55 protein-coding genes and 1 pseudogene (1 of these 56 only partly in view) are annotated in these 55,341 nt (G+C 71.5%); 22 read left to right on the forward strand and 34 right to left on the reverse strand.

Features of this window, described 5'->3' with window-relative positions:
- Both ACRDSK_RS02010 and ACRDSK_RS02015 read right to left on the reverse strand, forming a co-directional pair.
- Positions 1 to 971: DMT family transporter (locus ACRDSK_RS02010; RefSeq protein WP_431438121.1), on the reverse strand; the 971-nt coding region annotated here is incomplete at its 3' end.
- Positions 972 to 988: 17 nt separating this feature from the next.
- Positions 989 to 2,353 carry a TrpB-like pyridoxal phosphate-dependent enzyme gene (locus ACRDSK_RS02015; RefSeq protein ID WP_431438122.1) on the reverse strand — a complete coding sequence of 455 codons (1,365 nt, stop codon included), beginning with the start codon at positions 2,351 to 2,353 and terminating at the stop codon, positions 989 to 991.
- A 504-nt stretch (positions 2,354 to 2,857) separates the two neighbouring features.
- Between ACRDSK_RS02015 and ACRDSK_RS02020 the strand changes: the two genes are divergently transcribed.
- The 4 genes from ACRDSK_RS02020 to ACRDSK_RS02035 all read left to right on the forward strand — a co-directional run bounded on the left by ACRDSK_RS02020 (position 2,858) and on the right by ACRDSK_RS02035 (position 7,028).
- Positions 2,858 to 3,433: a hypothetical protein gene (locus ACRDSK_RS02020; RefSeq protein WP_431438123.1), complete on the forward strand. Its 576-nt coding sequence runs from the start codon at positions 2,858 to 2,860 to the stop codon at positions 3,431 to 3,433.
- Between the two features lie 6 nt (positions 3,434 to 3,439).
- Entirely contained in the window at positions 3,440 to 3,769 is a 330-nt protein-coding gene (locus ACRDSK_RS02025) for a hypothetical protein (protein ID WP_431438124.1), read from the forward strand.
- A 61-nt stretch (positions 3,770 to 3,830) separates the two neighbouring features.
- Positions 3,831 to 6,410, forward strand: coding sequence for an ATP-binding protein (locus ACRDSK_RS02030; RefSeq protein WP_431438125.1), 2,580 nt, complete (start codon positions 3,831 to 3,833; stop codon positions 6,408 to 6,410).
- A 153-nt stretch (positions 6,411 to 6,563) separates the two neighbouring features.
- Positions 6,564 to 7,028, forward strand: coding sequence for an RICIN domain-containing protein (locus ACRDSK_RS02035; protein ID WP_431438126.1), 465 nt, complete (start codon positions 6,564 to 6,566; stop codon positions 7,026 to 7,028).
- Positions 7,029 to 7,129: 101 nt separating this feature from the next.
- On the opposite strand, the gene ACRDSK_RS02040 is transcribed toward ACRDSK_RS02035, so the two are convergent.
- The 9 genes from ACRDSK_RS02040 to ACRDSK_RS02080 all read right to left on the reverse strand — a co-directional run bounded on the left by ACRDSK_RS02040 (position 7,130) and on the right by ACRDSK_RS02080 (position 20,379).
- Positions 7,130 to 9,040: a molybdopterin biosynthesis protein gene (locus tag ACRDSK_RS02040; RefSeq protein WP_431438127.1), complete on the reverse strand. Its 1,911-nt coding sequence runs from the start codon at positions 9,038 to 9,040 to the stop codon at positions 7,130 to 7,132.
- Entirely contained in the window at positions 9,037 to 10,257 is a 1,221-nt protein-coding gene (locus ACRDSK_RS02045) for a molybdopterin molybdotransferase MoeA (RefSeq protein ID WP_431438128.1), read from the reverse strand. The genes ACRDSK_RS02040 and ACRDSK_RS02045 overlap by 4 nt, the downstream gene beginning before the upstream one ends.
- Before the next feature lie 68 nt (positions 10,258 to 10,325).
- Positions 10,326 to 12,080 (reverse strand): NAD(P)H-dependent oxidoreductase subunit E, encoded by a 1,755-nt coding sequence (locus ACRDSK_RS02050; RefSeq protein ID WP_431438129.1) that lies wholly within the window; start codon positions 12,078 to 12,080, stop codon positions 10,326 to 10,328.
- Positions 12,077 to 15,058 carry a formate dehydrogenase subunit alpha gene (gene fdhF / locus ACRDSK_RS02055; protein WP_431438130.1) on the reverse strand — a complete coding sequence of 994 codons (2,982 nt, stop codon included), beginning with the start codon at positions 15,056 to 15,058 and terminating at the stop codon, positions 12,077 to 12,079. The genes ACRDSK_RS02050 and fdhF overlap by 4 nt, the downstream gene beginning before the upstream one ends.
- A gap of 63 nt (positions 15,059 to 15,121) precedes the next feature.
- Entirely contained in the window at positions 15,122 to 16,924 is a 1,803-nt protein-coding gene (locus ACRDSK_RS02060; protein WP_431438131.1) for an aldehyde ferredoxin oxidoreductase family protein, read from the reverse strand.
- Positions 16,925 to 16,940: 16 nt separating this feature from the next.
- Positions 16,941 to 17,786 carry a molybdenum cofactor guanylyltransferase gene (gene mobA / locus ACRDSK_RS02065; protein WP_431438132.1) on the reverse strand — a complete coding sequence of 282 codons (846 nt, stop codon included), beginning with the start codon at positions 17,784 to 17,786 and terminating at the stop codon, positions 16,941 to 16,943.
- Between the two features lie 49 nt (positions 17,787 to 17,835).
- Positions 17,836 to 18,819: an ABC transporter ATP-binding protein gene (locus tag ACRDSK_RS02070; protein WP_431438133.1), complete on the reverse strand. Its 984-nt coding sequence runs from the start codon at positions 18,817 to 18,819 to the stop codon at positions 17,836 to 17,838.
- On the reverse strand, positions 18,816 to 19,517 hold the full coding sequence (locus ACRDSK_RS02075; RefSeq protein WP_431438134.1) for an ABC transporter permease: 702 nt from the start codon (positions 19,515 to 19,517) through the stop codon (positions 18,816 to 18,818). Before ACRDSK_RS02075 ends, ACRDSK_RS02070 begins: the two co-directional genes overlap by 4 nt.
- Positions 19,518 to 19,521: 4 nt before the next feature.
- On the reverse strand, positions 19,522 to 20,379 hold the full coding sequence (locus ACRDSK_RS02080; RefSeq protein ID WP_431438135.1) for a substrate-binding domain-containing protein: 858 nt from the start codon (positions 20,377 to 20,379) through the stop codon (positions 19,522 to 19,524).
- Positions 20,380 to 20,446: 67 nt separating this feature from the next.
- Here ACRDSK_RS02080 and ACRDSK_RS02085 point away from each other — a divergent pair, with 67 nt between their 5' ends.
- On the forward strand, positions 20,447 to 21,382 hold the full coding sequence (locus ACRDSK_RS02085) for a substrate-binding domain-containing protein (protein WP_431438136.1): 936 nt from the start codon (positions 20,447 to 20,449) through the stop codon (positions 21,380 to 21,382).
- Between the two features lie 191 nt (positions 21,383 to 21,573).
- On the opposite strand, the gene cutA is transcribed toward ACRDSK_RS02085, so the two are convergent.
- Both cutA and ACRDSK_RS02095 read right to left on the reverse strand, forming a co-directional pair.
- Positions 21,574 to 21,882: a divalent cation tolerance protein CutA gene (gene cutA, locus ACRDSK_RS02090; RefSeq protein WP_431438137.1), complete on the reverse strand. Its 309-nt coding sequence runs from the start codon at positions 21,880 to 21,882 to the stop codon at positions 21,574 to 21,576.
- Between the two features lie 130 nt (positions 21,883 to 22,012).
- Positions 22,013 to 22,294 carry a hypothetical protein gene (locus ACRDSK_RS02095; RefSeq protein ID WP_431438138.1) on the reverse strand — a complete coding sequence of 94 codons (282 nt, stop codon included), beginning with the start codon at positions 22,292 to 22,294 and terminating at the stop codon, positions 22,013 to 22,015.
- Between the two features lie 213 nt (positions 22,295 to 22,507).
- On the opposite strand from ACRDSK_RS02095, the gene ACRDSK_RS02100 reads away from it, so the two are divergent.
- Both ACRDSK_RS02100 and ACRDSK_RS02105 read left to right on the forward strand, forming a co-directional pair.
- Complete coding sequence (locus ACRDSK_RS02100) at positions 22,508 to 23,812, forward strand: NAD(P)/FAD-dependent oxidoreductase (RefSeq protein ID WP_431438139.1); 1,305 nt, start codon at positions 22,508 to 22,510, stop codon at positions 23,810 to 23,812.
- Positions 23,813 to 24,016: 204 nt separating this feature from the next.
- On the forward strand, positions 24,017 to 26,416 hold the full coding sequence (locus ACRDSK_RS02105; RefSeq protein ID WP_431438140.1) for a penicillin acylase family protein: 2,400 nt from the start codon (positions 24,017 to 24,019) through the stop codon (positions 26,414 to 26,416).
- Between the two features lie 286 nt (positions 26,417 to 26,702).
- Here the strand turns inward: ACRDSK_RS02105 and ACRDSK_RS02110 are convergent, their stop codons facing one another.
- From ACRDSK_RS02110 to ACRDSK_RS02140, 7 genes are all read right to left on the reverse strand, one after another.
- The gene (locus ACRDSK_RS02110; protein ID WP_431438141.1) at positions 26,703 to 27,089 is read right to left on the reverse strand and encodes a hypothetical protein; all 387 of its coding nucleotides are present in this window, start codon (positions 27,087 to 27,089) and stop codon (positions 26,703 to 26,705) included.
- Between the two features lie 125 nt (positions 27,090 to 27,214).
- The gene (locus tag ACRDSK_RS02115; RefSeq protein WP_431438142.1) at positions 27,215 to 28,345 is read right to left on the reverse strand and encodes an ABC transporter permease; all 1,131 of its coding nucleotides are present in this window, start codon (positions 28,343 to 28,345) and stop codon (positions 27,215 to 27,217) included.
- On the reverse strand, positions 28,345 to 29,226 hold the full coding sequence (locus tag ACRDSK_RS02120) for an ABC transporter ATP-binding protein (protein WP_431438143.1): 882 nt from the start codon (positions 29,224 to 29,226) through the stop codon (positions 28,345 to 28,347). Before ACRDSK_RS02120 ends, ACRDSK_RS02115 begins: the two co-directional genes overlap by 1 nt.
- A gap of 88 nt (positions 29,227 to 29,314) precedes the next feature.
- Positions 29,315 to 29,998 (reverse strand): response regulator, encoded by a 684-nt coding sequence (locus ACRDSK_RS02125; RefSeq protein WP_431438144.1) that lies wholly within the window; start codon positions 29,996 to 29,998, stop codon positions 29,315 to 29,317.
- Entirely contained in the window at positions 29,995 to 31,350 is a 1,356-nt protein-coding gene (locus ACRDSK_RS02130; RefSeq protein WP_431438145.1) for a sensor histidine kinase, read from the reverse strand. Before ACRDSK_RS02130 ends, ACRDSK_RS02125 begins: the two co-directional genes overlap by 4 nt.
- An 86-nt stretch (positions 31,351 to 31,436) precedes the next feature.
- Positions 31,437 to 31,634, reverse strand: a complete 198-nt coding sequence (locus tag ACRDSK_RS02135; protein WP_431438146.1) for a hypothetical protein — start codon at positions 31,632 to 31,634, stop codon at positions 31,437 to 31,439.
- A gap of 56 nt (positions 31,635 to 31,690) precedes the next feature.
- Entirely contained in the window at positions 31,691 to 32,167 is a 477-nt protein-coding gene (locus ACRDSK_RS02140; RefSeq protein ID WP_431438147.1) for an SRPBCC family protein, read from the reverse strand.
- A 186-nt stretch (positions 32,168 to 32,353) separates the two neighbouring features.
- Here ACRDSK_RS02140 and ACRDSK_RS02145 point away from each other — a divergent pair, with 186 nt between their 5' ends.
- Both ACRDSK_RS02145 and ACRDSK_RS02150 read left to right on the forward strand, forming a co-directional pair.
- Entirely contained in the window at positions 32,354 to 32,812 is a 459-nt protein-coding gene (locus tag ACRDSK_RS02145) for a hypothetical protein (protein WP_431438148.1), read from the forward strand.
- Positions 32,813 to 32,824: 12 nt separating this feature from the next.
- Positions 32,825 to 34,000: a glycosyltransferase gene (locus ACRDSK_RS02150; protein ID WP_431438149.1), complete on the forward strand. Its 1,176-nt coding sequence runs from the start codon at positions 32,825 to 32,827 to the stop codon at positions 33,998 to 34,000.
- Here ACRDSK_RS02150 and ACRDSK_RS02155 read toward each other — a convergent pair.
- Together ACRDSK_RS02155 and ACRDSK_RS02160 are read right to left on the reverse strand one after the other, a co-directional pair.
- Positions 33,956 to 34,159: a S26 family signal peptidase gene (locus ACRDSK_RS02155; protein ID WP_431438150.1), complete on the reverse strand. Its 204-nt coding sequence runs from the start codon at positions 34,157 to 34,159 to the stop codon at positions 33,956 to 33,958. The two genes, ACRDSK_RS02150 and ACRDSK_RS02155, sit on opposite strands and share 45 nt — an antisense overlap.
- A gap of 135 nt (positions 34,160 to 34,294) precedes the next feature.
- On the reverse strand, positions 34,295 to 34,429 hold the full coding sequence (locus ACRDSK_RS02160) for a hypothetical protein (RefSeq protein WP_431438151.1): 135 nt from the start codon (positions 34,427 to 34,429) through the stop codon (positions 34,295 to 34,297).
- A 108-nt stretch (positions 34,430 to 34,537) separates the two neighbouring features.
- Here ACRDSK_RS02160 and ACRDSK_RS02165 point away from each other — a divergent pair, with 108 nt between their 5' ends.
- Positions 34,538 to 35,113: a hypothetical protein gene (locus ACRDSK_RS02165; RefSeq protein WP_431438152.1), complete on the forward strand. Its 576-nt coding sequence runs from the start codon at positions 34,538 to 34,540 to the stop codon at positions 35,111 to 35,113.
- 30 nt (positions 35,114 to 35,143) lie between these two features.
- On the opposite strand, the gene ACRDSK_RS02170 is transcribed toward ACRDSK_RS02165, so the two are convergent.
- Positions 35,144 to 35,515 (reverse strand): VOC family protein, encoded by a 372-nt coding sequence (locus tag ACRDSK_RS02170; protein ID WP_431438153.1) that lies wholly within the window; start codon positions 35,513 to 35,515, stop codon positions 35,144 to 35,146.
- Positions 35,516 to 35,592: 77 nt separating this feature from the next.
- Between ACRDSK_RS02170 and ACRDSK_RS02175 the strand changes: the two genes are divergently transcribed.
- Complete coding sequence (locus ACRDSK_RS02175; protein WP_431438154.1) at positions 35,593 to 36,114, forward strand: hypothetical protein; 522 nt, start codon at positions 35,593 to 35,595, stop codon at positions 36,112 to 36,114.
- 57 nt (positions 36,115 to 36,171) lie between these two features.
- Complete coding sequence (locus ACRDSK_RS02180; protein WP_431438155.1) at positions 36,172 to 37,326, forward strand: damage-control phosphatase ARMT1 family protein; 1,155 nt, start codon at positions 36,172 to 36,174, stop codon at positions 37,324 to 37,326.
- Between the two features lie 9 nt (positions 37,327 to 37,335).
- On the opposite strand, the gene ACRDSK_RS02185 is transcribed toward ACRDSK_RS02180, so the two are convergent.
- Genes ACRDSK_RS02185 through ACRDSK_RS02195 form a run of 3 tightly spaced genes read right to left on the reverse strand, consistent with a single transcriptional unit; the run spans position 37,336 to position 39,203 of the window.
- Positions 37,336 to 38,301, reverse strand: a complete 966-nt coding sequence (locus tag ACRDSK_RS02185) for an NADPH:quinone reductase (protein WP_431438156.1) — start codon at positions 38,299 to 38,301, stop codon at positions 37,336 to 37,338.
- Positions 38,302 to 38,307: 6 nt separating this feature from the next.
- A complete protein-coding gene (locus ACRDSK_RS02190; protein ID WP_431438157.1) occupies positions 38,308 to 38,706 on the reverse strand; it encodes a cupin domain-containing protein in 399 nt (132 codons plus the stop codon).
- Positions 38,703 to 39,203, reverse strand: a complete 501-nt coding sequence (locus ACRDSK_RS02195; protein WP_431438158.1) for an Lrp/AsnC family transcriptional regulator — start codon at positions 39,201 to 39,203, stop codon at positions 38,703 to 38,705. Before ACRDSK_RS02195 ends, ACRDSK_RS02190 begins: the two co-directional genes overlap by 4 nt.
- A gap of 95 nt (positions 39,204 to 39,298) precedes the next feature.
- Between ACRDSK_RS02195 and ACRDSK_RS02200 the strand changes: the two genes are divergently transcribed.
- Together ACRDSK_RS02200 and ACRDSK_RS02205 are read left to right on the forward strand one after the other, a co-directional pair.
- Positions 39,299 to 40,471, forward strand: coding sequence for a PLP-dependent aminotransferase family protein (locus ACRDSK_RS02200; protein ID WP_431438159.1), 1,173 nt, complete (start codon positions 39,299 to 39,301; stop codon positions 40,469 to 40,471).
- A gap of 65 nt (positions 40,472 to 40,536) precedes the next feature.
- Positions 40,537 to 41,538 carry a DUF3048 domain-containing protein gene (locus tag ACRDSK_RS02205; RefSeq protein WP_431438160.1) on the forward strand — a complete coding sequence of 334 codons (1,002 nt, stop codon included), beginning with the start codon at positions 40,537 to 40,539 and terminating at the stop codon, positions 41,536 to 41,538.
- Between the two features lie 92 nt (positions 41,539 to 41,630).
- Here the strand turns inward: ACRDSK_RS02205 and ACRDSK_RS02210 are convergent.
- The 3 genes and pseudogenes from ACRDSK_RS02210 to ACRDSK_RS02220 all read right to left on the reverse strand — a co-directional run bounded on the left by ACRDSK_RS02210 (position 41,631) and on the right by ACRDSK_RS02220 (position 44,771).
- Positions 41,631 to 42,850, reverse strand: a pseudogene (locus ACRDSK_RS02210) (RNA polymerase sigma factor).
- A gap of 2 nt (positions 42,851 to 42,852) precedes the next feature.
- On the reverse strand, positions 42,853 to 43,233 hold the full coding sequence (locus tag ACRDSK_RS02215; RefSeq protein WP_431438161.1) for a YciI family protein: 381 nt from the start codon (positions 43,231 to 43,233) through the stop codon (positions 42,853 to 42,855).
- A gap of 104 nt (positions 43,234 to 43,337) precedes the next feature.
- Complete coding sequence (locus ACRDSK_RS02220) at positions 43,338 to 44,771, reverse strand: PLP-dependent aminotransferase family protein (protein ID WP_431438162.1); 1,434 nt, start codon at positions 44,769 to 44,771, stop codon at positions 43,338 to 43,340.
- A gap of 83 nt (positions 44,772 to 44,854) precedes the next feature.
- Between ACRDSK_RS02220 and ACRDSK_RS02225 the strand changes: the two genes are divergently transcribed.
- Complete coding sequence (locus ACRDSK_RS02225) at positions 44,855 to 45,694, forward strand: EamA family transporter (RefSeq protein WP_431438163.1); 840 nt, start codon at positions 44,855 to 44,857, stop codon at positions 45,692 to 45,694.
- 30 nt (positions 45,695 to 45,724) lie between these two features.
- Positions 45,725 to 46,291, forward strand: coding sequence for a dihydrofolate reductase family protein (locus ACRDSK_RS02230; protein WP_431438164.1), 567 nt, complete (start codon positions 45,725 to 45,727; stop codon positions 46,289 to 46,291).
- A gap of 1 nt (position 46,292) precedes the next feature.
- Here ACRDSK_RS02230 and ACRDSK_RS02235 read toward each other — a convergent pair whose 3' ends face one another.
- The 3 genes from ACRDSK_RS02235 to ACRDSK_RS02245 are packed head-to-tail and all read right to left on the reverse strand — an operon-like array spanning position 46,293 to position 49,048.
- Positions 46,293 to 47,339: a D-alanine--D-alanine ligase family protein gene (locus tag ACRDSK_RS02235; protein WP_431438165.1), complete on the reverse strand. Its 1,047-nt coding sequence runs from the start codon at positions 47,337 to 47,339 to the stop codon at positions 46,293 to 46,295.
- Positions 47,332 to 48,459 (reverse strand): alanine racemase, encoded by a 1,128-nt coding sequence (gene alr / locus ACRDSK_RS02240; RefSeq protein ID WP_431438166.1) that lies wholly within the window; start codon positions 48,457 to 48,459, stop codon positions 47,332 to 47,334. Before alr ends, ACRDSK_RS02235 begins: the two co-directional genes overlap by 8 nt.
- Positions 48,460 to 48,505: 46 nt before the next feature.
- Complete coding sequence (locus tag ACRDSK_RS02245) at positions 48,506 to 49,048, reverse strand: D-alanyl-D-alanine carboxypeptidase family protein (protein WP_431438167.1); 543 nt, start codon at positions 49,046 to 49,048, stop codon at positions 48,506 to 48,508.
- Between the two features lie 145 nt (positions 49,049 to 49,193).
- Here ACRDSK_RS02245 and ACRDSK_RS02250 point away from each other — a divergent pair, with 145 nt between their 5' ends.
- Genes ACRDSK_RS02250 through ACRDSK_RS02260 form a run of 3 tightly spaced genes read left to right on the forward strand, consistent with a single transcriptional unit; the run spans position 49,194 to position 51,831 of the window.
- Entirely contained in the window at positions 49,194 to 49,883 is a 690-nt protein-coding gene (locus ACRDSK_RS02250; RefSeq protein WP_431438168.1) for a response regulator, read from the forward strand.
- On the forward strand, positions 49,880 to 51,319 hold the full coding sequence (locus ACRDSK_RS02255) for an ATP-binding protein (protein WP_431438169.1): 1,440 nt from the start codon (positions 49,880 to 49,882) through the stop codon (positions 51,317 to 51,319). Before ACRDSK_RS02250 ends, ACRDSK_RS02255 begins: the two co-directional genes overlap by 4 nt.
- A complete protein-coding gene (locus ACRDSK_RS02260; protein WP_431438170.1) occupies positions 51,316 to 51,831 on the forward strand; it encodes a GerMN domain-containing protein in 516 nt (171 codons plus the stop codon). Before ACRDSK_RS02255 ends, ACRDSK_RS02260 begins: the two co-directional genes overlap by 4 nt.
- 7 nt (positions 51,832 to 51,838) lie before the next feature.
- Here ACRDSK_RS02260 and ACRDSK_RS02265 read toward each other — a convergent pair whose 3' ends face one another.
- On the reverse strand, positions 51,839 to 52,609 hold the full coding sequence (locus tag ACRDSK_RS02265) for a PIG-L deacetylase family protein (RefSeq protein WP_431438171.1): 771 nt from the start codon (positions 52,607 to 52,609) through the stop codon (positions 51,839 to 51,841).
- A 10-nt stretch (positions 52,610 to 52,619) separates the two neighbouring features.
- Here ACRDSK_RS02265 and ACRDSK_RS02270 point away from each other — a divergent pair, with 10 nt between their 5' ends.
- Complete coding sequence (locus ACRDSK_RS02270) at positions 52,620 to 53,009, forward strand: VOC family protein (RefSeq protein WP_431438172.1); 390 nt, start codon at positions 52,620 to 52,622, stop codon at positions 53,007 to 53,009.
- A gap of 9 nt (positions 53,010 to 53,018) precedes the next feature.
- Here ACRDSK_RS02270 and ACRDSK_RS02275 read toward each other — a convergent pair whose 3' ends face one another.
- Positions 53,019 to 53,420 (reverse strand): hypothetical protein, encoded by a 402-nt coding sequence (locus ACRDSK_RS02275; RefSeq protein WP_431438173.1) that lies wholly within the window; start codon positions 53,418 to 53,420, stop codon positions 53,019 to 53,021.
- A gap of 152 nt (positions 53,421 to 53,572) precedes the next feature.
- On the opposite strand from ACRDSK_RS02275, the gene ACRDSK_RS02280 reads away from it, so the two are divergent.
- Both ACRDSK_RS02280 and ACRDSK_RS02285 read left to right on the forward strand, forming a co-directional pair.
- Complete coding sequence (locus ACRDSK_RS02280) at positions 53,573 to 53,914, forward strand: TraR/DksA family transcriptional regulator (RefSeq protein ID WP_431438174.1); 342 nt, start codon at positions 53,573 to 53,575, stop codon at positions 53,912 to 53,914.
- Positions 53,915 to 53,965: 51 nt separating this feature from the next.
- Positions 53,966 to 55,341, forward strand: partial view of an ABC-F family ATP-binding cassette domain-containing protein gene (locus ACRDSK_RS02285; protein WP_431438175.1) — the 5' portion only. The gene runs 277 nt beyond the window's last position; the window shows 1,376 of its 1,653 coding nt (coding positions 1–1,376); the start codon lies at positions 53,966 to 53,968; its stop codon lies off the right edge, out of view.

Here is a 55,341-nt window from a genome sequence, read left to right on the forward strand (position 1 = left end):
GTGCTGGCGGGCGCGGGACCGGCCGGCGACTCCGCGGCGACGTCCGCCGCCTTCCCGGCGTCCGGTTCGGCCGCGCGCGGGGCCGGGGTCTCGGCGGCCTTGCGCCCGAACCTGTTCTCCGCCACCGCGAGGCCGACCATCACGACCACGACGCCGACGATCATGTTCCAGGTCAGCGACTCGCCGAGCAGGCTGGTGCTGACCACCATGCCGACCACCGGGACGAGGTAGTTCACGGAGGACGCGGTGGTCGCGCCGAGATCGGTGATCAGGCGGAAGTACAGCACGTAGGCCAGGCCGGTGCCGAACACACCGAGCACGATGATGCTGGACACGACCTGCCAGGTCAGGTTCGGCGTCTCCCACGCCATGGTCGGCGTGACCGCGGCCTGCAGGATGGTCGCCATCACCAGCTGCGATGCCGCGAGCGCGACGGGCGCGAGCTTGTAGGGAACGATGAACTTGCGGATGTACACCGTCTGCGCCGCGTAGCTGCAGGCGGCGCCGAGAACGGCGAGCTGGCCGCCGATCGTGCCGCCCGCGGACTCCCACGGCGCCATGATGAGCACGACGCCGGCGAACCCGACCAGGAAACCGGCCAGCTTGCGGGACGTCGCCCGTTCGGTCGGCAGGAAGGTTGTCGCCGCGGCCAGGGTGACGAGCGGCAGCGCCGCGATCAGCACACCGGCCATGGCCGCGCTCGTGTGCCGTTCGCCGAAGGCCAGCAGCAGGAAGGGCGCGACCATGCCGAGCGCGGCCGCCACGGTCACATGACCCCACACTCCCCCGAGCTTGGGCAGCCGGATTCCGCGCACGGCAAGGAACCCGAGCAGCAACAACAGACCGAGCACGATTCTGGCGAGGACGAGCTGGGCCGGTGTGAGCCCCTCCAGCGACACCTTGATGAAGGTGTAGCTGGCACCCCAGATGGTGCCCAGCAACAGGAACTGCAGCAGGCTGGTCCGGTTCATATGGTGATGGATCCCTTCTATACCTCGGCAAGGCTGGGAATGCTGGCCAGCCCGTGCGCCAGAACCTCGTCGCTCAGTGAGTCGTCGGGCAGTGTCCCAGCGGCGAAGCGCTCGTAGGCCGACAGGTCGAAGTTGCCGTGCCCGGTGAGCCCGAACAGGATCGTCCGCGCCGTACCTTCCTCGCGGCACCGTACTGCTTCGTCGATCACGACCCGGATGGCGTGAGCGGCCTCCGGCGCGGCCAGCACGCCCTCCTCGCGCAGGAACAGCACGCCCGCCTCGAAGCAGCGGGTCTGCGTCTCGGCGACCGCCTCGATGTGACCGAGCTCGGTGGCCCAGCTGACCAGCGGCGCGATGCTGTGCGCGCGCAGCCCGCCCGCATGCACCGGCGGCGGGACGAACGTGTGCCCGAGGGTGTGCATCCGGTAGAGCGGGGTCAGCCGCCCGGAGTCGGCGTGGTCGTAGGCGATGCGCCCGCGGGTGAGCGTCGGGCAGGCGGCCGGCTCCACCGCCACGATGCGCACGTCCCGGCCACCGCGCAACTTCTCCCCGAGGAACGGGAAGGCGAGCCCGGCGAGGTTGCTGCCGCCGCCCGCCGCGCCGATGACGATGTCGGGGTAGTCCTCGGCCAGCTCGAGCTGCCGCTTGGCCTCCTGCCCGATCACCGTCTGGTGGGCGCACACGTGGTTGGCCGCGCTGCCTCGGGTGTACCCGGCGGTGGGGTTGGCGTAGACGGTCTGCAGCGCCTCCGACTTCGCGACGCCGAGACTGCCCGGGTGGTCCGGGGTGTCGGCGAGGAAGCCGCGTCCGGCCTCGGTCTGCTCGCTCGGACTCGGGATGCACCGGGCGCCGAATGCCTCCATCAGTACCTTGCGGTGCGGTTTCTGCTTGGCACTGACCCGCACCATGAAGATCTCCGCCTTCATGCCGAACAGGGCGGCCGCGAACGCGACGGCGCTGCCCCACTGCCCGGCGCCGGTGTCGGCGACCAGTGTGTCCTTGCCGGCCTCACGGTTGTAGTAGGCCTGAGGCACGGCACTGTTCGGCTTGAAGCTCCCGGTCGGGGCGTCGCCCTCGTACTTGTAGTAGATGCGCGCCGGCGTGCGTAACGCGCGTTCCAGGCGCCGGGCACGGAACAGGGGCGTCGGTCGCCACTGCGCGTAGATCTCGCGGACCTCGTCGGGGATCTCGATCTCCCGCTGGTTGCCCATCTCCTGGTCCACCAGCGCGGCCGGCGTTGTGCGCAACATGTCCTCGCGGGTGATCGGCCGACCGGTCCGCGCGTTCAGCGGCGGTGCCATCGCGGGTAGGTCGGCGGCGATGTTGTACCAGGTGCGCGGGATCTCCGACTGTGGCAGCAGGAACCTGATCTGGTCTTTCATGACGGGCCTCCGGGTGTGGTGAGCAGCGTGCGCTGGTCGGCCGACTCCTGGGCCAGGGAACCGGAAGTGGCGCTCGGGCCGCCGTCGGGCCGTGCCTCGGAATGCCGGGCCACGGCCCGTGTTAAGTCGCTACCGGACTCCACGCTGGCCCCCAAGACCTCGACTGTCGGCGAGGGCGATTTTGGTTAATCTTTTACCCTCATAGCCCTCATTCCGGTGCGAGATACAACACGACGACCACATACGGCGGCAAGGAACCTCTTCGGAGCTGCCGATGCCGCCGAACCAGAATTTCTTACCCTGGGTCAAGTGCCACCTCCGCTTGAACGGACGGAGCTAATGCCTTCAGCCCAGCGCTGGCCACTTCGCGCTCACAGAGCGCCACGACCACCTACTCACAAGGCCCATCGAATGCGCCTTCGGGGTGGTCCACACCATCCACAGCGGACACAGATTTCTCCGTTTCGGACCGTGGAGTGCTGTGGAGTGGCACGCTGTCGCTCCATGGCGCAGCTGCGCGAGACGGCGAGACGGCGGCAGGCGGCATCGAGGCTGCTCACCCCGTCGGGGCTCGCGCTCGCGCTGATCTGCTTCCTGTTCGGCTTCCTCGCCGTCTCCTGCGACACCCCGGGCGGGTACGGCCGCTCCAAGCAGGGCGGCACGACGACCTACACCGGCCTGGACCTCGCCACCGGCGCGCAGCCGACGGTCGACCCGGCGTTCCTGGCGCCGCAGCCGACGACGCGGCCGGACCTGCTCGGCTGGCAGCCGGCGGTCATGCTCGCCGCGCTTGCGCTCGCGGTCGCCATGGTCGCCGGCGCCGGGCGGTTCCGGTTGCGCCGCCGGATGGTGGTCTCCTCGACGGCCACGGCGCTCGTGCTGCTCGTGCTCGGCGAGGTCACCGCGCGGGACGCGCTCGTCACGCAGGTCGCCGAGCAGGTGGCGCGCCCGCTGCCGGCCGGGAGGGAACCCGCGGACTACGTGGTCGTCGGCAGCGGGTTCACCATCGCCGTCACGATCACGACCATCGTGCTCGTGTCCTACGTCGTCGCCCATCTCAGACGTCGCCGGCGGAGCTGACCAGCCGTGCCTGACGAACCCGGCGACGCGGACCCCATTGCCGACATCCCCGGTCTCGACGACCACGAGGCGCTTCACGTGCTCTCGGGCTACCTGGTCGGCGACGACAGCCTGGAGTTCGAGATCGACGAGGTGGTCGCCGGCGAGGGATCCTGGCGAGCCGGTGAGGTGCTGGACGAGCTGCGCCGGCTGCTCGCCGACCCGACGGTCGCCGACGACGAGCTCACCGACATCGTGGCGAACATGTCGCCGTGGATGATGCGGACCGGCAGGCTCACCCTCGAACACATCGCCGACCGACTGGCCCAAGCCCTCGATCAGGGCACCGCCGACTGAAGAGATCGTTCGGTTCGACTGATCGGGCGTCGTAGTGGCTGGACCGTGTACGTTCCGCGATGTGCTCCTGGTCGAGCGAGAGGCGCAGTTGGCCGAGTTGGACGCGGCTGTCCGCGAGGCCGGAGCGGGTCGGGGCAGTCTCGTGTTGATGTCCGGTGAGGCGGGCGCGGGCAAGACGTCGCTGGTCACCCGGTTCGCCTCGGACCACGAAGGCCGGACCGGCAGGCCGGTGCTGTACGGGTTGTGCGACGCGCTGCTGACACCGCGCCCGTTCGGCCCGTTCCGGGACATGTTCCGGTCACTCGGCGGGTTGCCGGGTGGTGACGACCTCGGCGGGCTCGCCGGGGCGCTCGACGTGCTGGTGGACGAGCTGGACCGGCCGCCGCACCCGGCAGTCGCGGTGGTCGAGGACGCGCACTGGGCCGACGACGCGACGCTCGACGCGATCCGGTTTCTGGGGCGGCGGGTCGCACGGATGCGGACCGTGCTCATCGTGACGTATCGGGACGACGAGGTGTCGCCCGGTCATGCCCTGCGGAGGGCGCTCGGGTCGGTTCCCGTCGACCAGGTCCGTCGGGTGCGGCTCGACCCGTTGTCCGTCGCGGGCGTTGCCCGGCTTGCCGACCGCCGTGATGTGGCCGACCTGCACCGGATCACGGGTGGCAACCCGTTCTTCGTGCGTGAGGTGCTCGCGGCGCCGGGAACCGCGGTGCCGCTGACGGTGCAGGATGCGGTGCTCGCTCGGGTCGGCCGGCTTTCCGCCGTGGGGCGCAAGTGCGTCGAGCTCGTCTCGGTGGTGCCGGGGCTTGCCGAACGATGGCTGATCGAAGGCTGTGCGTCGCTGACGGGTGTCGACGAGGCCGTCCGCCTGGGTGTGCTGCGCGCCGACGACTCGACGGTGTCGTTCGCCCATGAGCTGGCACGTCGCGCCGTCGAGCACGGCATCGCGAGCGCGCGTAGGCGCGAGCTCAACCGTCTCGTCCTGGAAGTCCTTACCCAGCACCAGGTTGACGTCGCGCGACTGAACCACCACGCGGTGCGGGCCGACGATCGCGACGCCGTCGTCCGGTTCGCGCCCATCGCCGCGCGTCGGGCCGCATCGCTGGACGCGCACCGGGAAGCGGTGGACCACTTCGAGCAGGCGCTGCGGCACGCCGATCGCTTCACAGCAGAACGGCTCGCCGGGCTCTGGGACGACTACGCGCGGGAGTGTTACCTCGCGGGCCGGCACGAGCGCGCCGCGGCGGCGCTGGAGCGAGCGATCGAGGTGCACGACGCTCGCGATGATCACGAACGGCTTGGTGCCAGCCTCACACTGCTCGCCGATGTGCAGTGGTACCTGGGCAGGCGCCCGGAGGCCGAACAGTGTGTCGTGCGGGCGATCGCGGCGCTCGAGCGGCACCCCGGTGGTGCGTTGGCGCAGGCGTATGCGCTGCGGGCGAAGCTGGACATGATCGACGATCGGCTCGGCAGTGCCCGGACGTGGGGCGAGAAGGCCATCGGCATGGCGCGTGCCGCCGGCGACACGGCCGTGTTGGCGCACGCACTCAACACGGTCGGGTGCGTACGGTGGGTCGTGCCGCCCTATGACACGGACCTCTTGATCGAGAGCCTGCGGGTGGCGCGCGCCGCCGGGCTCACCCAGGAGACCGCCAGGGCTTACCACAACCTGGCCGACGGGTGCATCAACCTGATGCGCGACGAAGACGCGGAAACCTATCTCAGCAAGGGAATCGGCTTCTGCGACGCGCACGACCTCGTCCTGAGCGAGGCATATCTGCTGGTGCTGCGGGCGCTGCTGCGGCTCGACCAGGGTCGGTGGGACGAGGCGACGGCGGATCTACGGCGGCCGTCCGAGTCCGAGGGCCTCCTGCTCGCCGTGGCGCTGGTGGCCCGAGGCACGATCGAGCTGCGCCGCGGGGTGGCGCATGCGGCCGCGACGCTCGACCAGGCGCACGGACACCTCGAACGCCAGCCATCCGCGCAGGTCGCTCTCAAGCTGGTCGTAGCGCGCGCGGAGCTCGCCTGGCTCGGCGATCACCCCGTGCCGGTCACCGTCACGGACCGGGTCGCGGAGCTGATCGACACCGGCCCCGTTCCGTGGGTCAGCCGAGCCGCCTTCTGGCTGCACCGAATCGGAGTGCTCGATCGCCTGCGTGATGACCTGCTCGAGCCCTACCGGGTACAGGCAGCCGGCCGGTGGTCGGAGGCCGCGGCGCTGTGGTCGACGATCGGCCGGCCCTACGAGCAGGCGCTCGCGCTGTCCGACGCGCCGGAACCGGAACCGCTGCTCCAGGCGCTGGGCATCCTGGACCGTCTCGGCGCGACGTCGGTCGCGTCCCGAGTCCGAGGGCGGCTCACGAGGATGGGCGTGCCGTCCGTGCCGCGCGGCCCCCGCTCGACGACTCGCACGAACCCCGCCGGACTCACCGCACGTCAGTCCGAGATCCTCCACCTCCTCGCCGAGGGGCTGCCCTATCGCGAGATCGCCGAGCGGTTGCACGTCGCCACCAAGACCGTCGACCACCACGTCGCCGCGGTGCGCGCGAAGCTCGGCGTGACCACCCGCCATGACGCCGTCGAGGCCGCCCGACAGCTCGGGATCCTGTCTCCCTCGGCGGGGACGCACCTCCCAAAATAGGGAACCGCGGCGCCCAAGATAGGGCGGCGGACCCGTTGGTCAGGAACGTTCTCGGCACCTAACGTCGCTTTCGTCACCAATTACGAGGTCGGGGCATCTCATCAGCTGATGCGGGCGGTTTTCGTCGACTCGACCGGGATCCAAGGAAGGCGCATGGAGCGAAAGTCTGCCCTGGCGATACTGCTCGCCCTGATCATGACCGCCATTTCATTCGGCATCACCACATCGACCGCGTCGGCGGCAGTGGTCACCACCCCGCTCGACAACTACGGATCACCGGGATGCCTCGACGCCTCCGACAACGGTGCCAGCATCTACATGCATCCTTGCAACGGCGGGGCCAACCAGAAGTGGATCTGGAACAACCAGCCCGGTGTCAAGACGCCCATCAGCCACGCCAAATCCGACCTCTGCCTGCAGGTGTCCGGAAACTCCGTGAGGTTGGCGCCGTGCAACCCGTCCGCTCTGGGGCAACGGTGGATTCTCGAACCGTACCCCGGTGTGCCGTTCATCAAGATGGCGTACGGCAACGGCTACTGTCTCCGCGACACCAACGGGAGCCTGCCGCTCGTCACGTGCAAGAGCGGCGACGGTTTCCAACGCTGGTTCGCCCAGTGAGCCATTCCACCGCAAAGGTGAAATGAGAATCGTGCCGGTTGCGTGGGTGGGGGTGCACGCAACCGGCCCGGGCACGCGCACCATCGCTGAACCAGTACTGTTCAGCGAATCCGTCGGCCGGTCTCCGCGCATGAGTAGCCGCCCAATGCCTCCACTTCGGAGCGGAAGTCGGCACGGTCGAGCAACGTCCACAGCGGCGTGAGCCGCTCGTCGGTGAGGTTCTCGGCGGGCAGAACCAGGTCGTACGGTTCCTGGGTGATGGGCACGAAGTCGAGACCGAAGGCCCGGGCGGCGGCGAGGATGCCCAGACCGGTGTCGGCGCGGCCGGCGGCCACCGCCGCGGCCACTGCCAGGTGGGTGTGCTCCTCGCGGCTGTAGCCGGAGATCTCGGCCGGGTCGATTCCGCGTGTCGCGAGTTCCTGGTCGAGAAGCACCCGTGTGCCGGCACCGCGCTGCCGGTTGACGTAACGCAGGCCAGGGCGCGTGAGATCGTCGATCTTGGCGAGCGCCAGCGGGTTGCCGGGCGCGACGATGAATCCCTGGTCGCGGAGCACGAGGCGGATCACGGCAGCGTCCGGTCCGACGATCTTGTCCACATAGGGCAGTGTGTACGCGCCGGTGGCCGGGTCGAGCAGGTGTGAGCCCGCGACGTGGCACAGTCCGTCTCGCAGCGCGACGAGGCCGCCCAGCGATCCCACGTTCGACGACGCGAGGGTGATGAGCGGATCCTCGGCGCGCAGGGCTGAGGCGGCGAGGTCGAGAACGAGGTCGTGAGAACCGATCGCGACGATGGTGCGGTCGATCTCGCTCAGCCCGCGCAGCAGCTCGACTCGCACTTCCTCCCCGGCGTGATGTCCCTCCACACCGGACGGGACGACGAGCAACCCGTCAGCGCGGACGAGAGAGGTCAGCACGCCCGCGCCGCGCGGCAGCGGGGTGGCGACGATGCGGTCTCGCACCCGGCCGAGCCGCACGCGCACCCAGTCGTCCATGCCGATCGCGGAGGGCAGTTTCCGGGCGAGGTGGGCGGTTGTCGACGGGCGTTCCCGCGGCGCGGCGCCTTCCAGCTCGGCGAGGACCGGTGCGGCGAAGATGTCGAACGTCAGAGCGGCCGACACCGGGTAGCCCGGCACGCCGACCACCGGCGTGCCGTCCACGACTCCGAGCACCACCGGGTGGCCCGGCCGGACGGCTACGCCGTGGACCGCCAGCGTGCCGGCCTCGGCGACGACCCGCGCGGTGTAGTCGTCGCGGCCGGCGCTGGAGCCCGCGATGAGCAGGACGAGGTCCGCGCCGGCGGCCGCGGCGCGGACGGCCGCGGTGATGGCGTCCGGGTCGTCCGGCACGATCTCGGCGACCCGGGCGGCACAGCCCGCCTCGCGTGCCTGTGCGGCGAGCATCAGCGAGTTGGTGTCGACGATGTGGCCGGGCTCGAGCTCGGCACCGATCGGGCGGATCTCGTCACCGGTCGGGATCACCGCGACGACAGGCGTGCGGCGGACCGCGAGCTCGACGACGCCGGCCGCGGCGCACGCGGCGACGTCGACGGGGCGCAGCCGGTGGCCCTCCGACAGCAGGAGCTCGGCGGCGCTGATGTCCTCCCCGATGGACCGGACGTGCTGGTAGGGCGGGACGGCGGCGCGTAGCTCGGCACGGTCGCCGACGCTGTGGACGTGCTCGCGCATGACCACGGCGTCGTACCCGGCCGGCAGTGGGTCGCCGGTGTCGACGACCTCGAACGCGCCCGCGTCGAGCAGCACCGGGGTGGTCTCGGCGGCGTCCACCGTCTCCGCCGAGCGGACGGCGATCCCGTCCATCCCGGCCGAGTCGAACGCCGGCGACGACCTGCGGGCCCACACGGGTTCGGCGGTCACGCGACCGACGGCCTCTCCGACCCGCGGCCGCACCACGTCGACTCTGGCCGGGCAGCCGGTGTCGGCGCGTACCTCCCGCCAGGCGGTGTGGGCCTGGGCGGCGGGCACGTCGGAGACGAAGGGACTCTCGGCGGTCATCGGTACAGGATGACCTCGACCTCGGCGCCCGCGTCCAGCCCCGTCGACGGTTCGGGCACGACCAGGTATCCATCGGCCCGGGTCAGCACGGACAGCAGCGCGGACGGTCCGAACAACGGCTCGGCGGCCCCGTCGCGCACTCGGACCTGGACCACGTCGAGCCGCCCGGCCGCGGACGGCAGGTCCCGCGACAGCCGGGCCCGGGTGCTCGGCGCGGGTGGCGGCGTCTCGCAGCCGGCGAGCCGCCACAGCAGGGGCACGCCGACCTGGCCGAACACGACCAGTGCCGACAGAGGGTTCCCCGGCAGCCCGATCAGTGGCGTGCCGGCGCAGTCGGCCAGCAGCGTGGGCTTGCCGGGCTTGATGGCGAGCCCGTGGCACCAGACATCGCCGACCGCGGCGACCGCGCCGGCGGTCTCGTCCCGCGCACCGACGGACGACCCGGCGGACACGACGACGAGATCGGCGTCCGGCAGCACCTCGGTGAGCCGGGTCTTCAGCGCTCCTGGCTCGTCGCTCACGATCCCGGCCACTGCCGGCTCGCCACCGGCGTCGGTCACGAGTCCGGCGAGCGCGGAGGCGGTGGCGTCTCGGACCTGCCCGGCTGAGAGGGTCGTCGTGGACGGCGGGACGACCTCGTCGCCGGTGGAGATGATCGCGACCCGGGGGCGGGCGTGGACCGCGACCCTCGTCACGCCCGCGGCGGCGAGCAGCCCGAGGTCCGGAGCGCGCAGCGGCCGGCCGCCGGACACGAGCGGCGCCCCGGCGGCGACGTCCTCGTCGGCCCGGACGAGACCCCCACCAGGTGCGACGGGACGGGTGACCTCGATGGTGCCGGGCATCGTCTCGGCGGTGTACTCGACCATCACCACGGCGTCCGCGCCATCGGGCAGCACTCCCCCGGTCGGCATGGCCACGCAGCCGCCCGGACGCACGGTGACGTCCGGTGCCGCGCCCATCAGGACGGCGCCGAGCAGGTCCAGATAGGACGGCAGGCCGTCCGACGCGCCGAACGTGTCTGCCGCGCGGACGGCGTAACCGTCCACAGTGGACTTGACGAATCCCGGCAGCGGTCCGGGTGCGGTTATGTCAGTGGCCGGCACCCGGTGCAGCGCATCAGCGAGGGTCACGTCCGCTACGGCGGTGCGGTGGCCGGGACGGAAGCCCGCGAGTGCGTCGGCGACCGTGCGGGCGGTGAAGAACTCGCGTCCACTCACGACGCCTCCTCGCAGGCTCGGAGACGCCACTCGCGGTCGCCCTGTGACATATTCGCTCGCAAGCTCGCTCAGCGGTCCGGCTGGTCCTTCGCACCATTCGGCCGCGGCTGGGGACGGGCCGAGGCTCCGCCCTTGTCGAGCCCGAGCACCGACACCACCGGGCCGAGCGCCACCTGCCCGAGACCGCAGATCGACGTCTTGCGCATGGCCTCCTCCAGCTGCAGGATGCGCCCACGTCGCGCGTCGTCGAGTGGGGCGCCGGAGTCCAGCGTCTCCCGCAGCAGTGTGTGGGCCTTGGTGGACCCGACCCGACAGGGCACGCACTTGCCGCAGGACTCGTTGCGGAAGAAGCGCAACACGTTCGTGGACGCGGCCAGCAGGTCGGTGCCCTCCGCGAGGACGACGAGTGCTCCCGAACCCAGCATGGTGCCGGCCTCGGCGAGGGTGCCGAAGTCCAGCACGAGGTCGAGCTGGTCCGGTCCGATGAAGTTCGAGGACGCACCACCGGGCTGGACCGCGCCGACCGCCCGGCCGCCGGACACGCCGCCCGCGGCGTCGATCAGGTCGCGCACCGTCGTACCCATCGGCACGCAGTACACCGCCGGGTCCTCGACGTGGCCGGACACGGCGAAGAACTTCCAGCCGACCGAGTCGCCGATGCCCTGGTCCTGCCACCACTGCGCGCCGCGCTGCGCGATCACCGGCACGTCCGCGAACGTCTCCACCGAGTTCATCAGCGTCGGCCGGCCGTGCAGGCCGTACGTGCCCGGGAACGGCGGCTTGTTCCGCGGCTCGCCGCGGTGGCCTTCCATGCACTCCAACAGCGCGGTCTCCTCGCCGAGGATGTAACCGCCCGGCGAGACGAAGACCTCGAGCTCGAGCCTGCGCCCGCTGCCGCACGCGTCCGGCCCGATGACACCGGTCGCGCGCAACGCCTCGATCTCCGCGTGCAGGACGCGCTCTTCCGGGCCGTACTCGTGGCGGATGAACACCCAGCCCTGCTCGGCGCCGACCACGGCCATGCCGAGCAGCAGCCCCTCCAGTACGAGGTGCGGCTGGTCGGCGAGGATCTGCCGGTCCTTGAACGTGCCCGGCTCGGACTCGTCGGCGTTGCAGATCGCGTACTTGACCGGGTCGTCGGTGCCCGCGACCAGCTCCCACTTCTTGCCGGTGGGGAAGCCCGCGCCGCCCATGCCGCGCAGGCCCGACTCCGACAGCGCTGCCACGACGTCCTCGGCGCGCAGCTCGCCGCGCAACAGCGCGCGCAGCGACGCGTACCGCTCGGCTACGCCCGAGCTGGCCGGGTACGGGTCGTTCGGCCACGGCTCGGTCCGGCTCGGCGTCGCGACCGGCTCGCCGACCCCGTCGCCGCGGGCCGCCGTCACCAGCGAGTCCACATCGGACATCGGACCGGGGTGCTCGTTGACCGCCGCCGCCGGGGCCACGTCGCAGCGGCCGAGGCAGGACACCTCCACGAGCTCGACGTCGGTGTCCTCGCCGTACCGCGCGCGTACCTCGGCGATCCGGTCCTCGCCGGAACGGGCCCAGCAGGACAGGTCGTGGCAGACGTGCAGCGCGACCTTCGCCGGTGGGCTCGTGCGGAAGTGCGGATAGAACGAGATGAGCCCCTCGATCTCGTACCGCGGCCGCCGGGCCTCGCGGGCCAGCTCCTCGAGCTCCTCGCGGGGCAGCCAACCCAGCCGCGCCTGGATCGCGTTCAACGCGGGGACCAGCGACGGCCCGGGGAACTTCCCGGCCCGCGCCTCCACCCCCGGAACGCGACGCGCCCGGGCCTGTGCCGCCCGCTCGGGACTCAACGTCATTGCTGCGCTCCCAGAACCGTCGCGGAACCGTTCGTCGCGTGCTCGGCGCCCAGCGCCTCGACCTGCACCGCGCAGAACTTGAACTCGGGGATCTTGCCGAACGGGTCGATCTCGTCGATCGTCAGCAGGTTCGCCGCCGCCTCCCGGAAGTGGAACGGGATGAAGCAGTTGCCCAGCTGTTCGCGGTGCGAGATCCGCACCTGAATCTCGATCACCCCGCGTCGCGACCGCACCCGCACCCGCTCGCCGTGCGCGAGGCCACGGTCGGCCGCGTCCTTGGGGTGCAGGTACACCTCGGCGATCGGCGCGATCGTGTCCAGCGCGAACGAGCGGCGCGTCATCGACCCGGTGTGCCAGTGTTCGAGCAGCCGGCCGGTATTGAGCACGAGCGGGTACTCCGCGTCGGGAAGCTCCTTGGCGGGCAACCATTGTGCGGGTACCAGGTGCGCGAGCCCGTCGTCGGTGTTGAACCGCTCGTCGAACAGCACGACGGTCCCGTCCGTGTTCTCGGGGTCGGCGTTCGGGTAGAGCTTGCCGGAGAGCCCGAGGTTGTCGTGGCGCAGGTTCTTGTACGACGGCATGAGCCCGACCATCTCGTCGAACACCTCGCTGGAGGAGGTGTAGGACCAGTCCAGCCCGACGCGCTGTGCGATGTCCTGGACGACCTCCCAGTCCACCCGCGCCTGGCCCGGCGGATCCATCACCTTGCGACCGAGCTGCACGCGGCGGTCGGTGTTGGTGTAGCTGCCGTCCTTCTCCAGGTAGGACGAGGCCGGCAGGATCACGTCGGCGAACTCCGCGGTCTCGGTGAGGAAGATGTCCTGCACCACCAGGAAGTCCAGCGTCGCCAACGCCTTGCGCACCTTGTTGATGTTCGGGTCGGAGAGGAACGGGTTCTCGCCCAGCATGTACATGCCGCGCACGCCGTCGGGCTTGAGCACCGAGCCGATGATCTCGGTGACGGTCAGCCCGCGCTTCGGGTCGAGTTTCGTGCCCCACGCCTGCTCGAACAGCTCGCGCGTGCCGTCCTTGTCCACGCCCTGGTAGTCCGGGTAGAACATCGGGATCAGCCCGGCGTCCGAGGCCCCCTGCACGTTGTTCTGCCCGCGCAGGGGATGCAGGCCCGCGCCGGGCTTGCCGACGTTGCCCGTGATCGAGCACATGGCGATCAGGCAGCGGGCGTTGTCCGTGCCGGTGGTGTGCTGGGAGATGCCCATCCCCCAGTAGATGACGCCGGCGCCCGCCTCGCCCCACAGCTTGGCGACCTCGCGGATCATGTCGGCGTCGATGCCGGAGATCTGCGCGGCGCGCTCCGGCGGGTAGTCGGCGACCGTGCGGGCCAGCTCGTCGTAGTTCGACACGCGGGCGGCGATGAACTCGCGGTCGATCAGCCCGAGGCGGATGACCTCGTGCATGATCCCGTTGTAGAACGCCACGTCCGTGCCGGGCTTGACCTGGCAGTGGTAGTCCGCGTGCTCGGCGACCGTGCTGGCGCGCGGGTCCACGTAGACGATCTTCGTGCCGCGGCGGCGGGCCTGCTTGAAGAACGAGCTCGCCACCGGGTGGTTCGCGGTCGGGTTGGACCCGGTGATGATCACGACGTCTGCGTTGGCCACGTCGCCGTAGGTCGTGGACACCGCACCGGAGCCGACGCCCTCGAACAGCGCGGCGACCGAGGAGGCGTGGCACAGCCGCGTGCAGTGGTCGACGTTGTTGGTGCCGAAGCCGGTCCGGATCAGCTTCTGGAAGAGGTAGGCCTCCTCGTTGGAGCACTTCGCCGAGCCGAACCCGGCGATCGCGCCCGGGCCGCCCTCGGCGTGGATCTCCTTGAGCCGCCTGGCGACGAGGTCGAGCGCCTCTTCCCAAGACGCCTCCCGGAAGTAGGGCATGACCTCGTCGTAGTCGACCAGGCCGCCGGGCTTGCGGCGGCCGTCGCGGCCCTTCTTCTTCTCGCTGCGCCCGTTCTTCTCGTCGCGCCCGCCGCCGCTGCGGTTGCCGCCCGCCCCGCCCCGGCCGCGGTCGTTGTCCATGTCGCCGCGGACGTCGGCGGACAGCGCGCCCTTCGGATAGGCGGAGTCGACGCGGATCAAGGGCTTGGTCAGCCGCTGGGGTGAGGCCGCGTAGTCCCAGCCGTAGCGGCCCTTCACGCACAGCCGGCTCTGCGAACCGGGCTGGTCGCGACCCTCGGCGAACGCGATCGCGCCTCGCTCCCGGTCCACGTAGTAGGTCAGCGCGCAGCCGACGCCGCAGTACGGGCAGACGCTGTCGACGGCGTCGAGCTGCTCGCGCGGCTGGATCGGGATGTTGTTGATCGCCTTGTTGGTCAGTGCGCCGGTCGGGCAGGCCTGCACGCACTCACCGCACGTCACGCAGGAGCTCGCGCCCATCGGGTCGTTGAGGTCGAACGCGATGGTCGTCGAGTAGCCCTTGCCGGAGCGGCCGATGACGTCGTTGCCCTGGATGTCGTCGCACGCGCGCACGCAGCGGTCGCAGAGGATGCAGGCGTCGTGGTCGACGTCGATGACCGGGTTCGACGAGTCGTGGCCGCGGCCCGAGCCACACGGCAGGTCGGTCGTCTCGCGGGCCACGTCGAACCCGTCGGCCAGGTCCAGCAACAAATTGTCGGCCGTCGTCGTCTGCTTCGGGTCCTCGGCGCGCGGGGGCTGGTCGGCGACCAGCAGCTCGGTCAGCACCGCCCGGTTGCGCTCGATCTCCTCGGTCTTCGTCTTGACCGTCATGCCGTCCTCGCACGGCCGCACGCAGGCGGCGGCGAACACGCGTCCGCCGGTGTCGACCACGCACATGCGGCACACGCCGACCGGGTCGTAGCGTTCGTCGTGGCACAGCACCGGGATGTCGACCCCGACCTGCTTGGCGGCGTCGTAGATCGTGGTGCCCTCCGGCACGGTCACCGACCGCCCGTTGATCTCGACGGCCACCGTCCGCACGGACGTCCCCGGCTCCTCGAGAGTCGTCATCCTGACTCCGTCCCTCGGCATTGCATACAGCATACCGTTCGTGCCGCTGCTGTGTCGCCGACGCTAGGGGTCGAGCAGAAGATCCGCCAGATCGGCCTCGGCCACCCGGCCCTGTTCATCCAGCCCGCGCGCCACGTAGTAGCCCGAGACCATCGACCGCAGCCGCTCGGCGCTCAGTGTCACGCTGCGCCCCGAGCCCAGTTCGAGCGGCGTCTCCAGCATCCTTACGGGCAGCGTATCGTCCGCCGCACTGGCGCCTTCCCGCAGGTTGAACGCCCTTTTCGCGCGGACGATCCGGCGGGCGGCGGTGCGTAGCTCGGCGGCGTCGAGGTCCCAACCGGTGACCATGGCGAGCAGCCGGGCCCACTCGGTGAACGGGTCCTCGAACACGCCGCGGAGGAACTTGCACAAGATCATCGAATCCATCACGGCCGCGCGGTCCTCGGTGTCCACGGCCGCCGCGACGTGTGCCGAGCCGCCGGCGAATCGGTCCAGGTCGCCGGACAGGTCGGCCTCGTAGGCGCCGGAGCGGTTGTGGTCGGCGCCGCGGGCGTTGACCGCGAGACCCAGCGCCATCGACTGCAGGCTGCGCGGCTCGTAGCCGGGCATCTCCAGGCCCTTGACCTGGGCGGCGAAGTCGATCGAGCCCTCGCCGACCAGCTCGGCGGCGCGGCGGGAGCCGTGCGCGAGCAGCTCGCCCAGGCCGGCCTTGCGCTCGCCGATCTCGTCGAGCGCGCGCAGCAGGGCGGCGCCGTCGCCGAAGCGCAGCCACGGCGCGTCGATGAGGCCCTTCTCCACGCACTCCATGGCCCAGGCGATCGTGCCGCCGGCGGAGATCGTGTCGATGCCCAGCTCGTCGCAGCGGGCACTCGCGGCGAACACGTCGTCCGGGTCGTCCACGGCGCACAGCGGGCCGAGCGCGAACACGTTCTCGTACTCCATGCGCTGGCTGCCGCCGCCCTTGCGGGCGTAGATGTGCTCGCAGCCGATCGAGCACGACGCGCAGCTGTTGCGGGCCACGCCGCGCAGCTCGTGCAGCTCCTCGGCGGCCAGCTTGGGTGCGCCGTCGAACGTGGCCGCGGTGAAGTTGCGGGTGGGCAGCGTGCTGACCGCGTTGAACGCGAGCAGGTTCGCGAGCGTGCCGAGTTCGCGGTACTTGGCGGTCGCCGGACCGAAGCTCCGTTGCCGCAGGTCGCGAGCAGCCTGGAGCACGCCGGCCTGGTCGGCCACGCCGACCTTGGTGGCCGCCTTCACGAGCACGGCCTTGATGTTCTTCGCCCCAAGAGCCGCGCCCAGCCCACCCCGGCCGGCGTGTCGACCGTCGTGGCTGATCGTCGCGTACCGCACGCCACGCTCCCCTGCCGGACCGATCGCCGCGGTCCGCCAGCCACGCCCGAACCGTTGCCGCGCCTGTGTTTCCGCGTCTGCGGCCGGCAGACCCGCCAGCTCGGGCGCGGGTTCGAGCCGCGCGCCGTCCCCGTCGACGAGGAGCACCGACAGCTCATCGGCACGGCCGCGGATCACGATCGCGTCGTGCCCGGTGAGCTTGCCGGAGATGGCGAACTGGCTGGAGGCGAGCGCGTCGGTGAGCAGGCCGGTCAGCGGGGACTTGGCGACGACGGCGAACTTGGCGCTCGTCGTCAGCGGCGTGCCGACCAACGAGGAGAACACGAACGCGAGCGGCGCCTCCGGGGCGAGCGGATCGACTCGCGGCGGGGCGAGGCGATGCATGAGCCAGGTGCCCAGCCCGACACCCCCGAGGTAGGCACGTAGCACCTGGTCGGAGAGCTGGATCGGGGTACCCGCGGCGTCGCGGCCGCTGATGTCGACGACCAGCGCCCGTCCGAAGAATCCACCAGGGGCCACGTGTCGACTGTATGCCTCAACCGCCGGCGTCCGCCGACAGGAAGGCGACGCCGTCGCCCGCGACCAGCGGCATCCGGCCGTCCCGGGTCACCTGGTCACCGTTCACCGCGGCCACGACGTGGCGGTCGAACGTCAGCCCGACGGCGGCCGCGGCCGCGCCGATCGTCGCCGCGCGGACCGTGCGCGGCCGGTGCCCACCACGCTTGGCCAGGGCCCCGAACCGCTCGACCGCGACCTCGGGCGGCTCCCGGTCCCGGGCGGCCGCGTAGTCCTCCGGGGTGTTGACGTTGACCACGGAGTCGAGCTCCGGGTCGAACTTGACGAGCGCCGCGTCGTCGAGCAGAGCCGCGTCGTCCAGCTGCCCGACCGCGCAGTGCTTGAAGATCATCCCCGGGCGCTGGTTGCCCTGCGCCAGCAGATCCGCCACCAGCCCCGCGATCCGGGTCCGATACCCGGCGGCGAGCGGCTGACGGAAGCCCCGCGCCACCGGCAACGCCACCTCGATGTCGTCGGTCAGCCCGCGCAGCACCCGTCGCACGTACGCGGGATGCAGGAAGGGCAGGTCCGTGGAACACACGAACGCGGACTCGGCCCGGTCGGCGAGCGCCGCCAGTCCGGTGGCCAGCCCCTGCATCGGGCCGAGCCCCTCGACCGGGTCCTCGACCACCGCGATCCCGCTCGGCAGCTCCGGCAGTTCCTGGCCGGGCGCCGCGACCACGAGCACCGGCCCGTCGACCGCGCGCGCGAGAACGGCAGCGGCGCGGTACAGCAGCGTCGAGCCGTGCCACTCGAGGGCAGCCTTGGCCGCACCCATCCGGGTGGAACGTCCACCCGCGAGCACGATGCCAGCCGCGGTCGCCACCTGAGCGATGATAGTCAGGCACGCACCCCGACCTCCGGCGTCGAGACCGTCATGGTTCGCATGCGCGGAGGTGCTCGCAGGGGATCGCGAGACGGATCGTGTCGCCGGGAGTGTGCGCGATCTCCGCCGTCGTGACCGCGGTGACGGCACCGGCGGCGGTGTCCACGTCCAACCGGAGCGCACCGCCGAGCGGGACGGCTCGGCGAAGGACGCCCTCGACCACGACCGCGTCGGGCGGAGGTGGCGCGGAGTCCCCGAGCGGGCTGCAGCGTTCGGGCCGCGCCACCAGCGTCCGTTCCCGACCGGTGAGGGTCGGTGGCAGCTGGGTGGTGAAGCCCAGCAGGCTCGCGCACTCGAGGTCGGCAGGAGCGTCGAGGACGTCCGCCGTCGTGCCGATCTGCCGGATCTCACCGTTCACGAGCAGCGCCGTGCGACCCGCGAGTGCCCGCGCCTCCTCACGGTCATGGGTGACGAACAGGACGGCGGCGTCCAGCCGGTCCAGCGCGGCGCGGAAGTCGGCAAGCAGGTCCGTGCGGGTCGTGGCGTCGAGACCGGTGAACGGTTCGTCCAGCAACAGCACCCGTGGGGCGACGGCGAGAGCACGAGCGATGGCCACGCGCTGCGCCTCGCCCCCGGACAGGGTGCGGGCGTTGCGGGACGCGAGATGCGCGACGCCGAGTGCCTCGAGCCAGGGCTCGGCTCGCCGGCGAGCGGCTCCACGCCGTTCCCCCCGCAGCCGCAGGCCCGCCGCGGCGTTGTCGAGCACGGTCAACCGCTGTAGCACCGGACGCTGCAGCACCGCGGCCACGGCACGGCGAAGCTCGGCGGTGGTGGCGACGTGCCCGTCGAGCAGTACCGACCCCGACCGCGACGCGGTACCCAGATGGGCGAGCGCACGCAGCAACGTCGACTTCCCGGCGCCGTTGGACCCGAGTACCGCGAGCGTCTCCCCCGTCGGGATGTCCAGTCTCGGCACGGCGACGAGCTCTCGGTCTCCCGCGGTGACCCGCAGGTCACGGCAGCCGATGCTCACCGCTCCGTCGCCTGACGGTGCTGCGCGAGCGTGATCGCGAGGTTGACCACGAACGCGATCGCCAGCAGGACCAGGCCGAACGCGATGGCCAGCGCGAACTGGCCACGGCTGGTGGCGAGCACCGCGGCGGTGGTGAGTACGCGCGTCTCGTCCGCGAGGTTGCCGCCGACCATCTGCGCGGCCCCGACCTCGCTGACCACGGCGCCGAACCCCGCCATGCCCGCGGCCAACAGCGGCAGCTTCGCCTCCATCAGCAACGCGCCCAGTGCCCGCGGCCGCGTCGCGCCCAGCCCGCGCATCTGTAGGAGGAAGTCCGGGTCGACCTGCGCCAGGGCAGCGGCCGTCAGCGCGATCACGATCGGAGTGGCGATCGCGGCCTGCGCGATCACCATCGCCGTCGGCGTGTACAGCAGACCGAACGCGCCGAGCGGGCCGCTGCGCCACAACAGGACGGTGACGAACAACCCGACCACGACCGGCGGCATGCCCATGCCGGTGTTCGCGACCGCGTGCAGCACCCGCCGGCCACGGAAATGACCGAGGGCCAGCGCCGTACCCGCCGGCACGCCGAGGAGGAAGGCGATCAAGGTGGCGCTGAGCGACACGCGCAGGGTGAGCCCGGTGACCGCCCAGGTGTCCTGGTCCCCCGTCAACAGCAGTCGCAACGCCTCGACCAGGCCGTCGCCTAGCACGTCCACGCCGTCAGTTCCCCAGCGTCGCTTCGTCCTTGCCCGCGTCCGGAACGAACAGGGGCTCCCCGCCGCCTTCCTCGAGGCCGAACTCGCCGATCATCTTCTGTGCCCGCTTCCCGACCATCCAGTCGGCGAACGCCTTCGCGGCATCCGGCTGGACCCGGTCACCGGCGTCCTTCGTCATCTCGATGACGTGGTAGATGTTGAGCAGCGCCTCGTCGCCCTCGCTCAACACCTCGAGCTCGAGACTCTCCTTCTGGGCCAGGTAGGTCGCTCGGTCGGTCAAGGTGTACGCCGAGGTCTCACTCGCCACCCGCAACGTGGGGCCCATGCCCTGGCCCGTCGACCGGTACCACTGTCCGAATGGGACGGTCTTGTTCTCCTCCCACAGCTTCTGCTCCCGGGCGTGGGTGCCGGAGTCGTCGCCACGCGAGACGAACCCCGACTTCGCGGTGGCGATCTTCTGCATCGCCTGCGCGGCCGGCAGATCGCGGATCTCGGCAGGATCGTCCGCCGGCCCGACGAGCACGAAGTCGTTGTGCATGACCAGCCGGCGCTCCCCCGCGCTGCCCTCCGCGACGAACTCGAGCTCGGCCTCGGGGGAATGCACGAGCAGCACGTCGGCCTCACCACGCCGACCGAGCTCGATCGCCTGCCCACTGCCCACGGCCAGCGGCTTCACCTTCCTGCCGGTGTCCTCGGTGAACGCCGGCAGGAGCTCGTCGAGCAGGCCTGAGTCCTGCGTGCTCGTCGTGGTCGCGAGGATCAACGACCTCTCGTCCGACGGCGCGGCCGCCTGTTCCGGCCCACCGCACGAGGTGAGCGACAACAGGACCGCGAAGAACGCCCCGACCAGACTCCGCCGCATCGCTGACTCCTTCTGTAGCATCACACCGCGACACAGGTTAACCGGCTCTGGACTCGAGAGACAGCGCGTGACTCGGTATCTGGATCTCAGCTCGGAGCTCGCCAGGGCGATCGTCGCCGGCGAGCTCACACCGGGGACCGAGCTGCCCAGCGTTCGTGACCACGCCACCGCCAAGGCCACGACCGCGGCTACCGCGAGCCGCGCCTACCGGCATCTCGCCCAGCACGGCGTGATCCTTCTGGCGCCGCGCCGCCGAGCCCGGGTGAGTCCGGGCGCGCCTGCCGCCGCCCGCCGCATGCTCGGCGGCGTGTCGGTCTTCCGCCTCGCCGGCAGCGACGATCCCGCGATGAGCCTGCTCCTGCGCCACCTCGGCGAACGCGTCTCAGTCGTGCCCTCGCGGGGAAGCCTGGCCGGACTCGTCGCCGTCGCCTCGAACCTCGCCGACGGCGCGACAGCCCACCTGCGCCACCACACCGGGGTCTACAACGCACCGTTCGCCAGGGCCGTGCTGCGCGGCCGAGACCCGGTCGTGGTCCGCCTGTGGCGGCGCGAACAGGGACTGCTCCTGCCGCCCGGCAACCCTCGCGGGATCGCCGACCTGCGGGAGGTACGTGGCCTTCGGTTCGCCAAACGCAGCCCCGGGACCGGCACCCGGGCGCTGCTGGACCACGCTCTCACCGCGGCTGGGCTCGAACCCGACCAGGTCAGCGGGCCGGAGTTCGGGTCGCACCTCGAGGTCGCTCTCGCCGTCGCGGTCGGCGCGGCGGACGCCGGCCTGGCGGTACGCGCCGCGGCGTCGGACCTCGACCTGCACTTCCTGCCCGTCGCCTGGGAGGACTACGACCTCGTCCTCCCGGCGGAGGCACTCGACGCCGCGGCCCCCATCCTCGACGCGGTACACGACCCCGCCGTGCACGCGGCCCTCACCGCCCTCGGCGGCTACGACCTCAGCGAAACCGGCGCCATCGACCATCTCGCCGGCGCCCGCGAGATCCGACTCTGAAGCGGACGCATACGAAGCGGGCTGCGCGAGGGCACGACGGACGACTTCGAGTGGATGGACGCGCTGGACACCCGACTGCGCGGCGGCGGCCACGGCCCCGACCACGCATACATGCCGGGCTCGCTGCGTCTGATGGTGACCGCGAAACGCCGATGAAGCGACGCCGCTGAGCGCTCTCTCGTCACACCAGGTCAGGGCGACTCGGTGGCTCCGCCGACGAGGTGGCGCACGTTGTCGGTCACCACGAGGTCGTGCACCTCGTCGCCGTGGTGGGCGGTGATGTGGTCGACCAACGCGGCGGCCCCATCAGAGGCGACCTCGATCTCCACCCGCCACTGCTCACTCGAGTGCTTGCGGCCGTGCCAGCGGTGTACCCGCCTGATCGGCCCTTCGATATGTGCGCAGCAGCTGAACTCGGTCCCCGCGACCTCGGCTGCCATGCTGCTGGCCAACTGCTTACTGTCCGTGGTGAAAGTCACCACGGCGTCTTCGTAGTCCATGGCTGTGATGCTAGTCACGCCGAGCCCACCGCACGAGGCCTCACGCCGACGATGTCCTTCACGCGCCGGAGTTCGGGCACGCCGGCGAACCGGGTCCAAAAGACGATCATGCGCCGGCGATGGGCAGCGCCTATCTGATCGACTCCCCGTCGAACAGGTCGCCCTCCATGCTGCCGTGCGATCCGACGACGTGGTCCACCGCGGCATCGGCGGCAGGCGGCGGGGTTGCCGGCATGCCCGCCTCCGCCCGTCGGGCAGCCGCGTCGTCAGCGGCCACCTTCGTCGCCGTGGCCCCGTCCAGCGGCAACAGTTCGGTCGGCGGGTCGAGGGCATCGCTGCCTGGACCGCGACCGGTGTCATCCGGCGCGTGGGCGCCCTCCGTCGGCGGCAGGCCGTCGTTTTCGACCGTCATCGATGCTCCTCGTCCATGATGGTCCGAACCGAGTACCCGCACGGGCGGCTTGCCATGCCTGTCCAGCGAAGATGTGGCTCCGGGATGGGGGCGTGCCGGAGGATCTCCGCGCGGCGGGGGGCGTCCCAGCGCAGGCCGCTGATGCACCGGGTGGCCAGCGCGGCGGCGGCTCCGGTCGGGTGATGCTGTTCTCCGACATACCGGGAGGTTCCTGTGGACGAGTCCGCTGACGTGGTCGTGATCGGTGCCGGCGTGATCGGGTCGGCGGTCGCGTTCGAGTTGGCGCGGCGGGGTCTGCGGGTCGTGGTGGTGGACAAGGGCTCGGGTGCCGGCCAGGGTTCGACGAGCGCGTCGAGCGCGATCATGCGGTTCCACTACTCGACCCTCGACGGCGTCGTGGCGGCGTGGGAGTCGATGCACTGCTGGGCGCGGTGGGCCGACCACCTCGGCGCGGCCCATGGCGACCAGTTGGCGGTACTGCGCAGGACCGGTGCGGTGATGCTGGACGCCCCGATCTCGAACCGCGACCGGTCGGTCGAGCTGTTCGAGCAGGTGGGCGTGCCGTACGAGGACTGGGACGCGGCCGAGCTGCGGCGGCGGGTGCCCGGCCTGGATCCCGGGCGGTTCTGGCCGCCCAAGCGGCTGGACGACCCGGCGTTCTGGTCCGAACCGGACGGTGAGCTGGCCGCGCTGTACACAGTGGACGGAGGCTTCGTCGACGATCCGCTGCTGGCCACGCGGAACCTCGCCGACGCGGCCGTCCGGCACGGGGCGCGGTACCTGTTCCGACAGGTGGTCACCGAGATCCGCCGGGCCGGCGACCGGGTGGCCGGGGTGACGCTGTCCGGCGGACGCATGGACACCCCGGTCGTGGTGAACTGCGCCGGGCCGTGGTCGGGCCGGGTGAACACGCTGGCCGGCGTGGGCGGCGAGTTCACCATCACCGTGCGGCCGCTGCGCCAGGAGGTCCACCACCTCGCCGCGCCACCCGGCTACCACGACCGGGACCGGCTCGGCCCGGTCATCGCCGACCCAGACCTCGGCATCTACCTGCGGCCCGAGTCCGGCGACGCGGTGCTGGTGGGTGGCACCGAACCCGACTGCGACCCGCTGGACTGGGTCGACGACCCGGACACCGCGAACCTCAACCGGACCGCGAGCCTGTACGAGACCCAGGTGACCCGGGCCGCGCGGCGCTTCCCCGAGCTGCGGATCCCCAGCCAGCCCAAGGGAATCGCCGGCATCTACGACGTCGCGTCGGACTGGACACCGATCTACGACCGCACCGACCTCGACGGCTACTACGTCGCCGTCGGCACCAGCGGCAACCAGTTCAAGAACGCGCCGCTGGCCGGCCGGATGATGGCCACCCTCATCACCGCGGTCGAGAACGGCCACGACCACGACGCGGACCCGGTCTCCTATGCGTGCCAACACACCGGCCACGCGATCGGCCTGGGCACGTTCTCCCGCAAGCGCGAGATCAACCCGTACTCCACCGGCACAGTGATGGGCTGACCCACGACTTCGCCGAGTTCTGGCTGCCGCAACTGCGGTCGGGCGCCGAGCCGGGCGGCGTGGTCTGTGTGGCGGCGGCGGGTGCTCGGCGGCGGGTGCTCGGCGGCCGGCGCGCCATTCCCGGCCTCGGTAGCCCGGCGGCGCCGGGCGAAGTCAGGGTTTTGCCCTGATACGGCGTCCGGTTCGATCCGGTAGGACATGGGTATGCGAAGGGGCATCAGCTGGGGCGCGGCGCTGGCCGTCGCCGCGATGGTCACGACCATGGTCTCCGGGGTCGCCGCGGGCGATTCGGCAGCCGGGACAGAACTACGAGACACGCGGGGGTTGGCGGCCGACATCCGCTACACCGAGTTCGGCGTCCCCCACATCAAGGCGAAGGACTTCGCCGGCCTGGGTTACGGGTACGGGTTCGCCGCCGCCACGGACAACATCTGCGTGCTGGCCGACACCTACCTCACCGTGAGCGCCCAGCGGTCCCGCCACCTCGGGCCGGACGCCCCCGCCAACACCGCCTACGGGCCCGCGCGGGACAGCCTCACCAGCGACTTGTACTTCCAGCAGGTCAACGACTCGCGAGTGATCGAGCGCGTGGTCGCCGCGCCACCGCCGATGGGGCCGCGGCGGGAGGTGCGCGCGATCATCGGCGGGTACGTCGCCGGGTACAACCGCTACCTCCGCGACACCGGCGTGTCCCGCATCTCCGACCCGGCGTGCCGCGGCGCCGGCTGGGTGCGCCCGATCACCGAGCTCGACGTGTACCGGCATTTCCACGCGCTGTCCACAATCGGCGGTCAGGGTCAGGTGATCGACGGCATCGCGTCCGCCGCGCCACCGAGCGCGCCGAGCGCACCGGCGGCGGTTCCGGCCGACGCGGTGGAACGGGTTCGTGCCGCGCTGGGGAACCCGGACATGGGCAGCAACGCGATCGCCGTCGGCTCGGACGGCACGGCGAACGGTCGCGGCCTGCTGCTGGGCAACCCGCACTACCCGTGGCACGGCGGCCGCCGGTTCTGGCAGTCGCAGCTGACCGTGCCGGGCAAGCTCGACGTGAGCGGAGGCAGCCTGCTCGGCATGCCGATGGTGCAGATCGGCTTCAACCGTGACGTGGCGTGGAGCCACACCGTCGCCACCCCGATCACCTTCGGCCTGTTCCAGGTCACCCTGGTACCCGGGGACCCGACGACCTATCTCGTCGGCGGGAAGCGGGAGCGGATGACCAGTCGGCGAGTGGCGGTCGAGGTGCTCAACCCGGACGGCTCCACGGCAACCGTGGAGCGCGCGCTGTACTCGACGCGGTACGGGCCGGTGCTGTCACCTGTGTTCGGCCTCCCGCTGTCGTGGACCACCGACACCGCGTACACGATCCGGGACGCCAACCAGGCCAACATGCGCGGCCTCAACACCTGGTTCGAGCTCAACCGGGCCCACAGCACCAGGGACATCGTCGACGTGCTGTCCCACACCCAGGGCGTGCCATGGGTCAACACGATCGCCGCCGACCAGTCCGGCCGCGCGCTGTACGCCGACATCCAGGTCGTCCCACACGTGACCGACGAGCTCGCCGCCCGGTGCAACACACCGCTCGGCGCCGAGCTCTTCCCGGACTCCGGGATCAGCGTGCTGGACGGATCGCGCACGGACTGCGCCTGGGGGCGTGACCGGGACGCTCTGGTGCCCGGCATCTTCGGCCCGAGCCGGATGCCGGTGCTAACCCGCAGGGACTACGTGGAGAACTCCAACGACAGCGCCTGGCTCACCAACCCGCGTCAGCCGATCACCGGCTACCCGCGGATCATGGGCGACATCGCCACCAAGCGCGACCCGCGAACCCGCATGGGCATCACCGCGGTCGAGGAACAACTCGGCGACCTCACCCGCCAGAGGATGCAGAACCTGTTGTTCACCAACCGCAGCTGGTCCGGCGAGCAGGTGGCCGAGGACGTCGCCGAGTTGTGCGCCGAGCTGCCCGGGGGTCGGGCGCCGACCACCGGCGGCGGCACGGTGGAAGTCGGTGACGCCTGCACCGCACTGTCCAACTGGGACCGTCGGATGAACGTCGAGAGCCGCGGCGGCCTGCTGTTCGAACGATTCTGGCTGCGCGCCAACGAGATCGATGACGCCGACCTGTGGCTGGTGCAGTTCGACGCGGCCGACCCGGTCGCCACGCCGAACACGCTGAACACGGCGAACCCCCTGGTGGCCCAGGCACTGGGTGACGCCGTCGCCGAACTGCGCGCGGCGGGCATCGAGCCGGACGCCCCGCTGGGCGAGAACCACTACGTCGTCCGCAACGGCAAGCGGATCCCGATCCACGGCGGTGTCGGGCAACAGGGCGTGCTGAACATGATCATCCCGACCTGGGACCCGACCCGCGGCGACGTCGAGGTCGTACACGGGTCCAGCCACATCCAGGTCGTCTCGTTCACCGGCCGCCGCTGCCCGAACGCGGCCACGTTGCTGACCTACTCCCAGTCGAGCAACCCGCGCTCCGCACACCACGCCGACCAGACCGCCCTGTTCTCGACGAGCGAATGGGTGCGATCCCGGTTCTGCGAACGGGACATCCTGTCCTCGCCCGAACTGAAGGTGGTGCGGCTGCGTTAGGACAGCCCGAAGCAGGTCAGGAGGAGCGTTGCGGTCCTCGTCCCGTGCAGCAGCGCCGACTTCGGGACCGCCGCCAGCGCACTGCCACGCCACCGCTCGCCCCACGGCGCGCGAATCCCGCGGCGCAGCCCCCGAGCCGCGAACTTCAGCTCCAGCGACGGAGCCGGCTCGGGCAGGAAGCGCGTCGACGCGGGGTCGTCCGCAGTGATTCGTCCGTATCCACGGATCCTGCCGTCCTACTGAGCGCGGGTCCGCGAGGCCGACGCCCCGAGGACCCGCGGCCGGCTCAGTAACACGTCACGGCGGGGTCGTACTCCTCCTCGACAGGCTCGGGCTCGACGGTTGCCTCGGCCACGGGTGCCTCGGCCTCGTCGCACGGGTACCACTCGGGCTCGATCGGGATGTCCTCGGCCGGCTGCGGGTCGACCGGGTCGTCGATACGGATGATCGGGTCGTCTTCGAGTGTCTCCGGCTCGATCGGGATGTCCTGGCCCGGCTGCGGGTCGACCGGGTCGTCGACGCGGATGATGGGGTCGTCTTCGAGGTTCTCGGGTTCGAGCGGGATGTGCTCGGTCGGCGGGGGGTCGTCGACGCGGATGACCGGTTCGTCGAGCCGGTCGAGGTGCTGCATCGTCTCCAGCAGCTCGGCCAGGTCGAAGTCCTGGTTCGTCATGGTGTGTCTCCTCGTGTCACGGGCTTGGAACGAGCCGGACCCGTCGTCCGGCTCGTTCCAAGCTAGGTTCGCGAGGCATGTTCGCCATCGGGGCGTTCCCCGTGCTGGCCCCGTCGGGCGACCGGTCAGTCGTCGCGGCGCCACGCGGTCGACAGCGCCACCTTGCTACCCGTCTTGAGCAGCGACCCCGAGTACAGCCGACTCGACAGGAGCACCACCAGGGCGACCGCGACGGCGAGCACGCCCAGCGAACCCAGCGCCTCCCATGCCGCTGCCTCCCCGGAGAACATCCGGACCGGCATCGCGACGGCCGCGGAGAACGGCACGTAGGACAGGACCGTCATGACCGCGGGCTTGTCGGACTGGAACATCACCAGGAAGTACGGCGCCATCACCAGCATCACCACGACGCCCATGCTCGAGCCGAGATCCTCCTGCCGGCTGACGAGCGATCCGGCGACCGCCCACATCGACGCGAGCAGCATGAACCCGAGGACCAGGAACGGCACGTACCAGCCGAGTGCCGGTGCCACCACGGCGAGCAGCTCGCCGTGCCCGCCCATCCGCAACGCGACCGGCGCCGCCACGGCGAGCACCGCGACCTGTCCCAACGTCAGAACGGTGTGGCCCAGGATCTTCCCGGCGAGCAGGGCGCGCACCGGAATCGTCGACACCAGGATCTCGACGATGCGGGTCTGCTTCTCGGTGACCGTGCTCTGCGCGATCGCCGCGCCACCCATGCCGAACATCAGGAACACCAACGCGAACACCATGATCACGACCTGACGCTGGTCCTCGCCGACGTCGGACGGATCCAGCAGGTCCACCGGTGGCGCCGTGCTCAACGCGGCGACGACGTCGGTGGGCGGGTCGGACAGCGCGACGACCCGGACACCGGACACCGACTCGCCGGTGGTGTCCGGCACGACGGCCGCGTCGACGTCCTCGTCTCGGACCAGTCGCTCGGCCGCCCCCACGTCGGCCGACCGCTGGATGTCGAGCTCCGCACCGTCGAGGATCCTCTCCGCCTCCGCGCCGACCGTCGCCACCTTCGGGTCGTCCCCACCGAACAGCGGCGGCAGCACCGAGAGCGCGAACAGCCCGACGATGATCACCGCCAGGCCGATCCAGAATCCCTTCATCCGCAGGAAGGTCCGCACCTCCCGCTCGGCCACGAGCCGGGTGGCCGCCCAGAACTGGGTGCCCGACGCCGTTTCGGCACTCACGCGCGGCTCGGGTGCTGTCGTGACGGTCATCAGATGACCTCCTTGAAGATCGTGTCGAGAGACGGCACCACGGGCGCGAAGCTGCGCACGTCACCGCGCCGCAGCGCCTCGCGCAGCACCTCCTGGTCCTGCTGACGCGCATCGATGTCGAAGACGGCGCGCGGACCGTCGATGTCCACGACGCGGATGCCGGGATGGTCGCGCAGCCAGCCGGCGTCGGAGTCGACCACGAGCTCGAAGCGCGGCGCGCCGTGCCTGGCGCGCAGCTCGTCGCGCCCGCCACTCGCGGCGATCCGTCCGCCGGAGATGATCACCAGGTCGTCGCAGAGCCGTTCCACCACCGCGAGCTGGTGGCTGGAGAACAGCACCGGCACACCGGTCGCGGCCCGCTCGCGCAGCACCCCGAGCACGGTGTCCACCGCGATCGGGTCCAGCCCGGAGAACGGCTCGTCGAGGATGAGCAGCTCGGGGTCGTGCACCAGCGCGGCGGCCACCTGCGCGCGCTGCTGGTTGCCGAGCGAGAGCGTCTCGAGCTTGTCGTTCGCCCGGTCGGCCAGCTCGAGCTGCTCGAGCAGCCGGGACGTCTGCGTCCTGGCTCGCTCTCGGGTGAGCCCATGCAGCTCGCCGAGCCAGGCGATCTGCTCGGCCACCTTCATCTTCGGATACAGGCCACGCTCCTCGGGCATGTAGCCGAACCGCTGGCGCACGGGCTGGGTCACCGCCCCGTCCCGCCAGGTCACGGTGCCGCCGTGGGCGGCGAGCACGCCCAGGATGATCCGCATCGTCGTCGTCTTGCCGGAGCCGTTCGCTCCGAGGAAGCCCGTCATCCGGCCGGGCCGGACGTCGAACGACACCTCGTCGAGCACCCGGTTGGCGCCGAAGCTTCGGCTGATTCCCCGCACTGTCAACATGGGACAACGCTATGGCGCGACCGGCCCGCCGCGCGTCCGGCGCACGACCGACCGCGAGGGTCCCCCGCGCGGAGGACCCGCCGTCCGGTCAGCGTCCGCGCGGCGCCACGATGCCGTTCTCGTAGGCGAAGACCACGGCGTGGGTGCGGTCGCGCAGGCCGAGCTTCGCCAGCACGCGCGACACGTGCGTCTTCACCGTCGACTCACCGAGGAAGAGCTCGTCGGCGATCTCGGCGTTGCTCGCCCCGCGGGCGAGCGCCACCAGTACCTCGAACTCCCGGTCGGTGAGCTCCGGCGGGCGGGACGCCGGCGTCGTCGTCGCGGCCGTCGTGAACCTGGCGACCACCCTTCGGGTGACCTCCGGCGACAGCAGCGCGTCCCCGCGGGCGACGACCCGGACCGCGTCGACGAGGTCCTCCGGTGACGCGTTCTTCAACAGGAACCCGCTGGCACCACAGCGAAGGGCCTCGAAGAGGTAGTCCTCGCGGTCGAACGTCGTGAGGATGACGACCTTGACCGGGCGGTCCGGGGTGGCCGCGCCGAGGATCCGGCGGGTGGCCTCCAGCCCGTCGACGCCGGGCATCTGCACGTCCATCAGGACCACGTCCGGCCGCAGGCGCTCGACCAGCTCGACCGCGGCGCGCCCGTCGCCCGCCTCCCCCACGACCTCGATGCCGTCCTCGGTCCCGAGGATGACCCGGAACCCCGCGCGCACGAGCTCCTGGTCGTCCGCGAGTACCACGCGCAGCGGGCGCGTTCCGTCGACGGTCATGACGGCGACATCTCCACGTCGTCCGGAGTATCCGAAGTGGACGGTTCGGACCGTGTCGGCAGCACCGCGCGGACGCGGAAGCCGCCGTCGCGGCGCGGCCCGGCCTCCAGCTCGCCGCCGTGCACCGCGACCCGTTCGCGCATCCCGAGAAGCCCGAACCCGCGATCCGGCGGACCGCCGGGCCGGCGCACTCCGGCGCGGCCGTCGTCGGCGATCTCGATCTCCAGGGTGTCGGCGAGGTACCGGACCCGGACGTCGGCCTTGCGCGCGCCGGCGTGCCGGACGACGTTGGTCAGCGCCTCCTGGGCCACCCGGTAGGCGGACAGGGCCATCCCGTCCGGCACCGGTCGCGCGTCCCCGTACGTCCCGAGCTCGACCTCCAGCCCGGCCGCTCGCGCGGTGGCGACCAGCTCGGAGAGCTCACCGAGCCCCGGCGAGGACGGGTACTGGCCGGCCGGCGCGTCGGCCGGGGCGGTGTCGCCGTCCGGCTCCGCGCGCAGGACACCGAGCAGACCACGCAGCTCGCCGATGGCGACCCGCGCCGTGTGCTCGACCGAGCGCAACGCCTCGCGAGCGGCGTCGGCGTCCTTGTCCAGGACCCGCCGGGCGGCGCCCGCCTGCACGCCCATCACCGAGACATGGTGGGCGACGACGTCGTGCAGGTCGCGGGCGATGCGAACCCGCTCGGCGACGACCGCGCCGCGGGTGTTCTGCTCCTGCGAGCGTCGCAGTTCCTCGGCCTGGCGCGCCAGTTCGGCCTGCCGGCGCACGGAAAGCCAGGCGGCGTTGCCGAAGACGTACGCGGACAGGAAGAACAGCACGTTGAACCCGATCTCGTAGATCACCGCCGCCACGAACGGGTCCAGCGGTCCGGCGGCGTCGTCGAAGCCGTCATGCGGCTCGAACAGCGCTCGCACCAGGCTGAACCCGAGCCAGGCGAACATCGCGGCGATCACGCCGATCCGGGCCCACCGGGCGAGTGTGCGGTTACGCTCCCACGCGCCGACCGTGTAGATCGCGAGGAACAACGCGATGGACGGCACCAGGTTGTCGCCGACCTGCCGCACCTGCCCGAAGATGAACAGCACGCCCACCGCGAACAGCACGGCGAGCGGGAACCGGGTGCGCACGACCAGCGGCGCGGTCATCGCCGCGGTCCAGGCGAACTGCTCGGTGAGCGACGGCGCCGAACCGAAGGCGAACGCGCCCATGCTGTTGACGAGGACGGTCACCAGTACCGAGCCGCCGAGAACCGCGAGCCCCGTCCAGACGTCCTGGCGCCGCTGAGCCGCGGTCGGCCGTGGCCGACGCCACCGGCTCCAGCCGGACTCCTCCTCGAGGGTTGCGCCCATGGGCGTCAAGGTAGCTCACCCGCCGGACGACACGGCGACACCAGGTGGTCCACACAGGATCGCGCACTCGGTCCGCGGTGCGCTGCTCACACCTGCTTGCGCCGTCCGCGTGCTGCCACGGTGATCATGGTCAGGCCGGCCACCGCGAGGACCAGTCCGATCGCCAGCCACGTCGTCGAGCTCGTCATGAAGCTGCCGCCGATCACCCCGATTCCCTGCAGGAACCAGAAACCGCCGAGCACCACGCAAGCCACTCCGACCGCCATCAGCGTCCAACCCTTCATCCGCCCAGTCTTGCGTCTTCGGCTCGCGCACGCCAGAGACTTGGACGGCTCAGTGCCTAGCGGTTGTCGCGCTCGGCGACTGTCGCCAGCCGGTCGAGCGAGGCCTGGAGCTTCTCCGGCGTGGTCGCCCGCGCGCGCTCGTACCGGCGCTCGTCGGTCAGGTCCGTCCAGTCGTAGGTGTGGGTCACCCGCGTCGACGACGCGTCGACCGGTTCCAGCTCCCAGCGCCACAGGTGGCCCGGCGGCTGCCGCCCCGGCTCCGCGGGCCGCCACGCGATGCGAAGCCCTTCCTCGAACTCGACCACGTGGTTCTCGCGGACGGCGGCGTTACGGGTGAGCGTCATGGTGAACACGTCGCCGACAGCCCGGACGCGCTGCCCGGCCGGTGCTTCCGCCAGGTTGTCGTTGCCGTCCCAGCGCGGCTGGTTCGCGGGGTCGGCGATGAGCTCGAAGATTCGCGCGGCCCCGGCCGCGATCTCGCGACTGACGCGGACGACGCGCGTGTCGGCAGGCAGGTCTTCGTGGCTGGTCACCGAGACATCGAAACACATGGCGGACGCTCCCCCGCTGCTGCCAGGTGAAGAGGTACGTCACGGCCATCCACGGGAACGATGGGTGGCGGCGACAAGTGGTGGCGGACGCTCTCCTTTCTCTGTTAATGTCTTGCCGAACGTGTCGACCCTGGGGGGAACATGCGAATTCTTGGCGCCCTGTGCGGCGTGGCCGCCGCATTCATGTTGTCGGTCACTCTCGCCTCGCCGGCCGTCGCCGCCAGCGACTCGAAAATTCCGACGACTCCTGCCTCCGTGCGCGCCGGGGAATGTGGCTCGTCCTACGAACTGGTGGGGATCCACCCGGTCGGCAACCAGATCACCGACGAGATCGAGCTGCACATGGAGATCTACTGGTCCTCGTCGGCCAAGCGAAACTGCCTTGTCTCGCGCCATCACGGGGACGCCTACGGCCAAGCGAGGGACACCCTCGCGAAGATCCGTCCGTCCGGATCGGCGTGGCCCGCTTGCCCGAGTAGCGTCGGCTGCGACCGGGGCAACTATTCCTACTACGCGGGACCCGTCTATACGCCCGCCGGCGTCGACATGAGCAACCGGTGCATTGATTTCGGGGGCACCGCCGGTATTCAGGTCGACAAGATTCTGTACAACCAGCACTGCGGCTGAACCCGTGACGAAATGACCCGACCGGTCGCCAAGAAACACGGCGTCACGTCTGCCGCGGCACGCGTCACGATCGTCTCCCGGTTGTTCCGCCCGGAAACGGGCGCCGCGGCGTACCAGCTCGGTGCGCTGGCCGATGAGTTGGTCGCCCGGGGGCACCAGGTCAAGGTGCTGACCACTGTTCCACCCGGGAACGCCCGGATCGACGACGCGGGCCTGGATGTGCGCCGTTGGCCGGTGTTGCGCGACAAGGGCGGCAACGTGCGCGGGTACGTGCAGTACCTGAGCTACGACATCCCGCTGTTCTTCCGCCTCCTGTTCACCCGCGGCGACGTCGTGGTCGTGCAACCGCCCACGACGACCGGCGTCGCGAGCCGGGTGGCGTGCGCGCTGCGCCGCATTCCCTACGTCCACTTCTCCGACGACGTCGTGTCGACCGCGGCCGAGGGCATCGGAGTCAACCGGAACGTCGTGCGAGTGCTCAAGGTGCTCGAGCGCTGGGTCGTCAACGGCTCGCGCTCGGTCCTCGCGATCTCCGACGGCGTCCGCGACGACCTGGTGCGGCTCGGCGTGCGCGGCGAGCTGGTGCGGGTCGTGGGCGTGGGCGTCGACACCGACCGGTTCGCCTACGCCGAGCAGGAACCCGCCAAGACGCTGGTCTACGGCGGCACGATGTCGGAGATCCACGGCGCGGGCGTGTTCGTCCGCGGCTTCGCCAAGATCGCGTCGAAACACCCCGACGCGCGGCTGCTGATGATCGGCCAGGGCACCGACGTGCCCACGCTGAAGAAGCTCGCCGAGCGCCTCGCCCCCGGCCGCGTGGAGTTCCGCACACCGCGCCCCGCCGAGGAGCTCCGGCGAGAGTTCTCCTCCGCCGCGGCATCGCTCGCCTCGATCAACCCCAACGCCGGATACGACTTCGCGTACGCCACCAAGGCCCTCGCCGGTCTGTGCGCAGGCGCCCCCGTGATCTACGCCGGAGTCGGCCCACTCGCCCCGACCGTCATCGAACAGGACCTGGGCTGGGCGGTCCCGTGGGACGACGACGCCGTAGCCACCGCGATGGACGAGGCCCTCAGCGAACACCCCGACCCGGCCCGGCGCCAGACCCTGTCGAAGTGGGTGCTGGAGAACCACAGTCTGCGATCAGTCGCGACGAAGGCCGCCGACGTCATCGACCAAGCCCGCTGACGAACTACTGACCAAGATCACACGCAGGTCGCGCGGCTGCTCGACAGCACACGGGTCACCCGACCCGAGAACCGCGGTCGGGGAGACGAAGCCGAGGTGTCGGGAGTCCTGGCTGTGCGGGTTGTCCCCGGCGACCACCAGGCAGCCGGGCGGTACCACGGTCAGGGTGGGCAGTCCGAGCCCGGGTCTCCGCGGACCGCGCGCCCGGCGCGGAGGGCCACGACCCGGGCACCGTCGAGCAACGTCGGTGACATGCTGTTCCCCCGCACCCCGCGACGAGCGCCCACCGTCCTGTCATGGTCGCTCCTCGGCGAGATATCCACTGGCTTGCAAGGTGAACAGCCGCGCGTAGTAGCCGCCGCGGCCGAGTGCCGCGAGGTCGGCGTCCACGTCCGCCAACCGCGCCGCCGTCCTGCCTGTCCGTCCCACCGGATCTCCCCGCGTTCCGGTTCGTACAACCGGCACGACAACTTGACGTCGGCTTGTCCAGTTAGGACAGTTCGCGAGTCGTCGGCGCACCGCGTAGCCTGGCTCGCCATGGGCCTGCGCTTCTGCACGGACACGGCTGCCGCGAGCTGGCTCCTCCGCTCCGACACCCCGCCGATGCAGCTGATCTCCTTCGGCCCGACGGGCTACGAGGCCTTCGCCCGGCTGCGCTTCATCTCCGATCCCACCAGCGCCGGCCAGGCCGAAGCTGACGTCGACCTCCCGGACGGCCACCCGTCCGACATGACCCGGGCGCGCCAGGCGCTCCACCGCCTCGCGTCGTTCACCGCGACCCCGGCGGACTGCTACTTCGGCGTCTGGGACGGCTACTCCGACCTGGAGCTCCCTCCCGGCCCGCGGTTCGACCTCCCGCACCGCACGTACGCGCTACTCCGTGGCCCACTCACCGCCATGGACACGTGGGAGCAGACCCTCGGCGTCCGCTCCCCCACCCCACCTCCCGCTCTCGTCTGGCCCGCCGACCACGCGTGGTTCTTCGCCAGCGACGTCGACCCGCACTGGGCCGGCATCGGCGCCACGCGCGGCGTCATCGAGGCCCTCGTCGACGATCCCGACCTCGATGTCGTCCCGGCCCGACCCGCCGAGCCGCAACCCACCTACTACTGACCGCCGGCCGCACGGTGCGGCCGGCGTCGGTCAGCCGTTCGGACGCGACTCCAGGGCCTGCAACGACCAGCTGTTGCCGTCAGGGTCACGGAAGTAGACGAAGTTGCCGAACGGCTGCACGTCGACCTCGCTCGCCTCGACGCCGGCGTCGAGCAACTGCTTGCGTGCCGTCTCGGCGTTCGCGACCACGCACTGGATCTCCTGCGTGCCCGGTCTCTTCTCGGTGATGCCCTCGCCGAGCACGATGGAGCAGGCCGAGCCGGGCGGTGTCAGCTGCACGAACCGCAGGGCGTCGTGCACCTTGTGATCGTGGTCGGCGTTGAAGCCCACCTTCTCGTAGAACGCCTTGGCCCGGTCGACATCGGACACCGGCACGGGGATGAGTTCGATCTTCCAGTCCATGGGCTCACCGTACGGCCTGGGTCCGACGATTCCATGCCGACACGAGCGGCGGCGGTAGTGAGGCACGATGGTGTGCCATGAAGGAGAGGCTGCTCGCGGATCTCGACGCCCGCATCGCCCGGCATGCCGACGGAGACTCGTCCGGGGTGCTCGAGGAACGCGCGCTCGCCCTGGTCGCCGAGCTCACGGCCCTGGGCGAGCCGGACGCCGGCAGCCTCGGCCGCGTCGCGGCGTTGCACCTGTGCCGGTACCAGGCGCTGCCGGCCGGGGACGGCGAGACCGACCGGTGGCTGGCGCAGGCCCTCTACACAAACCTCCACACGGTCGACCCGCGGTTGGTGCCCCCGGAGGCGCGGCAGAACTTCGGGCTCACGTCGCCCCGCGACACGGGCGTCGCGCTGATCGCGGAGTACGAGCGGACCGGCCGGCTCGACCTCCTGGAGCGGGCGATCTCGCTGTTTCGGCAGGAGACACTCGAGAACCGGGTCGATGCCCGGCGCGACCTCGCCGCGGCGCTGTCCCGACGGTACGAACGGACCGGGCAACCGGCCGACCTGGCCGAGGCGACCGAACTCGGCCGAGCGGCACCCGACGGGTGACGGCGGGGTGTGTGAGACTCGGCGGCGACCACCCGTGACGTCGAGCGATGGGCGAGCATGCCGGACGCGCCAGAGATCGTGAGCTCCGAACCGGGGTCGTTTCCGTGGAGTGTGCTGCACGACCGCCACCCGGCGCTGATCGCCAAGGTCCGCGACGGGTTGCCGTACCCGCCGGAGCACCGCCGCGCCCTCGACGACCTCGGCCGCGAGATCACCGGCGTCCTGCGCCCGCTGCCCGACTCCGCGCCCGACCACGACCTGTGGGCCGATCGCGGGCTCGGTCACCTCGGCCGCGGCTGGTACGACGTGCCGTTCCTGTGGGCGGAGAGCTACTTCTACCGCAGGCTGCTCGAGGCGGTCGGCTACTTCGCACCCGGACCGTGGCGCGGCGTCGACCCGTTCGAGCCGTTCAAGTCCGCGGAGCTGGCGACGCCCGAGATGACGGCCGACCTCGCGGCCCTCGACGAGCCGCCGGCCGACCGCAACGCCGCGCTCGTCGCCGCGTCGGTCTGGGGCAACCGGGCCGACCTGGGCTTCCGGATCTCCGCACGCGGGCCGGAGGCCGAGCCGGGCGCTCTGGTCGCCGACCAGAGCGCGCTGCTGTGGCACCTGCTCGACGACCAGCTCGACGACGACGGGCCGGGCACCGTGTGCCTCGTCGCCGACAACGCGGGCCGCGAACTCGTGCCGGACCTCGTGCTCGCCGACCAGCTGCTCGAGACCGGCCGGGCGCGCACGATCGCCTTGCACGTCAAGGCCTATCCGTACTACGTCTCCGACGCGACGACCGCCGACGTGACGGCCGCGCTGCGCCGGCTGCTCGGCGCCCCGGGCGAGGCCGCGCGGATCGGTCATCGCCTGTGGGAGGCGATGACCGGCGGCACCCTCACGGTCCACGCGCACCCGTTCTCCGTCGCGCCGTGGTCCTACGACCGCATGCCGGCCGACCTCGCGGCCGAGTTCGCGGCGGCGACCGTCACGATCATGAAGGGCGACCTCAACTACCGCCGCCTGGTGGGCGACCGCGCGTGGGACCCGCTCACCCCGTTCGAGGCGGCGACGGACTACTTCCCCGGCCCGGTCGCCGCGCTGCGCACACTCAAGTCCGACGTCGTGGTGGGACTGTCCACAGAAGTCCTGTCCCACCTCGACACGACCGAGAAGACGTGGCGCACCAACGGAAACCACGCCCTCGTCCAAGTGCGACGGTGACCGTCACAGTCAGGCGATGAGGACGAGCTTGCCGCGGGCGCCGGGCGCGAGGACGCGCCGATGGGCCTCGGCGGCGTCGTGGAGCGGTAGCTCCGTGCCCACGACCGGACGGAGTGTGCCGTTGCCGAGCTTGGCGGCGACGCCGGCGAGCGCGATGGCGTGTTCGGCCGGCGTCGCGTTCCAGAGGGCGGTGCCGAGGATCGTGGCCTCCTTGCGCATGGTGAGCCGAGGGGTGAACTCGAGCGTGCCGCGGCTGCCGACCACCACGATGCGGCCGTGGGTCGCGAGGAACTCCAGGTCGTCGGCGAGGTTGACGTCGGCGAGCATCTCGATGACCACGGACGGAGCGAGGTCCGCGAGCTCGTCGCGATAGCCGGCGGCGGTGTGGTCGAGGACGTGGTGGGCACCGGCAGCGCGGACGAGCTCGGCACCCTCGGGCGTCCCGGCGGTACCGATCACCGTGGCGCCCGCGTCCCGCGCGAGCTGCGTGGCGGGGACGCCGACACCGCCGCTGGCGCCGTGGATCAGCACCGTCTCTCCCGCCCGCAGCGCCGCCTTCTGGAACAGCGCGCGCCACGCGGTGGCGCACGGGACGCCGATCGCGGCACCCTGCGGGTAGGACAGCGTCTCGGGTAGTGGTTGGACGTCTGCGGCGTCGGTGACGGCGAACTCCGCGTAGGCGCCGGAGAAGCCCGTCGTGCCCAGCGAGCTCAGGAACACCCGCGCCCCCGGCGCGGTGGACGTGACCCCGGCGCCGACCGCGTCGACGACACCGGCTCCGTCGAACCCGGGGGTGTAGGGCAGCGCCGGGGTGAAGAACGCGTAGCCGCCCGTGCGGATGTAGGTGTCGGCGGGGTTGACGCCGGCGGCGTGCAGGCGCACGCGTACCTGGCCGGGGCCTGGCTCGGGCACCGGCACCTCGGTGTAGTCGAGCACCTCCTCGCCGCCGAACCGGCCGACCCGGATCGCGTGCATCGCGGCTCAGCGGTCGTTCTGCTTGCGGGCGTGGTCGAGCAGCGACTCGCGGGGCGGGTTGAAGACGTCGATCTCCCGGCACGTCGTGTTCGTGGTCCGGGCGCCGTGCGGAACCCACGACGGGATCACCGCGACGTCGCCCGCGCGCATCACCCGCGTGTCACCGTCCAAAGTGAACTCGAACTCGCCGTCGAGCACGATGGTGATCTGCTCCTCCGCGTGGACGTGCATGGGTGCGGTCGTGTTCTCCGCGAACGACACGAAGTTGGCCATGGTGTTCTCCGCGAGCACTGGGCGGAACTCCAGGCCCTCGACGAACTCGACGGCCTCGACGTCGTCGACGCGCACGTAGCGGCCGGGCGCGACCGGGGTACCTGCCGCCTCGGTGCTGAAGTGTTCGGTCATGCTTCCTCCTGGGGTGTTGTCAGGCTGCCCAAGACCTGCTTGGCGAAGTTGTCGGGAGTGAACCCGTAGAGGACGAGCGTGGTCTCGGTGTGCCGGATGCCGGGCAGCGTCAGCAACCGTTCGAAGTAGACCTCGTTGAGATGTGGCTGGTCCCGCACCCGCAGCCGGACTCGGAGGTCGTCCTGGCCGGTCACCAGGTCGACACCCTCCACCTCGGGGATCGCCAGCACCTTCTGGGCGAGCTCGCGCTGGTTGTCACTGCGTTCGGACGTGATCCCGACGACGACGGTGAGTGTCCGGCCCAGCAGCGCGAAGTCGATCTGGGCCCGGTAGCCCTGGATCACCCCGAGCGTCTCCAGCCGGCCGATGCGGTCGGCGACCGCGGGAGGCGACATGCCGACGGCTCGGGCGATCGCACGCTGGGACAACCGGGCGTCCTCGGCGAGATACTCGAGGATCCGCAGGTCCGTCTCGTCGAGGCGGGGCGACACCGGCACGGCAATCTCCTTGTCGTTTGACATGTCGTGAGCGATCATAGCTGTCGAACGTAAGACGCAACGCGTATCGCATCAGTCGTTTGGGAGGTGTCATCGTGAAGTTTGCGGAGCGGGTGCGCCGCGTCGCGCCGTCCGCGATCAGGGACCTGCTGCGCCACGGCGCGGACCCCGAGATCATCTCCTTCGGCGGTGGCTACCCGGATCCGGCGCTGTTCCCGATGGCCGAGCTGCGCGGGATCTACGCCGAGCTGCTCGCCGGAGACCCCGTCGTCCTGCAGTACTGTCCGTCCGACGGGCTGCCGGCGCTGCGCGCCCAGGTCGCGACACGGCTGCGCCGCGACGGGATCGACCGCACCGCCGACGACGTCCTGATCATCCAGGGCGCGCAGCAGGGCCTCGACCTCGCCGCCAAGCTGGTCCTCGATCCCGGCGACGCCGTGGTCACCGAGAACCCCACGTTCCTCGGCGCGCTGATCGCGTTCAACCCGTTCGAACCGGTGTACGCGCCCGTGCGCACCGATGCGGACGGCATGGACACCGACGACCTGGAACGCGTGCTGGCCGCCACACCGCGGGCCAGGCTGCTCTACACCGTCCCGGACTTCCAGAACCCGACGGGCGTGACGATGAGCCTGCCGCGCAGGCGGCGGCTGATCGAGCTCGCCGACGAGTACGACCTGCTCGTGGTCGAGGACACCCCGTACCGCGCGCTGCGCTACGACGGCGCCCACCTGCCGACCTTGAAGAGCCTCGACGCCGGCGGCCGGGTCGTGCACCTCGGCAGCTTCTCGAAGATCCTCGCGCCCGGTATGCGACTCGGGTGGGCGGTCGCCGACGGCGAGGTGCTCGAGAAGCTCGCGCTGCTCAAGCTCGCCGCCGACACCCAGAGCAGCACGCTCAACATGGCCGCCACGTCGAGCTACCTCGACCGGTACGACATCGACGCCCACATCGCGACGATGTGCCGCTCCTACCGCGACAAGCGAGATCTCCTGCTGACCACGCTGCGCGAGACCTTCCCCGAGACGGTCGAGTACACGACACCCGACGGCGGACTCTTCACCTGGCTGACCTTCCCGGCCTCGTTCGACACGACCGCGTTCATGCGCGACGTCGCCCTCCCCGACGCCCGCGTCGCGTACGTCCCCGGCGCCACGTTCTTCCCGACCACACCGGAACACAACCACGCCCGGCTCAACTTCTCCGGCCTGACCGAGGAGAGGATCACCCAGGGCGTCATCCGCCTGAGCAAGTACCTGCCACGCTGAGGCGGTGCCTGAAAATCACCAATCGCTACCACCATGTTGTGCGGTCGATAGTGGAAGCCGGGACGATGGTGATCGTGAGCCGACGAGCACGCACGGTCCTGGCCATCGCCGCGGTGGTGGCCTTCGTCGCGGGGGCAGGGGTTCTCGTTGTGCTCAACCGGAACGACGAGCCGACGCCCGCCGCACGCCGGTCCGCTCCACCATCCACGACGTCCACACCGTCCACGACGTCCGCACCGCGGCCGGCGCCGAAACCGCGGGGCGCGCCGGTCCTGGCTGTCAAGATCGACAACGTGGCGGACGCGCGGCCGCAGACCGGCATCGGCTCGGCGGACGTGGTCTACGTCGAGCCGGTCGAGGGCGGGCTGACCAGGCTGGTGGCGATCTACGCCGGCCGGGCGCCGAGAGTCGTCGGGCCGGTCCGCAGCGCCCGGCGAACCGACATCCAGCTGCTCGCCCAGTTCGGCCGGCCGGTGCTCGCCTACTCCGGCGCCGCGCCCGAGCTGCTGCCGTCCCTGCGCGCGGCCAACCTCCTCAACGCCCCACCCGCACGGGCGCGCGGGGCGTTCCACCGCAACGGCCGGCCCTCGCCGCACAACATGTACGTGCGCCCGGCGAAGCTGCCGCGAGGCGCGAAGGCCCCGGCACAGCCGCCCCTGCAGGTCGGCCCCGCGCCCGGCGGTGGACAGCCGACCTCGCGGCAGGGCGTCGGTTTCCGGGCCGCCCAGTACACGTTCACCTGGTCCGCCCGCGCCCACCGCTGGCTCGTGTCGCTGGACGGCAGGCCGCTGATCTCCACCGAGTCCGGGCGGGTCGCCGCGGCCACCGTCGTGGTCCAGCGGGTCAAGCTGACCGGGCGCGAGCGGATCGAGGACGCCCGCGGCGCCGTCTCGCCGGTCGCCGCCACCGTCGGACACGGCCGGGCGCTGGTGCTGCGCGACGGCCGGCGGTTCACCGGCACGTGGACACGCCCGGGTCCGCGGGCGCCCACGCGGTTCAACACCGTCGCCGGCCTCGACCTCCCACTCGCCCGCGGGCCGGTCTGGGTGCTCCTCGTGCCGGCGTAGGTCGCCCTCGCCGGCTGTGGACGATCGGCGCGGCCGGACCCGAGCGCTCCTTCGACTTCCTCCCCGGCGGCCGCCGACGACCTCGCTGGGGATCAGCCGTTCGTTCGTAGGGCGGCCGCCCGGTTGGCGAGGTGGCGGCGTTCGGCTGTGCTGGTGGCCAGGGTGGCGGCGGTGTCGTAGGCGGTGGCGGCCTCGGCGGTGCGGTCGAGGCGGTGGAGCAGGTCTGCGCGGGTGGCGTGGAAGGCGTGGTAGCCGGGCAGGTCAGTTCCTCGATCAGTTTCAGCGCGGCTTGTGGGCCGTGGACCTCGCCGACGGCGATGGCCCGGTTCAGGGCGATCACGGGAGTGGGTGCCGTGGCGAGGAGCTGGTCGTAGAGGGTGAGGATCTGGCGCCAGTCGGTGGCGTCGAACGAGGTGGCGTCGGTGTGTACGGCGTTGATCGCGGCCTGCAGCTGGTAGGGACCTGGCCGGTCGCGGCGCAGGCACGCGCGGACGAGCTCGTGTCCCTCGGCGATGAGCGCGTGGTCCCATGTGGACCGGTCCTGGTCGCGGAGCAGGACCAGGGTGCCCTCTGCCGTGGTGCGGGAGCGGAAGCGGGCCTCGGTCAGCAACAACACTGCCAGCAGGCCGAGTGTCTCGGGTTCGTCCGGCAGCAGCGTGGTGAGCAGTCGGGCGATGCGGATCGCCTCGGTGCGCAACCCGTCAGCGGCCGTGGGGGCGGCCGTGGGGGCGCCCGGGTCGGCGCCCGCGTTGTAGACCAGGTAGAGCACGGCCAGCACCGCCGCCAGCCGGTCGGGCAGCTCGGCCGACTCGGGGACCCGGTACGGGATGCGGGCGAGCCGGATCTTGCGCTTGGCACGGACGAGCCGCTGCGCCATGGTCGGCTCGGCGACGAGGAACGCGCGGGCCACCTCATCGGTCCGCAGCCCGCCGAGGAGTCGCAGGGTCAACGCCACCCGCGCGTCGGGGGCGAGCGCGGGGTGGCAGCAGGTGAAGATCAGCCGCAGACGGTCGTCGGGCACCGCGCTCACCTCCCGGGACGGCTGGGGTGCCAGCACCGCGAGCTCGTCGAGCAGCGCACGGCCGCGGGTGTCGCGGCGCAGCCGGTCGATCGCGCAGCGCCGCGCGGTCGTGGTGATCCAGCCACCCGGGTTCGGCGGCAGCCCCTCACGCGGCCACACCTTCAGAGCCAGCGCGAACGCGTCCTGCACGGCGTCCTCGGCGACGTCGATCTGCCCGAACACCCGGATCAGGGTGGCCACCGACCGGCCGGACTCCTCGCGGAACACCCGGCCGATCTCGGCCTCCCCCATGCTCACGCCTTGGTGTCCCAGAACGGCCGAACCTCGATCGGCTGCCCGATGATCGCCGAAGTCCGGCGCGCCCAAACCAGCGCGCCGTCCAGATCGTCGGCCTCGACGATGTAGAAGCCGGCCAGATGCTCCTTGGACTCGACGAACGGACCATCGGTGGTGAGCACCTCGCCGCCCGCCGACGCGCGCACCACCGTCGCCACCTCCGGCCCGGTCAGCTTGCCGGAGAACAACCACGCACCCGACGACTTCATCTCCTCCTCCATCGCCAGCAACTCCCCGAACCGCTCCGGCTCCATCGCCGGCGTCTCACCGGCGCCCGCGGGGTCGACGGCCGTGGGGTCGGCGGGGCCGGTGTGCACGGACAGCAGGTACTGGGCCATGACGACGCTCCTTCTCCAGGCGGGCACCTCCCACCCTGCCCCACTACGAACGGCCCGGCGCCAGATCGACACGTGAGGACACCTCGTGTGGGGAGTTGTCGTCATCAGCGTGTTCGGACGGCCTTGGCGAGGGTGCGGATGCCCCGGCTGATCTGGTGCTCGGTGACGTTGCCGAAGCCGAGTACGAGGGCGGGCCGGCGCGGGTCCGACTCAGGTTCCGAGTCCGCGGGCACGAACCGGTAGCGGCCGAGTCCGTTGACGCGGACGCCCATGGTGGCCGCGGTCGCCACGGCGGCGTGTTCGGATGTTTCTTCGGGGAGGCGCAGCAGAGCGTGGCAGCCGGCCGCCAGCCCGTGTAGCCGGTCCGGTCCGAAGGCGGCCTCGGCCTCCGCTGCCAGCACGTCCCGGCGCGCGCGGTAGACCTCCCGCACGCGTCGCAGGTGGCGGTCGAAACGACCCGTCTCCATGAGCAGCGCCAGCGCTTCCTCGTCCAGCCCGGGGGCGCCGCGACTGCTGAGCCGTTTCTCCTCGACGATCCCCGCCACGAACCGCGGTGGCGCGAGCACCCAGCCCAGGCGGATCGCGGGTGCGAGCGTCTTGCTGACCGATCCCAGGGCGATGACGCGGGCCGGGTTGAGACCCTGCAGTGAGCCGACCGGCTGGCGGTCGTATCGGAACTCGGCGTCGTAGTCGTCCTCGAGGATCACCCCGTCGACCTCGTCGGCCCAGGCGACCAGGTCGCGTCGCCGCGACGGGCCGAGTGCGACACCGGTGGGGCACTGGTGGGCCGGCGTCAGCAGCACCGCCCGCGCCCCGGTCTCGCGCAGGCGGCCCACGTCCAGGCCCTGGTCGTCGACGGGAACCGGTACCGCGTCCAGGCCCGCGCGGCGGGCGATGACGTCGTGCTCGCGGGGGCCGGGATCCTCCAGCGCGATGCGCCGTACGCCGTGCTGTGCCAGCGTCGCCAGGGCGAAGGCCAGCCCCTGCCGGAACCCGGACACGACGACGGCATCCTCGGCGACCGCGCAGCCGGACCGAACGCGACGGTGGTAGGCGGTGACGACCTCTCTCAGGTGCCGGGAACCGGCCGGGTGCTCGTCACCCAGCGCGGCGGTCGGCAGGGTCCGGGTCGCCTCCGACACCGCCCAGCACCAGTCGGTCAGCGGCACCGAGCCGAGATCGGGGATGCCGTACTCGAAGTCGACGTCGGCGGGTCGGGATGGCGAAGCCGTGACGACACCGGGCGCTTGCCGGGCCGGGCCGCCGGCCGGCATCGCGGCCACCCGCGTGCCGGAGCCGACCGCCGACTCGACATACCCCTCGGCCAGCAACTGCTCGTAGACCTCGACGACCGTGCCGCGGGAGACACCGAGCAGCTCGGCCAGGCGTCGAGTCGACGGCAGGCGCTCCCCGGCGCCGAGCCGTCGCTCGCGGATCGCCGCCCGCAGCTGGTCCTGGATCTGAACCCCGAGCGGGCCGGCGTCCCGGTCCAGCGTCACCAGCAGGTCGGGGCCACCGCGCGCCCATGCCACCGTCATGCCACCAGTACACCAAATGGTCCGCTCCGTGGGTCCGCGAGTGGACCTTCTGACTGGACCGCATCAGCCTCAGGCTTGATGCCATGAACATCGGCATCTTCCTGGCACTCTCGTCGGCGCTGGCGTACGGCGCGGCGGACTTCATCGGCGGCGTCGGCTCGCGCCGGCACTCCTCCTGGCAGGTCGTGCTGGTCGGGCAGGCCGCCGGCGCGCTCGTCATGCTCGTGGCCGGCCTGCTGCTGCCGGGTAGCCCGGCCACGGCGGACTTCGCCTGGGCGCTGCTGGCCGGCGTCGGCTCGGCGACCGGCAGCATCTTCCTGTTCCGCGGGCTGGCCCGTGGCCGGATGGGCCTCGTGGCGCCGATCTCGGCCGTCGGGGCCGCGATCCTCCCCGTGCTGGTGGGCGTAGCCCTCGGCGAGCGTCCCAGTTGGCTGGTCTGGGTCGGTGTGCTCGTCGCACTGCCGGGGATCTGGTTGGTGTCCCGGGAGACCACGCCGGATCGATCGGCGAGTACGCGGGGAGCGCTCGCCGACGGCGCCATCGCGGGCGCGGGCTTCGGGGTCCTCTTCATCGCACTCGGCCAGATCTCGGCCGACGCCGGCCTGCTGCCGCTTGCCGCCAACCAACTGATCGGCGCGGTCCTGACCATCGTCGCCGCCACCAGCCTCGGCCAGCCGTGGCGTCCCCGCCGCGGCGTGCTCGGCTGGGGCAGCGCGTCCGGCGTGCTCGGCGCCGCGGGGACCCTCACCTTCATGATCGCCACCGGGACGACGAGCCTCGGTGTAGCCGGCGTTCTCGCCTCCCTCTACCCGGCCGTCACCGTGCTGCTCGCGGCCCGCGTGCTCGGAGAGCGGATCGGCACCGGACAACGAGCGGGCATCGGCATCTGCACCCTCGCCGTCGCCACCCTGGCGCTCGGCTGAACCGCAACACACCAACACAGGAGTAACGAAATGAACGACACCGAACCGCAGACGGCGGCAGGCAAGGTGCTCTGGCACTTCTCGATGTCCTTGGACGGTTTCGTGGCAGGCCCGAACCACGCGATGGACTGGCTGGCCGCGTCGAACCGGCCGGGCCTGATCGACGAGTACCTCGCGACCACGGGCGCCGTGCTGGGCGGTCGAGTCGGCTGGGACAAGTTCGGCGCGAGCGGTGGCCGCCCCTACAGCGACGACTGGGCCGGCGAGGTCTTCGTGCTCACCCACCACCCCGAGGACGCGACGCCCGCCGACGGCGTCACCTTCCTCGACTGTGACCTCGCGGAGGCGGTCCGGATCGGACTCGCGGCCGCCGGCGGCAAGAACCTCGAGGTGCTGTCCCCGACCATCGGCGCCCAGCTCCTCGAACTGGGCCTGATCGACGAGATCGACCTCCACATCGCACCGGTACTGCTCGGCGACGGCATCCGGCTCTACGACAAGCCGGGCGGCGCGCGGATCCAACTCCACCTGGTCGGCGACGCGGCTCCCGACGCGGAGGTCAACGTGCGGTACCGACCCGCCACGACCGCGAAGTAGTTCAGCGGGCGGTTTCGATCAGGATGTCGAGCAGGTCGCCGTACGCCAGGCCGGCGACCTGCCACATCCTCGGGAACTGGGAGACGCTGGTGAACCCCGGGAAGGTGTTGACCTCGTTGACGATCCTGCTGCCGTCCTCGCCGAGGAAGAAGTCGACCCGTAGCAGACCCGTGCAGCCCAGCTCGCGGAACAGCCGCAGCGCGTCCCGGCCGATGGCGGCGGTCGTCGCCGGGGACAGCCTGGCCGGTACGTCGAACACGGTGGTCGCGTCGTCGTACTTGGCTTCGTAGTCGAAGAAGGTGTGCTCGCCGGAGGGCAGGATCTCCATCGGCGGACTGACCTCGAGGTCTCCGTTCGGGCGTTCCAGCACGCCGATGTCGATCTCTCGGCCGGGGACGGCCGCCTCCACGAGTACCTTCTCGTCGCTCTTTCTCGCTCGTTCCAGGGCTCCGGGCAGCTCGGCCCAGTCGTCCACTTTGGACACGCCGATGCTGGAGCCCTCGCGGGCCGGCTTGACGAACACCGGCAGGCCCAACCGGTCGCGATCGGCTGCCGGGACGGTCTGCCCGCCGCGCAGCACGACTCCGTCGGCCACCGCCAGGCCGGCGGCGGCCGCCAGCTTCTTCGTGTACTCCTTGTCCATGCTCAGCGCGCCGGCCGCGACACCGTTGCCGACGTACGGAACCCCGAAACCCTCGAGCATCGCCTGGATCGTGCCGTCCTCGCCGAACGGACCGTGCAACGCCGGGAAGACCACGTCGCACTCGCTGAGCCGGTGCATGGTGGCGAGGACGCTGCCGGCCCGCGTGGCATCGCCGCCCACGGGGAAGTCGTTGCCCAACCACCGAAGCACGTCCTCGGCCGCGGACAGCTCGGGCATATCCGGGGCGCTGGTCCACACACCGTCCCGGCCGATCCGCACCGGCAGGACGTCGTAGCGCCGCCGGTCCAGGCCGGCCAGGATGCTCGCCGCCGACCCGCACGACACGTCGTGCTCGCCGCTGCGACCACCGAACAGGACGGCCAGGCGGATCTTCGGTTCAGACATGCGCTGACTCCCGTTCGTAGTGACGTGCCACTCGAGGGCCGATGCCGGTGATGACCTCGTGCGGGACGGTGTTCGCCCACCCGGCCCAGTCGGCCACCGTCGGCTCTCCCCCGGTGCCGGGCCCGAACACGACGACCTCGTCGCCGATCCGTGGTTCGGCGTCGCCGACGTCGACGACGAACTGGTCCATCGCGATCCGGCCGGCGACCGGATACCTGCGTCCGGCGATCGAGACCTCGGCCTGCCCGGCCGCGGCCCAGGGCAGGCCGTCCGCGTAGCCCAGCGGCACCAGCGCGAGCGTGGTGTCCCGGTCGGTGACGTACTCGTGTCCATAGGAGACGCCGCTGCCGGCCGGCACGCGCTTGACCAGGATCAGGCGTGCGCGCAGCGTCATGGCACCACGCAACCCGCGGCTGCGCAGCGGATCCGGCTCCACGCCGTAGAGCCCGATGCCGGGACGGACGAGCTCGTAGTGGGTCTCCGGCGCGCCGAGAGCTGCGGCCGAGTTCGCCAGGTGGCGGATCCGCGGTCGCAGCCCGGCGGCACGCGCGACCCCGACCGCCTCGTCGAAGAGCTCGACCTGTCGTCGGTTCGCGTCCCCGGCCGCGCCGCTGACCAGATGCGACCAGACGCCCCGCACCCGCACGTGTTCGCCGGTCTCCAGCTCGCGGGCGAGACGCACCAGCTCCCGCCATTCCTCGGGCCGCGCCCCGTTGCGGTGCAGTCCGGTGTCCGCCTTCAGGTGCACCTCGGCGGTGCGGCCCAGCCGCGCCGCGGTCGCGGCGACCGCACGCAGATGCTCCCGTGAGGACACCGACAGGTCCACGCCGGCCAGCAGCGCGGCCTCCACGTCCTCCAGCGGGCTGTGCATCCAGCTCAGGATCGGGGCGTCGATACCGCCCGCGCGCAGCTGCAGCGCCTCGGCGCAGGTCGTCACGCCCAGCCAGGTCGCGCCCGAACGGAGTGCGGTTTCCGCCACCCGCACCGCCCCGTGGCCGAAGCCGTCGGCCTTGACGACCGCCAACACCGCCGCGTTCGTTGCCGCGGCGAACAGCGCCGTGTTGTGCGCCACCGCGTCCAGGTGCACGACGGCGTGGGCGTGCGGAGAGGCGATACGCATAGCGTTCACGGTGGCCGGACGACTTCCGCGTCCCGTGATCACCGTGTCACGGTTGTGCTACAGCACCGGGGTGTGGGCGGCGAACGGGTGCCTGTCCGTCGTACTCGGGCCGGTATTCGAAGTGCCACCATTCGTTGTCGTAGCGGCGGTACAGGTGGTACCGGCGACCGTGCCGCTCGAGCCAGCGGGCTCCGTCCGTCGGCCGGACGTCGAGGGCGATGCCCGCGACGTGGGCGGACTCCTCGGGCGGGAGGACCCGGCGGCGGGCCGCCGGGCTCGACCCGGTGCGGCGGACCTCCGCGGTGAACAGCCGATGCTGCTCGGCGGCGTCACGGTGGCCTGAGGTGAGGCCGATCAGTTGACCGTGCCGCCAGAACGCGTCGGCGCGGGCGGCGGTGAACGCGGCCCGCGCGGCAGGGGACAACCCCTCGAGGTCTTCTGCCGGGAACCGGATGCCCAGCGCCCACTGGCAGGCGAGCCAGCGAGCACGACCGGGTGCGCGAAGCGCGGCCAGGGGCAGCAGGCATCGGGCGATCAGCAAGGTGGCCAGGGCACGCAGCCGCACGGAGCAGGACTCGGTTTCGACCATGGCGCCCACTGTCGGCAGCGAATGCGCGCGCCCGATCAGCGTCGTGTCATGGGAAGGCCACAGCCGGGAACCGGCCCGGCACGAATCGCCGTCGCGGCGGTTCGATCGGAGGCGGTCGCCGGGCAACGCTGAGATAGTGGGGCGCATGTCCCGAGTGCTGTTGATCGAGGATGACCGCGCGGTGCGGACCGGTCTGGAGCTGGCGTTGACCCGGCAGGGGCATGCCGTCGACGCCGCCGAGACCGGCGAGCGGGGGCTGGAGTTGTTGCGCGCCGCGCCGCCCGACGTCGTGGTGCTGGATCTCATGCTGCCGGGGATGGACGGGTTCGAGATCTGTCGCCGGATTCGTACCGGCGGCGACCTGCCGATCATCATGCTGACCGCCCGCAACGACGACATGGACGTGGTGGCCGGCTTGGAGGCCGGCGCCGACGACTACGTGGTCAAGCCGGTGCTGCCGAGGGTGCTCGAGGCGCGCATCCGGGCGGTGCTGCGGCGCAGCGGCGGTGGCCCGGCGACCGTCGGGCCACCGCCGGTGGAGCGGCATGGTGAGCTCACCATCGACCGGGCCGCGCTGGTGGTCGGCAAACACGGCGAACCGGTCGGACTCGCGCCGACCGAGCTGCGGCTGCTGCTCGAGCTGTCGGCGACACCGGGCCGGGTACTGAGCCGGCAGCAGCTGCTCGAACTGGTGTGGGAACACGGCTACCTCGGCGACTCCCGGCTGGTGGACGCCTGTGTGCAGCGGCTGCGCGCGAAGATCGAGGACGACTCCGCGGCGCCGGTGTACATCCAGACCGTACGGGGCTTCGGTTACCGCTTCGGACCGCTGTGAACGCAGCGACCCGGTTCCTCGGCGAAGCCAGGAGCCTGCGTACCCGCCTGGTGGCGGCCTTCGCGCTGCTCGGGGTGAGCACCGCCGTGCTCGTCGCCGGCGTCGACTACGTCCTGGCGCGTGACGTCATCCTGCAGAAGACGCAGGACGCCGCGGTGCAGACGATGACCGAGCGGATCGAGACCCTGTTCCCACTCGGCGCCATGCCACCCAGCCAAGCCACGCTCGACGAGATCGCCGGTCGGTTGTCCGACCGGGACGACGCCGCGGTCGCCGTCTATCGGGACCGCCAGTCGGCGGGCGGCCCGGACCCGAGTGTGCTGCCCGAGGAACTGCGCTACGCGGTACGCGAGGGAAACGTCGTGTGGCAACGGGTATCGATGGACGGAAACGCCGTGCTGGTCATCGGCACCCAGCTTCGAGTCCAGGGCGACGGGGCCACATTGGACTCGGAGCTGGAGGTCTACTCCGTGCGCGGCCTGCTGCCCGAACAGCAGAGCATCGGCCGGCTCGCCACCCAGGCATGGCTCACCGGCTCGTTGGCGCTGGGGTTCGCCGTGCTGTTGGCCCTGCTGGCCGGCCGCGGTGTCCTCGGCCCGGTGCGCGACCTGCGCCGCGCGACCGACCGGCTGGGCGAGGGCGACCTGACCGCCCGAGCACAGGTTCGCGGCACGGACGAGCTGGCCGATGTCGCGCGCACGTTCAACAACACCGCGGAGACGCTGGAGCGGCACGTCGGCGACCTGCGCCGGCTGGAGTCCGAGGCGCGGCGGTTCGTGGCCGACGTGTCCCATGAGCTGCGCACCCCGCTGGCCGCGATGACCGCGGTCACCGATGTCCTCGACGAGGAGGCGCAACGCCTGCCAGGTGACGCCGGCCAGGCTGCCCGCCTGGTCAGCGAGGAGACCCGCAAGCTCACCCGGCTGGTCGACGACCTCATCGAGGTCAGCCGGTTCGACACCGGCACCGCGACGCTCGCACTGGACGACGTCGACGTGGCCGAGGCGATCCGGGCGACTCTGCGCGCCCGCGGCTGGTCCGACGACGTACGGACCGAGCTGCCCCGCGACGTCCTTGTACGCCTGGATCCCCGCCGGCTGGACGTGATCGTCGCGAACCTGGTCAGCAACGCGCTCCGGCATGGCGCTCCCCCGGTGTCCGTGCGGACCCACGTCCGACCCGACCAGCTGGACATCGAGGTCAGCGACAGCGGGCCGGGGCTCGCCCCGAACGTGCTGCCGCACGTGTTCGACCGGTTCTACAAGGCCGACACCGCCAGAGCCCGCTCGGAGGGCAGCGGCCTCGGCCTGGCCATCGCCCGGGAGAACGCCCGGTTGCACGGCGGCAGCCTGACCGCCGCGAACCGTCCCGCCGGCGGGGCGGTGTTCACCTTGCACCTGCCGCGGCCCGACAGCGAACCCGGAGACGCCCGATGACGAGACGACACCTGCTCGCCCGGGTCGTGCTGATCGCCGTGCTCGGCGTCGTGCTTACCGCCGGCTGCGGGGTGCGGCCGACCGGAGTGATCACCGGCGGGCCCGCGCCCACCGGACACGCCTTCGGCCGGCCCGCCGCGCCCCCCGGCCGGGGCGAAGGCGCGGCCCTCTACCTCCTCGCCGACTCCGCGTTGACGCCGGTGCTTCGCCCGACGCGCCGGCCCGTGTCGCTTACGCAGACACTGGAGTTGCTCCAGGACGGCCCCAACGTCGACGAACGGGCCGCGAACCTGACGAGCGAGGTCCCCGCCGGACTGGACCCGGTCACCGTCACCACCGACGCGTCCGGCGATGTCACGGTGCTCGTCTCGGCCGACGTCAGGACGCTGTCCACCGCGGCCGTCGACCAGATCGTGTGCACCGTCCGCGACGCGCTGTCCACGACGGCGCCGATCACCCTCACCAGCGACGCCGCGACCCGAGGGCCCCGGACCTGCCCGCTCACCGGGTGATCCGGAGTCAGTCCTGCATGGCTTCGGTGAAGAACTCCGGTGGTGCCTGCAGGTCGTGGGCGCGGAACAGGACGGCGTGCTCGACGCCCATGGCCTTGCCGCTCATCGCGGCGAACATCGGGATGATGTCCGCGGGGGCGGGGTGGTCCGGGAGCGCGGCCAGGTACGCGGAATGGGCTTCGAGCGAGGCGACGCCGCGGCGCAGCGGCTCACCGGTGACGTCGACGCCGTGGGTCGCCCCGAACTCGGCGAGCCCGGGGACGATGAGCCAGCGCACGGAGTGCGGTTCGAGGTCCTCGTCGTCGACCTGCTCCGGGAAGACCCACCGGTTGCCCGCGTCGCGCACCGCGTCGAGCGTCGCGAGCCCGGCCGCGCGGTGGTCGGCCTGGTCGAAGCCGAAGGGCGTATCGACCTCGTGACCGGAACCGAGGACGACGTCGGGCTTGAACCGGCGGATCTCCCGGCAGATGTCGCGGCGCAGGTCCAGGCCGTAGACGAGCACGCCGTCCGGGTGTTCGAGGACGGTCAGGTGCTTGACGCCGACGACGGCGCAGGCGGCCTGCTGCTCGGCGACCCGCAAACGCGCCGTCTCCTCGGGCGGGTTCGGCATGCCGGCCTCGCCTCGGGTGAGCAGCAGATAGCCGACCTCGATGCCGCGCGCGGTCCAGCGAGCGACGGCCGCGGACGTGCCGTACTCCATGTCGTCCGGGTGCGCGACGACGCAGAGCACGCGTTGGAAGGACTCTTCGGGGAGGGCAGGCAATGTCATGTCTGCCATCATTCCGCGAATGAGTGTTCGCGAGCTTCGTCTGGTGGTCACCGTCGAAGACCACGATCAGGCGGTGCGGTTCTACCGGGACGTGCTCGGCCTGCCGGAGCTGGCCGACTTCTCCTCGGCCGATGGCAACGTGGTCCTGTTGGACGCCGGCCGCGCGACGGTCGAGGTCGTCGACGGACGGCAGGCCGAGTTCATCGACCGAGTCGAGGTCGGACGGCGCGTCGCCGGCCACGTTCGCGTGGCCTTCGAGGTCGCGGACGCGGCGGCCACCGCCGCGACCCTCAGCGAGGCCGGCGCCGCGGTCCTCGCCGAGCCCGTCCGGACCCCGTGGAACTCGCTCAACGCACGCCTCACCGCTCCCGACGGCCTGCAGCTGACCCTCTTCGAGGAACTCGGGTAGTCCGTCACGTCACGGTGGCGGCCAGGTCAGGAAGCCGACCCGCCGGGCGCGGCGCCAGTCGGGGTCGGCGGCGCCCGCGCGTTCGACGGCCTTGGTCACCGCGGCGAGCAGCTGCTTCGGCCGGACCGCGGCGATCGGCGACCACCAGCGTTGCGTCAGCCACTCCATCTCCTCCGGGTCCAGCTCGAGGCCGTCCAGCCCGCGTGGCCTGGCGGGCCACCGCAGTCGCAAGAAGCGGCGCCGCCGGCGCAGGACCGTGCGGGGCCGCAGGCCGGCGACCGTCACCGTCTCGTCGACCACCCCGTTCGGCCATGCGTCGTAGACGTCCGACCACGTCCACAGGACCAGCTCGCGGAACGTGTCCAGCGGCATGGCCGTCAGGTTCGGCGGGACCGGCTTCTGTGCCCGCACGCGAAGGAAGCCCAGCGCGTCGGCTTCGCGTGACCGGGAGTCGGCTTCGCGCGCCTGGCCGTCGGCCCGTGCGCGGCGGCGTACCAGAGCTGGACAACGGTGTAGCTCAGCCGCGGCAGCGCGTTCGGCTGAAACGGTGCTGCAATGGGGGTATGACCGATCCGGCCGACCGGCTCGCCACGCTCCGTGTGGAGGCCCTCGAGCTGATCAAGGCGCTGAACCGCCGCCTCGACGGCATCATCGAGTCCTCCGCACACACGACGAACGACGACGAGCACGACCCGGAGGGCGTCACCGTCGCGTACGAACGCGCCCAGACCGCGGACCTGCTCCAGCGGGCCCGCGCCGACCTGCAGGCGCTGGACGCGGCAGGCGAACGACTGGCGGCCGGAACCTACGGCACCTGCCTACGCTGCGGCCGCCCCGTCAACGCCGAACGACTCGAGGCCCTACCCGCCGCCACCACCTGCATCCAGTGCGCCAACCGTCGCTGAGAACCGGCTCCACACGGGCACCGCGATCGGTGTGATCTAGGCTTCGGACCGGTGAGCGCAACGTTGGTCGCCAAGGGGCTGGCCGCCGGGTTCGGTGAGCGGGTGTTGTTCGCCGGGCTGGACCTGGTGGTCGCGCCGGGCGACGTCACCGGCCTGGTCGGGGTGAACGGGGCCGGCAAGTCGACCTTGCTCCGCGTCCTCGCCGGGCTCGTCACGCCGGACGAGGGCACGGTGCGGCTGTCCCCGCCGTCCGCGAGTGTGGGTTACCTGCCGCAGGAGCGGGATCGCCGGGCGGGCGAGACCGTGCGCGCGTTCCTCGGTCGCCGGACGGGTGTGACCGCGGCGCAGGCCGACCTCGACGACGCGACGGCGGCGCTCAGCGGCGGTGCCGACGGCGCGGACGACGCCTACGCGACCGCGCTGGAGCGTTGGCTGGCGCTCGGCGGCGCGGACCTGGACGACCGCATCGCCGAGGTGGTCGCGGACCTCGGACTCTCGGTCGGGCTCGATGCGGCGATGACCTCGTTGTCGGGTGGGCAGGTCGCCCGCGCGGGCATGGCGTCGCTGCTGCTCAGCCGGTTCGACGTGTTCCTGCTCGACGAGCCCACCAACGACCTCGACCTCGACGGGCTCGACCGGCTGGAGTCGTTCGTCGCCGGGCTGCGGGCGGCGACCGTGCTGGTCAGCCACGACCGCGAGTTCCTCGCCAGGACCGTGACCGACGTCGTCGAGCTGGACCTCGCCCAGCACCAGGTCCGCACCTACGGCGGCGGCTACGAGTCCTACCTCGCCGAGCGGGAGGTCGCCCGCCGGCACGCGCGCGACCGCTACGAGGAGTACGCCGACACCCGTGCCTCGCTCCAGCTGCGGGCCCGGACGCAGCGGAACTGGATGGAGAAGGGCGTACGAAACGCGCGCCGCAAGTCCACCGACAACGACAAGATCGGCCGCAACAAGCGCGCCGAGACCACCGAGAAGCAGGCCGCCAAGGCGCGCCAGACCGAGCGGCTGATCGATCGCCTCGACGTCGTCGAGGAACCCCGCAAGGAATGGGAGCTGCGGATGGAGATCGCCGCGGCACCCCGGTCCGGCGCCGTCGTCGCGGCACTGCGCGGCGTGGTGGTCCGGCGCGGCGAGTTCACGCTCGGGCCGGTGGACCTGCAGATCGACTGGGCCGACAGGGTAGCCATCACCGGCGCCAACGGTGCCGGCAAGTCGACCCTGCTCGCGACCATGCTCGGCCGCGTCCAGCCGGCACAGGGACACGCCTCGCTCGGGCCGGGCGTGCGGGTCGGCGAGGTCGACCAGGCCCGCGCCCTGTTCTCGGGCGACAGCGCGGACCGCACGCTGCTCGAGGTGTTCGAGGCACAGCTGCCCGACTGGGCACCGACCGACCTGCGCACGCTGCTCGCCAAGTTCGGCCTCAC

It is taken from the genome of Actinophytocola sp. (assembly GCF_050699915.1).
GTDB lineage: Bacteria > Actinomycetota > Actinomycetes > Mycobacteriales > Pseudonocardiaceae > Actinophytocola.

What these genes read in the sequence shown, in the direction of transcription:
- ACRDSK_RS02250 (WP_431438168.1), top strand. Translation starts at nt 49,194, where the DNA reads ATGTCCCGAGTGCTGTTGATCGAGGATGACCGCGCGGTGCGGACCGGT.
- ACRDSK_RS02190 (WP_431438157.1), bottom strand. Translation starts at nt 38,706, where the DNA reads ATGACCGAACACTTCAGCACCGAGGCGGCAGGTACCCCGGTCGCGCCC.
- ACRDSK_RS02220 (WP_431438162.1), bottom strand. Translation starts at nt 44,771, where the DNA reads ATGACGGTGGCATGGGCGCGCGGTGGCCCCGACCTGCTGGTGACGCTG.
- ACRDSK_RS02205 (WP_431438160.1), top strand. Translation starts at nt 40,537, where the DNA reads ATGGTGATCGTGAGCCGACGAGCACGCACGGTCCTGGCCATCGCCGCG.
- cutA (WP_431438137.1), bottom strand. Translation starts at nt 21,882, where the DNA reads ATGGACTACGAAGACGCCGTGGTGACTTTCACCACGGACAGTAAGCAG.
- ACRDSK_RS02115 (WP_431438142.1), bottom strand. Translation starts at nt 28,345, where the DNA reads ATGACCGTCACGACAGCACCCGAGCCGCGCGTGAGTGCCGAAACGGCG.
- ACRDSK_RS02230 (WP_431438164.1), top strand. Translation starts at nt 45,725, where the DNA reads ATGAACGACACCGAACCGCAGACGGCGGCAGGCAAGGTGCTCTGGCAC.
- ACRDSK_RS02035 (WP_431438126.1), top strand. Translation starts at nt 6,564, where the DNA reads ATGGAGCGAAAGTCTGCCCTGGCGATACTGCTCGCCCTGATCATGACC.
- ACRDSK_RS02280 (WP_431438174.1), top strand. Translation starts at nt 53,573, where the DNA reads ATGACCGATCCGGCCGACCGGCTCGCCACGCTCCGTGTGGAGGCCCTC.
- fdhF (WP_431438130.1), bottom strand. Translation starts at nt 15,058, where the DNA reads ATGACGACTCTCGAGGAGCCGGGGACGTCCGTGCGGACGGTGGCCGTC.
- ACRDSK_RS02260 (WP_431438170.1), top strand. Translation starts at nt 51,316, where the DNA reads ATGACGAGACGACACCTGCTCGCCCGGGTCGTGCTGATCGCCGTGCTC.
- ACRDSK_RS02020 (WP_431438123.1), top strand. Translation starts at nt 2,858, where the DNA reads ATGGCGCAGCTGCGCGAGACGGCGAGACGGCGGCAGGCGGCATCGAGG.
- ACRDSK_RS02105 (WP_431438140.1), top strand. Translation starts at nt 24,017, where the DNA reads ATGCGAAGGGGCATCAGCTGGGGCGCGGCGCTGGCCGTCGCCGCGATG.
- ACRDSK_RS02235 (WP_431438165.1), bottom strand. Translation starts at nt 47,339, where the DNA reads ATGTCTGAACCGAAGATCCGCCTGGCCGTCCTGTTCGGTGGTCGCAGC.
- ACRDSK_RS02185 (WP_431438156.1), bottom strand. Translation starts at nt 38,301, where the DNA reads ATGCACGCGATCCGGGTCGGCCGGTTCGGCGGCGAGGAGGTGCTCGAC.
- ACRDSK_RS02120 (WP_431438143.1), bottom strand. Translation starts at nt 29,226, where the DNA reads ATGTTGACAGTGCGGGGAATCAGCCGAAGCTTCGGCGCCAACCGGGTG.
- ACRDSK_RS02225 (WP_431438163.1), top strand. Translation starts at nt 44,855, where the DNA reads ATGAACATCGGCATCTTCCTGGCACTCTCGTCGGCGCTGGCGTACGGC.
- ACRDSK_RS02125 (WP_431438144.1), bottom strand. Translation starts at nt 29,998, where the DNA reads ATGACCGTCGACGGAACGCGCCCGCTGCGCGTGGTACTCGCGGACGAC.
- ACRDSK_RS02015 (WP_431438122.1), bottom strand. Translation starts at nt 2,353, where the DNA reads ATGAAAGACCAGATCAGGTTCCTGCTGCCACAGTCGGAGATCCCGCGC.
- ACRDSK_RS02265 (WP_431438171.1), bottom strand. Translation starts at nt 52,609, where the DNA reads ATGGCAGACATGACATTGCCTGCCCTCCCCGAAGAGTCCTTCCAACGC.
- ACRDSK_RS02150 (WP_431438149.1), top strand. Translation starts at nt 32,825, where the DNA reads ATGACCCGACCGGTCGCCAAGAAACACGGCGTCACGTCTGCCGCGGCA.
- ACRDSK_RS02050 (WP_431438129.1), bottom strand. Translation starts at nt 12,080, where the DNA reads ATGACGTTGAGTCCCGAGCGGGCGGCACAGGCCCGGGCGCGTCGCGTT.
- ACRDSK_RS02180 (WP_431438155.1), top strand. Translation starts at nt 36,172, where the DNA reads ATGCCGGACGCGCCAGAGATCGTGAGCTCCGAACCGGGGTCGTTTCCG.
- ACRDSK_RS02245 (WP_431438167.1), bottom strand. Translation starts at nt 49,048, where the DNA reads ATGGTCGAAACCGAGTCCTGCTCCGTGCGGCTGCGTGCCCTGGCCACC.
- ACRDSK_RS02130 (WP_431438145.1), bottom strand. Translation starts at nt 31,350, where the DNA reads ATGGGCGCAACCCTCGAGGAGGAGTCCGGCTGGAGCCGGTGGCGTCGG.
- ACRDSK_RS02040 (WP_431438127.1), bottom strand. Translation starts at nt 9,040, where the DNA reads ATGACCGCCGAGAGTCCCTTCGTCTCCGACGTGCCCGCCGCCCAGGCC.
- ACRDSK_RS02080 (WP_431438135.1), bottom strand. Translation starts at nt 20,379, where the DNA reads ATGCGGCGGAGTCTGGTCGGGGCGTTCTTCGCGGTCCTGTTGTCGCTC.
- ACRDSK_RS02095 (WP_431438138.1), bottom strand. Translation starts at nt 22,294, where the DNA reads ATGACGGTCGAAAACGACGGCCTGCCGCCGACGGAGGGCGCCCACGCG.
- ACRDSK_RS02175 (WP_431438154.1), top strand. Translation starts at nt 35,593, where the DNA reads ATGAAGGAGAGGCTGCTCGCGGATCTCGACGCCCGCATCGCCCGGCAT.
- alr (WP_431438166.1), bottom strand. Translation starts at nt 48,459, where the DNA reads ATGCGTATCGCCTCTCCGCACGCCCACGCCGTCGTGCACCTGGACGCG.
- ACRDSK_RS02170 (WP_431438153.1), bottom strand. Translation starts at nt 35,515, where the DNA reads ATGGACTGGAAGATCGAACTCATCCCCGTGCCGGTGTCCGATGTCGAC.
- ACRDSK_RS02215 (WP_431438161.1), bottom strand. Translation starts at nt 43,233, where the DNA reads ATGGCCCAGTACCTGCTGTCCGTGCACACCGGCCCCGCCGACCCCACG.
- ACRDSK_RS02165 (WP_431438152.1), top strand. Translation starts at nt 34,538, where the DNA reads ATGGGCCTGCGCTTCTGCACGGACACGGCTGCCGCGAGCTGGCTCCTC.
- ACRDSK_RS02135 (WP_431438146.1), bottom strand. Translation starts at nt 31,634, where the DNA reads ATGAAGGGTTGGACGCTGATGGCGGTCGGAGTGGCTTGCGTGGTGCTC.
- ACRDSK_RS02110 (WP_431438141.1), bottom strand. Translation starts at nt 27,089, where the DNA reads ATGACGAACCAGGACTTCGACCTGGCCGAGCTGCTGGAGACGATGCAG.
- ACRDSK_RS02270 (WP_431438172.1), top strand. Translation starts at nt 52,620, where the DNA reads ATGAGTGTTCGCGAGCTTCGTCTGGTGGTCACCGTCGAAGACCACGAT.